Annotated in this window: 50 protein-coding genes, 1 pseudogene and 1 riboswitch (2 of these 52 running past the window's edge); of the genes and pseudogenes, 25 read left to right on the forward strand and 26 right to left on the reverse strand. The window is 71.9% G+C overall.

Translation table 11 applies throughout. The features are described from left to right. Positions 1 to 1731, forward strand: the 3' portion of a protein-coding gene (locus tag ABZ725_RS17880; RefSeq protein ID WP_358803585.1) for an HAD-IC family P-type ATPase. The gene continues 636 nt to the left of window position 1, outside the view; 1731 of the gene's 2367 nt are visible here — the last part of the coding sequence; its start codon lies off the left edge, out of view; it ends in the stop codon at positions 1729 to 1731. Between the two features lie 43 nt (positions 1732 to 1774). On the opposite strand, the gene ABZ725_RS17885 is transcribed toward ABZ725_RS17880, so the two are convergent. The 3 genes from ABZ725_RS17885 to ABZ725_RS17895 all read right to left on the reverse strand — a co-directional run bounded on the left by ABZ725_RS17885 (position 1775) and on the right by ABZ725_RS17895 (position 7042). After that, positions 1775 to 2572: a hypothetical protein gene (locus ABZ725_RS17885; protein WP_358803586.1), complete on the reverse strand. Its 798-nt coding sequence runs from the start codon at positions 2570 to 2572 to the stop codon at positions 1775 to 1777. A gap of 180 nt (positions 2573 to 2752) precedes the next feature. Beyond that, complete coding sequence (locus ABZ725_RS17890) at positions 2753 to 3682, reverse strand: hypothetical protein (protein WP_358803587.1); 930 nt, start codon at positions 3680 to 3682, stop codon at positions 2753 to 2755. A 180-nt stretch (positions 3683 to 3862) separates the two neighbouring features. After that, a complete protein-coding gene (locus ABZ725_RS17895) occupies positions 3863 to 7042 on the reverse strand; it encodes a molecular chaperone Hsp90 (RefSeq protein ID WP_358803588.1) in 3180 nt (1059 codons plus the stop codon). A gap of 153 nt (positions 7043 to 7195) precedes the next feature. Here ABZ725_RS17895 and ABZ725_RS17900 point away from each other — a divergent pair, with 153 nt between their 5' ends. Further along, the gene (locus ABZ725_RS17900) at positions 7196 to 7444 is read left to right on the forward strand and encodes a hypothetical protein (RefSeq protein ID WP_358803589.1); all 249 of its coding nucleotides are present in this window, start codon (positions 7196 to 7198) and stop codon (positions 7442 to 7444) included. Positions 7445 to 7515: 71 nt separating this feature from the next. On the opposite strand, the gene ABZ725_RS17905 is transcribed toward ABZ725_RS17900, so the two are convergent. Next, the gene (locus tag ABZ725_RS17905) at positions 7516 to 8442 is read right to left on the reverse strand and encodes a DUF3027 domain-containing protein (RefSeq protein WP_351904545.1); all 927 of its coding nucleotides are present in this window, start codon (positions 8440 to 8442) and stop codon (positions 7516 to 7518) included. A gap of 389 nt (positions 8443 to 8831) precedes the next feature. Here ABZ725_RS17905 and ABZ725_RS17910 point away from each other — a divergent pair, with 389 nt between their 5' ends. From ABZ725_RS17910 to ABZ725_RS17925, 4 genes are all read left to right on the forward strand, one after another. Continuing rightward, positions 8832 to 10265, forward strand: coding sequence for an MFS transporter (locus ABZ725_RS17910; RefSeq protein ID WP_358803590.1), 1434 nt, complete (start codon positions 8832 to 8834; stop codon positions 10263 to 10265). 110 nt (positions 10266 to 10375) lie between these two features. After that, positions 10376 to 10891 carry a DUF2771 domain-containing protein gene (locus ABZ725_RS17915; protein WP_351904539.1) on the forward strand — a complete coding sequence of 172 codons (516 nt, stop codon included), beginning with the start codon at positions 10376 to 10378 and terminating at the stop codon, positions 10889 to 10891. A gap of 26 nt (positions 10892 to 10917) precedes the next feature. After that, entirely contained in the window at positions 10918 to 11640 is a 723-nt protein-coding gene (locus ABZ725_RS17920) for a futalosine hydrolase (protein ID WP_358803759.1), read from the forward strand. Continuing rightward, entirely contained in the window at positions 11630 to 12478 is an 849-nt protein-coding gene (locus ABZ725_RS17925; RefSeq protein ID WP_358803591.1) for a 1,4-dihydroxy-6-naphthoate synthase, read from the forward strand. The genes ABZ725_RS17920 and ABZ725_RS17925 overlap by 11 nt, the downstream gene beginning before the upstream one ends. 11 nt (positions 12479 to 12489) lie before the next feature. On the opposite strand, the gene ABZ725_RS17930 is transcribed toward ABZ725_RS17925, so the two are convergent. Beyond that, entirely contained in the window at positions 12490 to 12873 is a 384-nt protein-coding gene (locus tag ABZ725_RS17930) for a cold-shock protein (RefSeq protein ID WP_358803592.1), read from the reverse strand. A 193-nt stretch (positions 12874 to 13066) separates the two neighbouring features. Here ABZ725_RS17930 and ABZ725_RS17935 point away from each other — a divergent pair, with 193 nt between their 5' ends. Continuing rightward, complete coding sequence (locus ABZ725_RS17935) at positions 13067 to 13318, forward strand: hypothetical protein (RefSeq protein ID WP_358803593.1); 252 nt, start codon at positions 13067 to 13069, stop codon at positions 13316 to 13318. Here the strand turns inward: ABZ725_RS17935 and ABZ725_RS17940 are convergent. Both ABZ725_RS17940 and ABZ725_RS17945 read right to left on the reverse strand, forming a co-directional pair. Next, the gene (locus ABZ725_RS17940) at positions 13315 to 13944 is read right to left on the reverse strand and encodes a haloacid dehalogenase-like hydrolase (protein ID WP_358803594.1); all 630 of its coding nucleotides are present in this window, start codon (positions 13942 to 13944) and stop codon (positions 13315 to 13317) included. The two genes, ABZ725_RS17935 and ABZ725_RS17940, sit on opposite strands and share 4 nt — an antisense overlap. 124 nt (positions 13945 to 14068) lie before the next feature. Continuing rightward, positions 14069 to 15091, reverse strand: coding sequence for a hypothetical protein (locus ABZ725_RS17945; RefSeq protein WP_358803595.1), 1023 nt, complete (start codon positions 15089 to 15091; stop codon positions 14069 to 14071). A gap of 186 nt (positions 15092 to 15277) precedes the next feature. Here ABZ725_RS17945 and ABZ725_RS17950 point away from each other — a divergent pair, with 186 nt between their 5' ends. Beyond that, positions 15278 to 17827, forward strand: coding sequence for a helicase C-terminal domain-containing protein (locus tag ABZ725_RS17950; protein ID WP_358803596.1), 2550 nt, complete (start codon positions 15278 to 15280; stop codon positions 17825 to 17827). A 16-nt stretch (positions 17828 to 17843) separates the two neighbouring features. Here ABZ725_RS17950 and ABZ725_RS17955 read toward each other — a convergent pair whose 3' ends face one another. After that, entirely contained in the window at positions 17844 to 18398 is a 555-nt protein-coding gene (locus ABZ725_RS17955) for a hypothetical protein (protein WP_358803597.1), read from the reverse strand. A gap of 173 nt (positions 18399 to 18571) precedes the next feature. Between ABZ725_RS17955 and ABZ725_RS17960 the strand changes: the two genes are divergently transcribed. Further along, on the forward strand, positions 18572 to 20218 hold the full coding sequence (locus ABZ725_RS17960) for a DNA repair helicase XPB (protein ID WP_358803598.1): 1647 nt from the start codon (positions 18572 to 18574) through the stop codon (positions 20216 to 20218). Positions 20219 to 20229: 11 nt separating this feature from the next. On the opposite strand, the gene ABZ725_RS17965 is transcribed toward ABZ725_RS17960, so the two are convergent. Beyond that, the gene (locus ABZ725_RS17965; protein WP_351904512.1) at positions 20230 to 20418 is read right to left on the reverse strand and encodes a hypothetical protein; all 189 of its coding nucleotides are present in this window, start codon (positions 20416 to 20418) and stop codon (positions 20230 to 20232) included. A 322-nt stretch (positions 20419 to 20740) separates the two neighbouring features. On the opposite strand from ABZ725_RS17965, the gene ABZ725_RS17970 reads away from it, so the two are divergent. Next, positions 20741 to 22786 carry a UvrD-helicase domain-containing protein gene (locus ABZ725_RS17970; protein WP_358803760.1) on the forward strand — a complete coding sequence of 682 codons (2046 nt, stop codon included), beginning with the start codon at positions 20741 to 20743 and terminating at the stop codon, positions 22784 to 22786. 30 nt (positions 22787 to 22816) lie between these two features. Here the strand turns inward: ABZ725_RS17970 and ABZ725_RS17975 are convergent, their stop codons facing one another. Next, entirely contained in the window at positions 22817 to 23527 is a 711-nt protein-coding gene (locus tag ABZ725_RS17975; RefSeq protein ID WP_358803599.1) for a copper homeostasis protein CutC, read from the reverse strand. A gap of 126 nt (positions 23528 to 23653) precedes the next feature. Between ABZ725_RS17975 and ABZ725_RS17980 the strand changes: the two genes are divergently transcribed. Further along, complete coding sequence (locus ABZ725_RS17980; protein ID WP_358803600.1) at positions 23654 to 24298, forward strand: hypothetical protein; 645 nt, start codon at positions 23654 to 23656, stop codon at positions 24296 to 24298. Positions 24299 to 24318: 20 nt separating this feature from the next. Further along, positions 24319 to 24810, forward strand: a pseudogene (locus ABZ725_RS17985) (GNAT family N-acetyltransferase); the annotation flags it as partial. Here the strand turns inward: ABZ725_RS17985 and ABZ725_RS17990 are convergent. Further along, positions 24803 to 25090 (reverse strand): DUF4031 domain-containing protein, encoded by a 288-nt coding sequence (locus tag ABZ725_RS17990; protein WP_358803601.1) that lies wholly within the window; start codon positions 25088 to 25090, stop codon positions 24803 to 24805. The pseudogene ABZ725_RS17985 and the gene ABZ725_RS17990 overlap by 8 nt on opposite strands. Beyond that, entirely contained in the window at positions 25087 to 25470 is a 384-nt protein-coding gene (locus tag ABZ725_RS17995) for a hypothetical protein (RefSeq protein WP_358803602.1), read from the reverse strand. Before ABZ725_RS17995 ends, ABZ725_RS17990 begins: the two co-directional genes overlap by 4 nt. 55 nt (positions 25471 to 25525) lie before the next feature. Here ABZ725_RS17995 and ABZ725_RS18000 point away from each other — a divergent pair, with 55 nt between their 5' ends. The 3 genes from ABZ725_RS18000 to ABZ725_RS18010 are packed head-to-tail and all read left to right on the forward strand — an operon-like array spanning position 25526 to position 28841. Continuing rightward, positions 25526 to 26458, forward strand: coding sequence for a MurR/RpiR family transcriptional regulator (locus ABZ725_RS18000; protein WP_358803603.1), 933 nt, complete (start codon positions 25526 to 25528; stop codon positions 26456 to 26458). A 39-nt stretch (positions 26459 to 26497) separates the two neighbouring features. Further along, positions 26498 to 27421 carry an N-acetylmuramic acid 6-phosphate etherase gene (gene murQ, locus ABZ725_RS18005; protein ID WP_358803604.1) on the forward strand — a complete coding sequence of 308 codons (924 nt, stop codon included), beginning with the start codon at positions 26498 to 26500 and terminating at the stop codon, positions 27419 to 27421. Between the two features lie 16 nt (positions 27422 to 27437). Beyond that, complete coding sequence (locus ABZ725_RS18010) at positions 27438 to 28841, forward strand: PTS transporter subunit EIIC (protein ID WP_358803605.1); 1404 nt, start codon at positions 27438 to 27440, stop codon at positions 28839 to 28841. Between the two features lie 89 nt (positions 28842 to 28930). On the opposite strand, the gene ABZ725_RS18015 is transcribed toward ABZ725_RS18010, so the two are convergent. Continuing rightward, the gene (locus ABZ725_RS18015) at positions 28931 to 30430 is read right to left on the reverse strand and encodes a subtype B tannase (protein WP_358803606.1); all 1500 of its coding nucleotides are present in this window, start codon (positions 30428 to 30430) and stop codon (positions 28931 to 28933) included. A gap of 177 nt (positions 30431 to 30607) precedes the next feature. Here ABZ725_RS18015 and ABZ725_RS18020 point away from each other — a divergent pair, with 177 nt between their 5' ends. Continuing rightward, complete coding sequence (locus ABZ725_RS18020; protein ID WP_351904488.1) at positions 30608 to 31183, forward strand: hypothetical protein; 576 nt, start codon at positions 30608 to 30610, stop codon at positions 31181 to 31183. A gap of 7 nt (positions 31184 to 31190) precedes the next feature. Here the strand turns inward: ABZ725_RS18020 and ABZ725_RS18025 are convergent, their stop codons facing one another. The 4 genes from ABZ725_RS18025 to ABZ725_RS18040 form a co-directional block, all read right to left on the reverse strand. Beyond that, positions 31191 to 32768, reverse strand: a complete 1578-nt coding sequence (locus ABZ725_RS18025; RefSeq protein ID WP_358803607.1) for a carboxylesterase family protein — start codon at positions 32766 to 32768, stop codon at positions 31191 to 31193. Between the two features lie 154 nt (positions 32769 to 32922). Then, positions 32923 to 34398, reverse strand: coding sequence for an MFS transporter (locus tag ABZ725_RS18030; RefSeq protein WP_358803608.1), 1476 nt, complete (start codon positions 34396 to 34398; stop codon positions 32923 to 32925). A gap of 167 nt (positions 34399 to 34565) precedes the next feature. Next, positions 34566 to 35420: a metallophosphoesterase gene (locus ABZ725_RS18035; RefSeq protein WP_358803609.1), complete on the reverse strand. Its 855-nt coding sequence runs from the start codon at positions 35418 to 35420 to the stop codon at positions 34566 to 34568. Between the two features lie 65 nt (positions 35421 to 35485). After that, positions 35486 to 36625, reverse strand: coding sequence for an NADH:flavin oxidoreductase (locus ABZ725_RS18040; protein ID WP_358803610.1), 1140 nt, complete (start codon positions 36623 to 36625; stop codon positions 35486 to 35488). Between the two features lie 326 nt (positions 36626 to 36951). Between ABZ725_RS18040 and ABZ725_RS18045 the strand changes: the two genes are divergently transcribed. Next, a complete protein-coding gene (locus tag ABZ725_RS18045) occupies positions 36952 to 38229 on the forward strand; it encodes an acyltransferase (RefSeq protein WP_358803611.1) in 1278 nt (425 codons plus the stop codon). A 184-nt stretch (positions 38230 to 38413) separates the two neighbouring features. Beyond that, positions 38414 to 39112, forward strand: coding sequence for a hypothetical protein (locus tag ABZ725_RS18050; protein WP_358803612.1), 699 nt, complete (start codon positions 38414 to 38416; stop codon positions 39110 to 39112). 122 nt (positions 39113 to 39234) lie between these two features. Here ABZ725_RS18050 and groL read toward each other — a convergent pair whose 3' ends face one another. From groL to thrC, 4 genes are all read right to left on the reverse strand, one after another. Next, a complete protein-coding gene (gene groL, locus ABZ725_RS18055) occupies positions 39235 to 40857 on the reverse strand; it encodes a chaperonin GroEL (RefSeq protein WP_351904467.1) in 1623 nt (540 codons plus the stop codon). Positions 40858 to 41193: 336 nt separating this feature from the next. Then, the gene (locus ABZ725_RS18060; protein ID WP_007493268.1) at positions 41194 to 41400 is read right to left on the reverse strand and encodes a cold-shock protein; all 207 of its coding nucleotides are present in this window, start codon (positions 41398 to 41400) and stop codon (positions 41194 to 41196) included. A gap of 484 nt (positions 41401 to 41884) precedes the next feature. Next, on the reverse strand, positions 41885 to 42160 hold the full coding sequence (locus ABZ725_RS18065) for a MoaD/ThiS family protein (RefSeq protein WP_358803613.1): 276 nt from the start codon (positions 42158 to 42160) through the stop codon (positions 41885 to 41887). 53 nt (positions 42161 to 42213) lie between these two features. After that, positions 42214 to 43524, reverse strand: a complete 1311-nt coding sequence (thrC, locus tag ABZ725_RS18070; protein ID WP_358803614.1) for a threonine synthase — start codon at positions 43522 to 43524, stop codon at positions 42214 to 42216. 18 nt (positions 43525 to 43542) lie between these two features. Next, positions 43543 to 43689, reverse strand: a riboswitch (SAM riboswitch). Positions 43690 to 43840: 151 nt separating this feature from the next. Between thrC and ABZ725_RS18075 the strand changes: the two genes are divergently transcribed. Together ABZ725_RS18075 and ABZ725_RS18080 are read left to right on the forward strand one after the other, a co-directional pair. Continuing rightward, positions 43841 to 44785, forward strand: a complete 945-nt coding sequence (locus ABZ725_RS18075; protein WP_358803615.1) for a glucosyl-3-phosphoglycerate synthase — start codon at positions 43841 to 43843, stop codon at positions 44783 to 44785. 83 nt (positions 44786 to 44868) lie between these two features. Next, positions 44869 to 46281: a trehalose-6-phosphate synthase gene (locus tag ABZ725_RS18080; protein WP_358803616.1), complete on the forward strand. Its 1413-nt coding sequence runs from the start codon at positions 44869 to 44871 to the stop codon at positions 46279 to 46281. Here ABZ725_RS18080 and otsB read toward each other — a convergent pair. Genes otsB through ABZ725_RS18095 form a run of 3 tightly spaced genes read right to left on the reverse strand, consistent with a single transcriptional unit; the run spans position 46269 to position 48741 of the window. Further along, entirely contained in the window at positions 46269 to 47102 is an 834-nt protein-coding gene (gene otsB / locus ABZ725_RS18085; RefSeq protein ID WP_358803617.1) for a trehalose-phosphatase, read from the reverse strand. The genes ABZ725_RS18080 and otsB overlap by 13 nt on opposite strands. A gap of 48 nt (positions 47103 to 47150) precedes the next feature. Then, positions 47151 to 47408: a DUF3263 domain-containing protein gene (locus ABZ725_RS18090; protein WP_358803618.1), complete on the reverse strand. Its 258-nt coding sequence runs from the start codon at positions 47406 to 47408 to the stop codon at positions 47151 to 47153. Positions 47409 to 47451: 43 nt separating this feature from the next. Continuing rightward, positions 47452 to 48741 (reverse strand): extracellular solute-binding protein, encoded by a 1290-nt coding sequence (locus ABZ725_RS18095; protein ID WP_358803761.1) that lies wholly within the window; start codon positions 48739 to 48741, stop codon positions 47452 to 47454. A 171-nt stretch (positions 48742 to 48912) separates the two neighbouring features. Between ABZ725_RS18095 and ABZ725_RS18100 the strand changes: the two genes are divergently transcribed. The 3 genes from ABZ725_RS18100 to ABZ725_RS18110 all read left to right on the forward strand — a co-directional run bounded on the left by ABZ725_RS18100 (position 48913) and on the right by ABZ725_RS18110 (position 52126). Next, on the forward strand, positions 48913 to 49854 hold the full coding sequence (locus tag ABZ725_RS18100) for an ROK family protein (protein WP_358803619.1): 942 nt from the start codon (positions 48913 to 48915) through the stop codon (positions 49852 to 49854). After that, entirely contained in the window at positions 49854 to 51038 is a 1185-nt protein-coding gene (gene nagA / locus ABZ725_RS18105) for an N-acetylglucosamine-6-phosphate deacetylase (protein WP_358803620.1), read from the forward strand. Before ABZ725_RS18100 ends, nagA begins: the two co-directional genes overlap by 1 nt. A gap of 158 nt (positions 51039 to 51196) precedes the next feature. Continuing rightward, positions 51197 to 52126: a 1-phosphofructokinase family hexose kinase gene (locus tag ABZ725_RS18110; protein WP_358803621.1), complete on the forward strand. Its 930-nt coding sequence runs from the start codon at positions 51197 to 51199 to the stop codon at positions 52124 to 52126. 10 nt (positions 52127 to 52136) lie between these two features. Here the strand turns inward: ABZ725_RS18110 and ABZ725_RS18115 are convergent, their stop codons facing one another. After that, positions 52137 to 53108, reverse strand: a complete 972-nt coding sequence (locus ABZ725_RS18115) for a carbohydrate-binding protein (RefSeq protein ID WP_358803622.1) — start codon at positions 53106 to 53108, stop codon at positions 52137 to 52139. 132 nt (positions 53109 to 53240) lie between these two features. Then, the gene (gene cdgB / locus ABZ725_RS18120) at positions 53241 to 54908 is read right to left on the reverse strand and encodes a diguanylate cyclase CdgB (protein WP_358803623.1); all 1668 of its coding nucleotides are present in this window, start codon (positions 54906 to 54908) and stop codon (positions 53241 to 53243) included. A 368-nt stretch (positions 54909 to 55276) separates the two neighbouring features. Between cdgB and ABZ725_RS18125 the strand changes: the two genes are divergently transcribed. After that, positions 55277 to 55864, forward strand: a complete 588-nt coding sequence (locus ABZ725_RS18125; protein WP_358803624.1) for a flavin reductase family protein — start codon at positions 55277 to 55279, stop codon at positions 55862 to 55864. 50 nt (positions 55865 to 55914) lie between these two features. After that, positions 55915 to 56078: the start of a GNAT family N-acetyltransferase gene (locus tag ABZ725_RS18130; RefSeq protein ID WP_358803625.1), read on the forward strand. The gene runs 313 nt beyond the window's last position; 164 of the gene's 477 nt are visible here — the first part of the coding sequence; the start codon lies at positions 55915 to 55917; the stop codon falls past the right edge of the window.

Genomic DNA, 56078 nt, shown 5'->3' on the forward strand with positions numbered 1-56078 from the left:
CTGCGCTCCGGCATCTCCACGATCCTGAAGTACGTGACCTGGATGATGGTCCCGGCCGCGCTCGGGCTGGTCGTCACCCAGCTCGTCGTCAAGGAGAACGACCTCGCGGACTCCGTCGCCCGTACCGTCGGCGGCATCGTCCCGATGGTCCCGGAGGGGCTCGTCCTGCTCACCTCGGTCGCCTTCGCGATCGGCGTCATCCGGCTCGGCCGGCAGCAGTGCCTGGTGCAGGAGCTTCCGGCCATCGAGGGCCTCGCCCGCGTCGACACCGTCTGCCTGGACAAGACCGGCACCCTCACCGAGGGCGGGATGGACGTCACCGAGCTGCGCACCCTCGACGGCGGCGACGAGAGCTACGTACGGCGGGTCCTCGGCGCTCTCGGGGAGTCCGACCCGCGGCCGAACGCCTCCCTCCAGGCGATCATCGACGCCTACCCGGACGCCGAGGACTGGCGCTGCACCGAGTCCCTGCCGTTTTCCTCCGCGCGCAAGTACAGCGGCGCCAGCTTCAGCGAGGGCAACGGGGAGAGCAGCACCTGGCTGCTGGGCGCGCCGGACGTGCTGCTGGCCGAGGACGATCCCGCCCTCGCCGAGACCGAGCGGCTCAACGAGCAGGGCCTGCGGGTGCTGCTGCTGGCCCGCACCGCCCGCGACCTCGACGCCCCCGAGCCCGCGCACGGGGCCCGGCCCGCCGCGCTCGTCGTCCTCGAACAGCGGCTGCGGCCGGACGCCGCGGACACCCTGCGCTACTTCGCCGAGCAGAACGTCCACGCCAAGGTCATCTCCGGCGACAACGCGGTGTCGGTGGGGGCGGTGGCGGCGAAGCTCGGGCTCGACGGCGGCACGGTGGACGCCCGCCGGCTGCCCGCCGACCAGGCCGGCATGGGGCAGGCCCTGGACGAGGGCACGGTGTTCGGCCGGGTCACCCCGCAGCAGAAGCGGGACATGGTCGGCGCGCTGCAGTCACGTGGGCACACCGTCGCGATGACCGGGGACGGCGTCAACGACGTCCTCGCGCTGAAGGACGCGGACATCGGCGTCGCGATGGGGTCGGGCTCCGAGGCCACCCGGGCGGTCGCGCAGATCGTGCTGCTGAACAACAGCTTCGCGACCCTGCCGTCGGTGGTGGCCGAGGGCCGGCGGGTCATCGGCAACATCACCCGCGTGGCGACCCTCTTCCTGGTGAAGACGGTCTACTCCGTGCTGCTGGCCCTGCTGGTGGTCTGCTGGCAGGTCGAATACCCCTTCCTGCCACGCCATCTGACCCTGCTCTCCACCCTCACGATCGGCATCCCGGCCTTCTTCCTGGCCCTCGCCCCCAACACGGAACGGGCCCGCCCGCACTTCGTCAGACGCGTGATGCGGTACTCGGTCCCGGGCGGGCTGACGGCAGGCGTGGCGACCTTCGCGACCTATCTGACCGCCCGCCACTACTACACCGGCGAGGGCTCGTTGGAGGCGGAGACCAGCGCGGCGACCCTCACGCTGTTCCTGATCTCGATGTGGGTGCTGGCGATCATCGCCCGCCCGTACACCTGGTGGCGGCTGCTGCTGGTGGCCTCGATGGGCGCGGCGTTCCTGCTGGTGCTGGTGGTCCCGTGGCTGCAGCACTTCTTCGCGCTGAAGCTGGTCGGGATGACGATGCCGTGGATCGCCGTGGGCATCGCGGCGGTGGCGGCGGCCGCCCTGGAGCTCTCCTGGAAGTGGGTCGACCGCCGTTTCCCTGCGTAGCTGAACCGTTTACTCTGCGGAACCGTCCACTCGACGGAACCGTTTACTTCACGTCGACGAAGTCGCCCGCCGCGCTGACCGCCGGGGTCGTCGAGTTGCCGGCGAAGGTGTAGCGGTAGTAGCCGTCGGCGGAGGCCTTGACCGTGGTCTTCAGCGTGCCGGTCGAGCTGGTCTTGATGGTCTTGACCGTGCTGTAGACCGTGCTGCCCTTCTTCTTGAACTGCAGCTTCACCGACTGGGTCGCGTAGCCGCCGTACTTGTTGGTGTCCCAGTTCGCGCGGGTCAGCTTGCCCGTGATGGTGAGCGTCTTGCCCTTCTTCACCGGCTCGGGCGCGGCGTCGGTCGTCAGCGCCGACTTGCGCTGCACGTTGATGGCGCCCAGGTTGCTCTGCCACTTGAAGTCGTCGAGGCTGGTGGCGTCCTTGGGGAGGGCGAGCGCGCCCACCTTCCAGGCGCCGGCCTGGCTGTTGCCCAGGTCGGTGGAGGGCCGGAACTGGATCTTGGCCGTGCAGTGCAGGACCGTCGTGGAGGCCGCGGTGCAGGTGCCCGGTTTGTCGCCGCCGATGGTGTCGGAGTCGGCGTTGAGCGTGGTGCCCCGGTAGAGCAGCGGGCCGCTCTCGAACGAGCTCGCGCTGAGGGTCGCGGGCTTCGTCACGGTGTAGGTGGCGTTGACGGTGACCTGGGCCGAGGGGCCGACCACGACGGCCTTGCCCGCGTTGACCTTCACATTGGAGAAGGTCACGGCCGGCGCCGCCGTCGGCGCGGCCTGCGCGGCCGGGACGGCGAGGGCGGAGAGAGCGAGGGCGCCGGAAGCGGCGACCACGATGGCGCGTATGCGCATGTGCGTTCCTCGGATGGAGCGAAGTGAATTGGAGAGGGGTGAGACGGCGAGAGGTGAAGGAAAGAGGCGGGCAAGAAGGCGGCGTGAAAACGGTGAGAAGTCGCCGAGCCGCGGACGGCCGGCCCCGGAAACCGGGACCGGCCGTCTGCACGTGCCGCGCTCCGCCTACTTCACGTCGACTTACTTCACGTCGATGAAGTCGCCGGCCGCGTTGACCGCCGGGGTCGTCGTGGTGCCGGCGAAGGTGAAGCGGTAGTAGCCGTCCACGGTCGCCTTGACCGTGGTCTTCAGGCCACCGGTGGTGCTGGTCTTGATGGTCTTGACCGTGGTGTAGGTGCTGCTGCCCTTCTTGCGGAACTGCAGCTTCACCGGCTGGGTGGAGTAACCGCCGTACAGGCCGGTGTCCCAGTTGGCACGGGACAGCTTGCCCGTGACGGTGATGGTCTTGCCCTTCTTCACCGGCTCCGGCGTGGCGTTGACCGTCAGCGCCGACTTGCGCTGGAGCTTGGTGGTGGCCAGGGCGTCGCCCTCGGTGTAGCCGACCTTGCTCCAGTCGACGTCGTCGTCGGAGTACGGGTCGACGTCGTTCCAGTCGACGATGTAGCCGAGCGCCTTCCAGGTGGTGTTGTCGGCGTTGGCCAGCTCGTCACCCGGGTAGATGTCGATGGTGCCCTTGCAGGTGGCGACCGTGGCCGACGTGTTGGTGCAGCTCGGGTAGTCGTCGCCGATGAGGAAGTTCGCCGGGTCGGTGGACGAACCGCGGTAGATGAGCAGGTCCAGCTCGGTGTCGTCCGCGGTGACGTCGACGCCCGCGCCGTGCGTGACCTTGAAGGTGACCGGGGCGGTGACCTTGCCGCCGGTGCCCGCGATGATCGGGAAGCCGTTGTTGATCTTCACGTTGGTGAACTTGGCGTCCAGCGCGTACGGGGTGCCGGTGTCGGCGGCGGTCTCGCCGACGTAGGCGCTCTTGCTGGAGGCAGCCGCGCGGAGGGCGTTCAGGGTGTCGATGGGGTTGTGCGAGTCGCTGCCGACGGCCTGTGCGGCCGGCACGGCGAAGGCAGACAGGACCAGGGCGCCGGAGACGGCGACCACGGTGGCGCGTTTGCGCATTCGTTTCCCCCTGAGGAGAGGGGCCCGAACGGTTGCCGTTCGCACGGCTCGCATCACATCCGGGGCCCAAATTGATCATGGAGTCTGTTGACTCACCCCATCAGATGTCCGACGGGGGTTCATGGTTGTACGAGCAGTGAGAAATTCGTGCAGAAAATTCGTACGACAGGCTCTGTCCGATCAGTCGAACCAGCGGTCGCGGGCCAGTTCCCCGGTCCGTGACGGGTCCTCCAGCAGGGCCGCGACCTCGAACCGGCGCGGCCACTGCCGCGCCGCCCAGGCGAGCCCGGCGGCGACGCCCTCCACGGTGGCCGCGTGCAGGACGCCGTCACCGGTCAGCCGCCAGTCGATCTCCACGCCGTCGACGACGAGCTCGTCGTGCTCGACGTAGGTGTCGGGCGTGCGCGGCCCGAGCAGCACCCGCACCGACTCGGGCACATCGTGCTCGACGCCGTCGGAGTCGACGCCTCCCGTCACGGACTCGCTCAGCCGCCGCACCTGGAACAGCTCGGCCAGTTCGGCGGCCCGGGACGGCCGCACGGGCAGCAGCGGGACGCCGTCCGTGAACGGCAGCAGATCGGGTGAGTCGACGACGACGGCGTCGGCCGCGTCCACCACCTCGGCCCGCCCGTCGACGACGGCCCGCAGCTCGTCCGGCAGGGTCACCTGCTCGGGGTCGAGCTCGGCCAACGCGCCGTACAGGCCGTGCAGTTGGGCGGTGCCGACGGGGCGGTCTGGGTCGGCGAGCCGATCGAGGAGTTCGGCGGCGCCGCCGGGCTCGTCGAGGAGCGCGGCGACGGAGGTCCGCACGCCGAGGGCGCGCAGCACCTGCTCGTCGTCGAAGCCGGTGGCGTCGGCCTCCTCGTACAGGCCGTGCAGGAGCGGGTCGCCGCCGGCGGCCAGCAGACCGGCGGGGCGGCGGCCGTCGAGGACCGGGTTCCCGCGCAGCCACCAGGCCGTGTACGGCCGGACGATCTCGTGGGTGCCGTCGGGGAGGAGGATGCGGACGGGCTGGGTGAGGGCGTCGCGCAGCGGCGGCCGGGCGAGCAGCGCGAGGGCCTGCGGCCAGCGGTCCTCGTCGACGAGGTCGAGGTCGCGGACGGCGACCAGCTCGGTGGCGACGGGCGGCACCGGGCTGTCGGGGAAGCGGTCGAGGATGTCCTCGCACCACACGTCGACGGCGTCCAGCAGCCCCGCGTCGTCCGGCTCGGCGAAGTCCCCGTCCCGCGGCTCCAGTTCGTCCGGGTCGAGAACGACGTCCGTGGCGCGGACGAGTGCGAAGTTGGCGAGAACACCGCAGGCCGCCAGCGGCTGTTCGCCCCATTTGTCCGCCAACTCGGCGTCGACGAAGGCGAGTTCGTCCTCCCGGATGACGGAGGCGAACGGGCTGCCGGGCAGGACCAGCTCCCCGGCGGGGACCAGCTCGCCCTCCTCGTCGGGCAGGGCGAGCGCGCCCAGCCACGGCTCGTCGCCGGGCTCCAGGCCCGCGCCGCGGACGAGCGCGAGCACGGTGTCGGCGAGTTCCTCGGCGTTCGGCGCGTCCTGGTCGTCCCAGGCCCCGCCGTCGTCGTCCAGGGAGGCCGCGACGGCGGCCCGCACCTGCGGGGTGGTCAGGACGGCGCGGGGGGTGGCGGGCAGCGCGCCGAGCTTCTCCAGCAGGGGGTGCGCGGCGTCCTGGTGGGCGACCTTGAGGCCGAGGCGGGCCAGGATCTCCGGGTCGAGGCCGGCCGCGTCCGGGGTGGGCAGCAGCACCTGGCGCGGACCGATGGTGGTCCGGCCTCCCCCAGTGCCGAAAGCCTGGGAGGTACCCCCAGCCAGCGGCACGGGCAGCCCGGAGAGCCGGTCGGGATCGACCCCGGCCAGGCTGTCGTAGAGCCGGTACCACCAGTCGGGGTCCTTCTCCAGACCGGCCAGCCGGTCCACGGCGTCGGCGAGCGGGATCCGGGCGACGCCCAGGGTGCGCAGCTCGACGCGCCGCTCCAGCCCGGCGGGCAACAGCGTCGGCAGCACCTCCGCCAGCACCCGCACGGTCTCGACGCCGGCGCCCTCGACGACCTCGGCGTCACGCGGCCGGAGCGCCTCGGGCAGCTCGACGCCCTCGTCGCCCGCGTCCTCGTCCTTGACGGGCTCGACGGCGGGCGGCAGGAAGGCGGTGCGCGGCAGCCGCTCCAGGATCGCCTGCCGCAGCGACCCGTCCAGCTCGCCCTTCCCCAGCGGTCCGGGCACCAGGTCGATGATCCCGGGGCCCACCGGTCGCCAGTCGGCGAGGAGTTGGGCGTAGGCGTCCGCCGCGCGCTGCACCAGATGGTCGGTCAGCGGCCCGGGGGCGGCGTGCCGACGGGTGGTGTCGAGCGGGAAGGAGCCGATGAGCAGGGCGGGCACGCCGAGCGGCTCGTCGCTGGGGGTGGGGGCGTGCACGACGGGCGTGGTGCGGGGGCGGGCGGGCGAGCCGTCGCCGTCGACGGGCACGGCCCAGGTCACCGACCAGTGCGGCCGCAGCCGCTCCTCCACCGGCCGGTCGGCCAGCAGCTCGGGGGCGAGGGCCCCGTGGGCGGCGACCGTCCGCCAGCGGGTGGTCCCCTCCCGGGTGTCCGCGACGACGGTCAGCGGGCCGTCGGCGAACCGGCTCAGGGTACGGGGAGCGTCGTCGCCGATCTCGATCACGACCTCCTCCAGGCCCGGCAGGGCGAGGAGCAGGGCGTCGTCCACGGCGCCGAGGAGCCGCTCCGCGAGATCGGCGGCCGCGGTGTCGCGCAGCGGCAGGATGACGGCCGTGTCGTACGGGTCGGGGGCGGTGCCCTGGGCGGCGAAGGGCAGCCGGAGCAGGGGCACATGCCCGTCCCGCCGCCGGATCTCGTCGCCGAGGCCGGGGCTGTGCCGGGCGGTGTCGGAGGCCAGATCGCGGGCCTCCGCCAGGTCCCAGCGGACGCCGCCGTGCCGTCCGACGACGGCCGGCTCGTCGGTGACGGCGATGACGGCGGCGAACCCGACGCCGAACCGCCCGACGGCCACCGCCGACTGCCGGCTCTCCCGCTTGGCGGAGGCGCGGAGCGTGGCGAGGGACTCGACGCCGGCGGCGTCCAGCGGCGCACCGGTGTTGGCGGCGACCAGGACTCCGTCGCGGAGGGTGAGCCGCAGCCGCCCCGGCACCCCGCCCCTGGCCGCGGCGTCGGCGGCGTTCTGCGCGAGCTCCACGACGAGCCGGTCCCGGTACCCCCCGAGGACCAGGTCTTCCTCGGCGTTGGCGTCCTCCCGGAACCGGGCGGGGCTGGTGGCCCAGGCGTCCAGGACCCCGCGGCGCAGGCGGGCCGTGCCGAAGGGGTCCGCGCCCTCAGGCGCCGGCCGCACGAACTTGCTCACGTTCACTCTCCTCATCGGCGTGAGGAGAAGGTATCGCGCGCCGGGAGCCTCCGTGTCGCCTGTCCGCCCCGCCCGGAGTCCTTCCGCGTGCCCGGTTCCGGCATGGCCCGCACGATGGGCGCAGGGGGTACCGGACCAGCGAGGAGCACGCAGATGCCGACCCACGAGAGTCCCTGCGACATGATGCGCCGGGTGGCCAAGTCGCAGCGCGAAGCGATCCGTCGACAGCGGGCCGAGATCCACCAGGTCGAAAAGACCATCGACACGCTCCAGCAGCAGCCGGAACCCGACCTGGGGACGATCTCGGCCCTGGAGCAGACGCTGCAGAGCCTGAACGAGCAGCTCGAGCAGAACGAGCTGTCGCTGGAGACCCTTGAGGCTGTGATCAGCGAGAACTGTTGATCACAGTCGCTGAGCACAGTGGCTGCGCACAGTCCCTGAGCACAGCCGATCCCGCCGCGCCAGGACCTGTCCTAGGAGTGCCCCAGCTCCGCCGTGTCCTCGTCCGTCACCGTCGGGACCGAGCCCGAGTCCGGGGCCGGGCGGAGCGGGAAGGGGTCCACTCGGGTCTCGTCGACCACCGGCGGGGCGGGGCGCGGGGGCGTCGGCATGATCGCCGCCTCCGAGTGGCCGCCGCAGCCGTACGACAGAGAGACCACGCGGCCGTCGGCCGGCGAGAACTCGTTGGCGCAGACGCCGAAGGCCTGGCCCAGGGAGCCGCCGATGGGGGTGAGGAAGCCGCAGCTCACGCAGGACGCCGGGGCCGCCTGGGCCATGGGCGTCTGGGAGCCGAAGCCCTCCTCCCAGCGGTCGGCGGCGGTGTGCAGTCCGTAGCGGGACAGGACCCGGGCTCTGCGCAGGCCCAGCTCCTGGGCCACCGCGGCGATCGTGCCCCGGACCGGCGAGGTCGCGAGCTCGGCCGGCGCGGCCGGGGTCACCTCCGCGTCCTCCGCCTCCGCGAGCTCGGCCATCTCCTCGGAGACGAGCGAGTTCGGCGGCGGCTCGTCCTCGCCGGTGTAGCCGGGCTCCAGGCGGAGATCCTCCGCGTCCGTGGGGAGCAGGTCGCCCGGGCCCATGTCGCCGGGGCGCAGCCGCTCGCTCCACGGGACCCACTCGGGTGCCAGGACCGCGTCGGGACCGGGGAGCAGGACCACTTCGTCCAGCGTGACGATCTTCGCGCGGGAGGCCCGCGCCACCGTCGCCGCCCAGCGCCAGCCCCGGTAGCCCAGTTCCTTGCACTCGAAGTAGTGGGTGACCACGCGGTCGCCCTCGGAGAGCAGGCCTACGTGCTCGCCGACCACGCCGGGGGCGGCTGCCTCCTCGGCTGCGGTACGTGCGAGGTCGACGGCCTCGGCGCACAGGCGGTCGGGGGTGCGGCTTCGCGTGGTCGCTGCGCTCACAGGTATCGCTTCTCTCCTACGCCGTCTCTCGGTGCGCCGGCCTGAAGGCGGCGGGTGCGGACGGAGCGGACCGTTGGGCCGCGTCGACGTCCGCGCCCGATCGCGCTCGGGCGCACCTGCTGTCATCCATTCTGCGGGATGGCCGGGAGGCGCGCGGCCGAGAACGATCGCCACGGCGCGCTACGCACGCTACCTGCTCGCGGACGCTCGGCCTACACCGACGGGACGTTTAGCGCCCACCAGAAGTCCGCGAGCAGCCCGCCGGAGCCCCGGAAAGCCTGCCCGCAGGCCCTCGAACTCCCTGCGAACCGGCCCGGCGCGCCGACGATCACACGGCCATACGCGCGGTAACCGCACTACGCACAGGTTTCTCGGGGCACTATGACGGGGTGGCAGCCGCAAGGACACCCCAGGGCGCCACCGGGATCGGTGCGACGAAGGGGAACAAGGGGAGGAACCGGGTGAGCGGTTCGGGCCGGATGAGCGGGTCCGTCCGCGCGGTCGGACGCGCCCTGCACCTCCCGTTCACCGGCACCGCCCGCGGGATCCGCAAAGCCACCCATGCGCACGGCGCCGGCGAGTCCGGCCTCGGCAAGCTGATCGAGCTGCACGGTGTGAACGGCGCGGGCGATGTGATGATCACGGTCGCCCTCGCCTCGACGGTGTTCTTCTCCGTGCCGACCGACGAGGCCCGCGGCCGCGTCGCGCTCTACCTCGCCATCACCATGGCCCCCTTCACCGTCCTCGCCCCCGTGATCGGCCCCCTGCTCGACCGGCTCCCGCACGGGCGGCGCGCCGCCATGGCCGGGTCGATGCTCGCCCGGGCGCTGCTGGCGCTGATCCTGTCCGGCGCGGTCGCCACGGGCAGCATCGAGCTGTATCCGGCCGCGCTGGGCGTGCTCGTCGCCTCCAAGGCGTACGGGGTGGTCAGAAGCGCCGTCGTGCCCCGGCTGCTGCCGCCCGGGTTCTCCCTCGTCAAGGCCAACTCACGGGTCACGCTCGGCGGCCTCCTCGCCACCGGCGTCGCCGCGCCCATCGGGGCCGGACTGCAGGCCCTCGGCCCGCGCTATCCGCTCTACGGCGCCTTCGCGATCTTCATGACCGGTGCGTTCCTGTCGTTCACGCTGCCGGGCAAGGTCGACTCCGCCAAGGGCGAGGACGTGGCGCTGCTCGCCGCCGACGAGCAGCACCTGCACGGCCCGCACCTGCGGCCGGTGAAGCGGCCGGGCCTGCGGACCGTGGGCATCGCCGTCACGCACGCACTGGGCGCCAACGCGTCCCTGCGCTGGTTGTCCGGGTTCCTGACGTTCTTCCTGGCGTTCCTGCTGCGCGAGCACCCGCTGACCGGGCAGAGCGCGGCGGTGTCGCTGGGCATGGTGGCCGTCTCGGCGGGCGTGGGCAACGCGCTGGGCACCTCGGTGGGCGCCTGGCTGCGCTCCAAGGCCCCGGAGCTGATCATCGTGACGGTGGTGGCGGTCGTGCTGGGCGCCGTGCTCATCGCCGCCGTCTTCTTCGGGGCGTTCCTGGTGGCGTGCATGGCGGCCGTCGCCGGGTTCTCGCAGGCGCTGGCCAAGCTGTCCCTGGACGCGCTGATCCAGCGGGACGTGCCGGAGCTGGTGCGCACCTCGGCGTTCGCCCGCTCGGAGACGATTCTGCAGGTGTGCTGGGTGTTCGGCGGCGCGGTCGGCATCGTCATGCCGCTGAACGGCACGCTGGGCCTGTCGGTGGCCGCCGCGGTGGTCGCGCTGGGCTGGCTGTCCACGGTCCGCGGCCTGCTGTCCTCGGTACGGCACGGGGGCGGCGCGAAACCCCGAGTGGTGTGAGCGCTGGACGTGGCGCTGGACGTGGCGCTCGGTGTGGCGCGTGGCGTAACACACAGCCACGCCGCACCCCACGTAAAGAGCCGACCGCGGGCGCCCGATAGCCTTCGGCCATGACCTCGATGCTGCCCCGCGGCGGAGCCGCCGATGTACACGGCGTTGTACGACGCCGCCGCGCCGTCGCCGCCGCCGGCGCCGTCTCCGCCGGCCTGCTCGTCCTGTCGGCCTGCGACAAGCCGACCCCCCTGTCCACGATCACCGTCGGCCGCTCCTCGGTCAGCTCCGAGGCCACCTGCGGCGGCGAGGGCGACGCGCTGCAGGCCGCGGCGCTGACCAAGTGCCTCGCGGACAAGGACATCAAGTCCATCAGCGTCGACCCGGACGAGACCGTCCGCTTCGGCGTCGACCCCGACGTGGCCGACAAGCGCTGGACGATCCTGATGAACGGTCAGCCGCTCACCGAGGACAGCGACAAGACGTACCGGACGATCCCGGGCAGCGTCTTCTTCAACGCCCAGTACGGCGCGCAGGGCGACTCCACGCTCGTCACCATCAAGGCGGGCGACGGCAAGAAGGACAGCCAGGCGGCGACCGGCCTGTGGTCCTTCAAGCTCAAGAAGGACGACTGACCACGTCCCGCATCCGCCTGACACGCATCCTCGTGGCCACCGCGGTCCCCGCCGAGCGGGACGCGGTGGCACGGGCGTGGCCGCAGGAACCGGTGACGGAAACCCGGCTGCCGGGTGTGACGCTGCACCGCGCCGGGGAGACCTGCGATCTGCTCGCCGCGGGAGTCGGCCCGGCCCTGGCCGCCGCCTCCGTGTCCGCCGCCCTGACGGCCGCCGCGCTGGCGGGCGCCCCCTACGACCTCGTCGTCTCGGCGGGCATCGCGGGCGGCTTCGCGCCCGACGCCCCCGTCGGCTCCCTGGTCGTGGCCGACGAGATCACCGCCGCCGACCTGGGCGCCGAGACCGCCGACGGCTTCCTGCCCGTCACCGAACTGGGCTTCGGCGCCGTCACCCATCGTCCACCCGAGTCCCTCGTACGGGAGTCCGCGGCCGCTGCCGGGGCCCGCGCCGGGGTCGTCCTGACCGTCTCCACGGTCACCGGCACCGCCGCCCGGGCCGCCGCCCTGCGCGAGCGGCATCCGCGCGCCCTGGCCGAGGCGATGGAGGGCTTCGGGGTCGCCGAGGCGGCCGCCGCGCACGGGGTGCCCGTGCTGGAGATCCGCGCGGTCTCCAACCCCGTCGGCCCGCGCGACCGCGCCGCCTGGCGCATCGGCGAGGCGCTGACGGCCCTGACGACCGGCTTCGGGAAGCTCACGCCCGTCCTCACGAGTTGGAACCCACATGGCCCACATGACCCGCATGAGCGCTGAGACCGTGCAGATCGCGTACTCCCCCTGCCCGAACGACACCTTCGTCTTCGACGCCCTCGCCCATGGCCGCGTACCGGACGCGCCCGCGCTGGAGGTGACCTTCGCGGACATCGACATCACCAACGGCATGGCCCAGCGAGGCGAGTCCGACGCGCTGAAGGTGTCGTACGCCGTGCTGCCGTACGTCCTCGACGAGTACGCGCTGCTGCCGTGCGGGGGCGCGCTGGGCCGGGGCTGCGGCCCGCTGGTGCTCACCCGGGAGGCCGGGCTCGACCTGACCGGCCGCACGGTCGCCGTGCCGAGCGAGACGTCGACGGCGTACCTGCTGTTCCGCCTCTGGGCGGCGGACACCCTCCCCGGCGGGTTCGGCGAGATCGTCGTCCTGCCGTTCCACGAGATCATGCCGGCCGTGCGGGACGGCAAGGTCGACGCGGGGCTGGTCATCCACGAGGCCCGCTTCACCTACGGCGACTACGGGCTGCACAAGCTCGCGGACATGGGCGAGCACTGGGAGTCCACGACCGGCCTGCCGATCCCGCTGGGCGCGATCATCGCGAAGCGCTCGCTGGGCACGGAGTCCCTGACCCGGCTCGCCGACTCGATCCGCGCCTCGGTGCGCGCCGCCTGGGACGACCCCGAGGCGTCCCGCCCGTATGTGATGGCGCACGCCCAGGAAATGGACCCGGCCGTCGCCGACCAGCACATCGGCCTGTACGTCAACGAGTTCACGGCCGACCTGGGCGAGGACGGCTATGCGGCGGTACGCGGACTGCTGACACGCGCGGCGGCCGAGGGACTGTTGCCGCCCCTCGGCCCCGGCGCACTCGATTTCCCGTAGGAGTTTCCGGCTCAGACGTCCAACTGGTCGGCGACCGCGCGCAGTAGACCGGCGATCTTCTTGCCGGAGTTCTTCTCCGGGTAGCGGCCCTTCTCGAGCATCGGCGTGATGTTCTCGAGGAGGGTGGTCAGATCCTGGACGATGGAGGCCAGTTCGTCGGGCTTCTTGCGCTGTGCGGCGGCGACCGACGGGGTCGGGTCCAGAATGACGACGGAGAGCGCCTGGTCACCGCGCTGTCCGGCGACGACGCCGAACTCCACTCGCTGGCCCGGCTTCAGTGCCTCGACTCCGGCAGGGAGGACCGAGGAATGTACGAAGACGTCACCGCCGTCGTCGCGGGAGAGAAAGCCGAAGCCCTTCTCGCTGTTGAACCACTTGACCTTGCCGGTAGGCACGTCTGTCCTCGTCCTCGTACTCGTCGGAAAACTGCTTCGGATACTTCGGATGCTTCAAAAACAGCACTGGAACGGCTGTTGACAGCACTTGGGCGGGTCGTCCATGACCCGCCGGTACCAAGGCTAATGGTCTTCGGGCCGGTGACAAGACGTCCCCCGGTTGTTCCTCAGGGCTGGGAACTACCCTGGTCCGGTGCGTGACAAAACCCAAACGAATTCCGCCGCTCCCGGTGACCGACTGATCCGTGCCGGTGCCATCGTCTTCTTCGTCGGCGCCGTGGCCACACTCGTCACGGTCGCCCCGCTGTTTTTCGGCACGACGCCTTTTCCGACGTACATGTTCGGACTGAGCATGCTCATGGGCGTCGGGTTCCTGATCGCGGGCGCGGGCGTCCTGCGTTCGATCGCCGCCGGCCGACGTCGGGCGAGGGGTGCCGCGGGCTAGCCGGCGGGGTGCTTCGCGAGGTGGCCGGAGAGCCAGGCGGGGAATTCGGTGAGGTCGGTGAGCACGACATCCGCACCTTCCGTCCGCAGTTCCTCCGCGTCGCACGGCCCGGTCGGCACGGTGACCGACAGCGCCCCGGCGGCGCGGGCGCCGCGGACGTCCCCCACATGGTCGCCGACGTAGACGCTCGCGGCGTGCTCGCGCAGGGCCTGCGCCTTCTGCTCGGCCCACAGGTCGCCGATGACCTCGTCGGCACCGAGGCGCACATGCTCCACCTGCAGCTTCGCGTTGGGCTGGTGCTTGGCGGTGACGACGATGGCCCGCCCGCCGACCGCCTGCACGGCCGCGATCGCCTCCCGGGCGCCGGGCAGCGCGGTCGCGCCGGTGACGCCGTGCTCCGGGTACAGCGAGCGGTAGAGGTCGGCTATGGCCGCGACCTGATCGGCCGGATACCAGTACGCCAGTTCGGTCTCCGGCGGCGGACCGAGCCGGGTGACGACCGCATCGACGTCGATGTACGTCCCGGTCCGTTCGGCGAGCGCGAGATAGGTGGCGCGGATGCCGGGCCGGGAGTCGATCAGGGTCATGTCGAGGTCGAAGCCGACGGTGAGCACAGGTGACGTCATGCACCCATTCTGCCCACCGCCGATCCGGTGATCCCGCCGCCTGTCACCGCCGTCGGCCGGCTGTCGCCGCTGTCGCCGTAGTCGCCGCTGTCGCCGCTGTCGCCGCTGTCGCCGTTGTCCGCTGCTATCGCTGCTTCTGCGAGCGCCAGACCAGGAACAGGGCCGACGCCACGGCCGCGCCCCGGAGCACCCACGGCCAGGTCTGGAGGACCGCGTCGTTCATCTGTCCCTCGGCGATGGGGTCGCCCCAGCGTCCGTCGGAGCGCCCCCACAGCCAGCCGAGCCCGGCCGTGAGCGAGAGCCCCGGCAGCCACATGACCGCCAGCTTCGTCTCCCGCTCGGTCAGCCGACGCGAGGCGTAGGCGATGAGCCACCCCAGGATCAGCCCGTACCAGTTCCCGAACACCGCGCCGAAGACGAGACAGCCGGCGGCGAGCAGGAGCAGAGGGTTGCTCCAACGCCGCCCTTCGCCTCCGGACTCCCCCGAGCCCCGCAGCAACCGGAGCCGACGGCGCGGGCGGCCTGCTTCCTCGTCGCCCGCGTCCTCGCCCCCGGCGACGACCGAGTCCGCGTCCTCCTCGTCCCCCGCTTCCTCTTCGTCCTCCTCGGGCCTTCTGCGCGGCGGAGGCTTGAGGAGGTCGGGGATCTCCACGCCGCCGACGAACCCGTGCACGTCCTCGCCGGGACCGAACGGGATCGGCTCGTGCAGCCACCAGTCGGGCGACTCCCGGGAGTCGCCCAGCTCGTGCGCGGGGGCGCGGTGCGGCGGGGACGCCGCGTCGGAGGGGGCGGCGGCCGGCGGTGTGTCGGAGCGGGGCCGCGGCACGACCCGCCGGATCCCCTTCGGCCGCGGCGGCGCCTCCGCACGGTCCCGCTGGACGGGCACGGAGGGCGCCGGCGCCTCCGGGGCGCCGGGGCCCCGCTCGGCCGCGGCGGCGACGATGTCGTCCGGGCTGCCGAGACGGTCGATGATGCGGCGGACGGCCGCGGGAGAGTCGACGGCCGCCTTCGCCCGACGCCGGTCGATCTCGTTGCGCAGCTCGGAGACGAGCCGCATCCGCGTGGCCGAGGACAACTGCCGCTGCTGCGCGACATCCCCGACACGGCTCAGATACTCGTAGACGACTTGGTCGCTCTCGATCCCCACGGGAAGACGCTATCGCTTCTTCACTTGTCGGCACCGGGCAGGACAATTCAGCCCGTCCGGCGTCGCCTTCAAGGACCGGTCAGGACAACTCAGCCCGTCCGGCGATTGAGGACAAGGTCCCTTCAGGGCCGAAGCGGGGGTCTGGGGGCGCAGCCCCCGGGGACGGCAACCGATACCGTGGGCAAGATGAGCACCGAGGACCACCAGGCCCCCCGGTCCCTCGCGGAAGCGCTCCGCGCCCGGGACGACGCTTCCCTGGCCGCGCTGCTGCGCGCCCGCCCCGACCTCATCACCCCGGTCCCCACCGACCTCACCCAGCTCGCCACCCGCGCCGGCACCCGCGCCTCCGTGGTCCGCGCGCTGGAGCGGCTCGACCGGTTCGCGCTGCAGACCGCGGAGGCGCTGGCCGTGGCCGGGGAACCGGCGACGTACAACGAGCTGCTCGGCCTGATGGCGGGCGACGCGCGCGAGCCGGCCGTCGTCGAGGCGCTCCCCGGCGCGCTGGCGGCGCTGCGCGAACAGGCGCTGGTGTGGGGGGCGGACGACCGTCTCCGGCTCGTCCGCACCGCCCGCGAACTGCTCGCGCCGTCGCCGCAGCATCCGTCCCCGACCGGGCTCGGGCCGAGCGTGCGGGAGGCGACGGCGGGCATGTCGCCGGGCCGGATCCAGGAGATCGTGGCGACGGCCGGGCTGCCGTCCACGCACGACTCGGTGTCCGCCGTCGGTGCGCTCACCTCCCTCTTCACCCACCGCAAGAAGATGGCCGCCCTGCTCTCCGGGGCGTCCGCCGACTCGCTCGACGTCCTGGACCGGCTGGTGTGGGGGCCGCCGTACGGGCAGGTCACGGCCGAGCCGGCGGCGCGGCTGCGCTGGCTGCTCGACCGCGGGCTGCTGCTGCCGACGGCGCCCGGGACGGTCGCGCTCCCCCGCGAGGTCGCCCTGCATCTGCGCGGCGGCCTCGCCCACCGCACGCCGGAACCCCTGCCGCCGGGCGTCGAGCCGCTCGCCGTGCATCGTCCACAGGTTGTGGACGCGACGGCGGCCGGGCAGGCGTACACCGCGCTGACGACCGTCGAGGAGCTGCTGAAGGACTGGCACGAGGGCGGCCCGGCCGTCCTGCGGGCCGGCGGGCTGAGCGTTCGCGACCTCAAGCGGACGGCCGTGGCGCTGGACGTGTCCGAGCCGCTGGCCGCGTTCTGGATCGAGCTGGCGTACGCGGCCGGGCTGCTCGCCTCCGACGGGGAGGCCGACGAGCGGTACGCGGCGACCCCGGAGTACGACGAGTGGCTGGAGCGGCCGCCCGCCGAGCGGTGGGCGCAGCTCGCGCAGGCCTGGCTGGCGGCGACCCGGACGTCCGGGGTGGTCGGCGGCCGGGACCTGAAGGAGCGGGCGCTGTCGACGCTGGGCCCGGGCCTGGACCGGTCCGCCGCGCCCGAGGTGCGGCACCGGGTGCTGACACTGCTGGCCGGGCTGCCCGAGGGCGCCGCGCCGGACGCGGAGGCGGTGCTGAGCCGACTGCGCTGGGAGCGCCCGCTGCGCGGAACGCAGAACGACGGCGATCTGCGCACCCGGCTCGCCCGCTGGGCCCTGACGGAGGCCGAGCTGCTGGGCGTGACCGGCCGAGGCGCGCTGTCGGCACAGGGCCGGGCGCTCCTGGGCGCGCCCCCGGCGCCGGCTCCGGCCACGGCCGGAGCCGCTCCCAGCGGTCCCGGCGACAAGCTGCCCACGCACCATCACCACCGCTCCCACGGCACGACCACCGCGGCGGCGCTCTCGCCGCCCGAGCAGGCCGTGGCCACGGCGGCGGCCGCCCGCATCCTCGCTCCTCTCCTCCCGGAGCCGCTGGACCACGTCCTGCTCCAGGCGGACCTGACCGCGGTCGCCCCCGGCCCGCTGCGGCGACCGCTCGCCGATGTGCTGAGCGTGCTCGCGGACGTCGAGTCCAAGGGCGGCGCGACCGTCTACCGCTTCACGCCCGGCTCGGTCCGGCGGGCCCTGGACGTCGGCCGCAGCGCCTCCGACCTGCATGCGTTCCTCGCCGAGCACTCGCGGACGCCGGTGCCGCAGCCGCTGACGTATCTGATCGACGACGTGGCGCGACGCCACGGTCATCTGCGGGTGGGCGCGGCCTCGGCCTACGTCCGCTGCGACGACGACGCCCTGCTGAACGAGATCCTCGCCGACAAGCGGGCCGTCGTCCTGCGGCTGCGCCGCCTGGCCCCCACGGTGCTCGCGGCCCAGGCCGACCCGGCGACGCTTCTCGAGGGCCTGCGCCAGATGGGCTTCGCGCCGGCCGCCGAGTCCGCCGAGGGCGACGTCCTGATCACCCGGGCCGACGCCCATCGCACCCCGCCCCGCACGGCCCCCGCGCCGGTGCCGGACGGCCCGCCGATGCCCGACGGAACCCTTCTCACGGCGGCGATCCGCGCGATCCGGGCCGGCGACCTGGCCGCCACGACGCCCCGCAAACCGACCGAGGACGCGGCCCCGCTCGCCACGGGCGAACTCCCCCGGACCAGCTCCGCCGAGACCCTCGCCACCATGCAGGCCGCGGTCCTCACCGGCGAGGCCCTGTGGATCGGCTACGTCAACGCGGAGGGCGCCGCCAGCCAGCGGGTCATCGCCCCGGTCCGGGTGGAGGGCGGCTTCGTGACGGCGTACGACCACACGGCGGACGAGGTCCGCACGTACCCGCTGCACCGGATCACGGGAGTGGCGGAGCTGGCGGACGACTGACCGCCGGCATGGGCGGTCAGCACTCCCCGACGGAGGCGTCCGCGGCCAGCCCGAAGTGGGCGCGGGCCTGTGTCTCCACTTCGGCGGACGACATCGGACTGCCGAGCGAGGGCCGGACGAGGACGCCGAAGAGCGCCTCCGTCCACCGCGCGTACCCGGCCCCGTCGGGCGGCTCCTCCCGGGAGACGACCCGGTAGCCCCCCTCGGCCGCCGCGTCCCGCTCCAGCCGCACCACCTGCGGATACTGCCCGGCGCTGCACTCCACCAGGCTGTCCTCCTGGACCCCGTACTCGACGCACAGCGTGTTGACGCCGGCCCGCACCTGGCCCTCGCGCTCCTCCAGTTCGAGCGCCTCCGCATGGCAGAACCAGCGGGCGTCGAGGGCGGGCAGGGTCTCGCCGTAGCCGCTGCCCGCCGCCTCCGCGGCGATCCGGGCCTCGATCACCGGCCGCACCTCGGCCCACAGCCGCGCGTCGACCTCCCCGGGCCACATCACCCAGGTCCCCGTGGCCGCCAGCACCGCGGCGGCCCCGACCCCGACCGCCCCTCGACGGAACGACAGCACAGCCATACCGAACCCCCCACCGCGCCGCGCCCACCGCGCTGCTCGCCCGGTCAGACACCCTAAAGACGCGCAGGGTTGCGCGAGACGTTGCCCACGTCGGCCGTGAAGCACCGGACCCCCGTTTCGGGACGCCGTACGGCACACTGGAGGTTTGGCCGTGCGGAAGGGATGGCGCGTACGTGAACGGTCCACTCATCGTCCAATCTGACAAGACCCTGCTCCTGGAGGTCGACCACGAGCAGGCCGACGACTGCCGTCGGGCCATCGCGCCGTTCGCCGAGCTGGAGCGGGCGCCGGAGCACATCCACACCTACCGGCTGACCCCGCTGGGTCTGTGGAACGCACGGGCCGCCGGGCACGACGCCGAGCAGGTGGTGGACGCGCTGGTGCAGTACAGCCGCTACCCCGTGCCGCACGCGCTGCTCGTGGACATCGCCGAGACGATGGACCGGTACGGCCGGCTGACGCTCAGCAAGCATCCGGCGCACGGACTGGTGCTCACCACCACCGACCGGCCGGTGCTGGAGGAGATCCTGCGGTCGAAGCGGGTCGCTCCGCTGGTCGGCAACCGGATCGACCCCGACACCGTGGTCGTGCACCCCTCCGAGCGCGGGCAGATCAAGCAGACGCTGCTGAAGCTGGGCTGGCCGGCCGAGGACCTCGCGGGGTACGTCGACGGCGAGGCCCACGAGATCGAGCTGGACGAGAACGGCTGGGCGCTCAGGCCCTACCAGAAGCAGGCCGTGGAGAACTTCTGGCACGGCGGCAGCGGTGTCGTCGTGCTGCCCTGTGGGGCCGGGAAGACGCTGGTCGGCGCCGGGGCCATGGCTCAGGCGAAGTCCACGACGCTGATCCTCGTCACGAACACCGTCTCCGCCCGGCAGTGGAAGCACGAGCTGGTGAAGCGGACCTCGCTGACCGAGGAGGAGATCGGCGAGTACAGCGGGACGCGGAAGGAGATCCGGCCCGTCACCATCGCCACCTACCAGGTGCTGACGACCCGGCGGAAGGGCGTCTACCCGCACCTCGAACTGTTCGACTCCCGGGACTGGGGGCTGATCCTCTACGACGAGGTGCACCTGCTCCCGGCGCCCGTCTTCAAGTTCACCGCCGACCTCCAGGCCCGGCGACGGCTCGGACTGACCGCGACCCTCGTGCGCGAGGACGGCCGTGAGTCGGACGTCTTCTCCCTCATCGGCCCCAAGCGGTTCGACGCGCCCTGGAAGGAGATCGAGGCGCAGGGCTATATCGCGCCCGCCGACTGCGTCGAGGTGCGCGTCAACCTCACCGACTCCGAGCGGCTCGCCTACGCCACCGCCGAGGCCGAGGAGAAGTACCGCTTCTGTGCGACGACCGCGACGAAGCGGAAGGTGACCGAGGCGATCGTGCGGCGGTTCGCCGGGCAGCAGATCCTCGTCATCGGGCAGTACATCGACCAGCTCGACGAGCTCGGCGAGCATCTCGACGCCCCCGTCATCAAGGGCGAGACCTCCAACGCCCAGCGCGAGAAGCTCTTCGACGCCTTCCGGGAGGGCGAGATCAGCGTGCTGGTCGTGTCGAAGGTCGCGAACTTCTCGATCGACCTGCCGGAGGCGACCGTCGCCATCCAGGTCTCCGGCACCTTCGGGTCACGGCAGGAGGAGGCACAGCGGCTCGGGCGGGTGCTGCGCCCCAAGTCGGACGGCCACCAGGCCCACTTCTACTCCGTGGTCGCCCGGGACACCATCGACCAGGACTTCGCGGCGCACCGCCAGCGCTTCCTGGCGGAGCAGGGCTACGCGTACCGGATCATGGACGCGGACGAGCTGCTGGCCGACGAGACCTGAGTCGACCCGGGTCACCTGCGGCGCACGCCCGCTTCCTCCGCGTACTCGCCGAGAAGTATGACGTCGAAGGCGGCGCGGGCGAACACCTTCAGCGCGCGCAGGGCGTCGCCGACGCGGTGCTGGTGACGGTGGGTGTGGGTGCCGGTCAGCGGGGTGGCGCCGGCCGGGCCGGGGGCTGGGCTGATGGTCGCTGCACTCATGTCTCCATGATGGAGGCCGAGGCATAAAGCGGGCATCGGTCTCAGGTCCCCCGTTAGCGTGCTACTTGAGTACCCCCGGAGGGTGGAGCCGCCCCCTACGGAGGACGGAGCATCCCCTACGGGACGGAGCGTCCGTCCCCTAAAACCATTGGCACCCGCCTCCCCCGTTCACCTAGAATCTCCGCTCTTGCCCGCCTCCCTTCGCGGAGTGCCGCCGTCCGGACGGAAACCGGACGGCACCACCGCAGCAGCACCGCAGCACCCCCCGTACCGGCCCGGAGGCACCCCCTTGTCCGCGACGTCCACGCCGTCCACGCCGCCCATGCCCGTCGACGACGACCCCCTCGCCCGCGAGCGCGCCCATCTCACCTCCTCCCGCGCCGCCCTGCGCGCCATGCGTGAGGACGTCGAGGCGCTCGACATCAGCGACGTCACCGCGAACTGGGTCAACGCCCAGATCCTGGAGCGCCAGATCGGGGAGCGCATCAAGGCGCTCGCCGACCTCAGCCACACCCCGCTCTTCTTCGGCCGCCTCGACTACCTGCACGCCCCCGGCGCCGACCGGGCGGAGGGGGCCGAGGGGGAGCGCTTCTACATCGGACGTCGGCATGTGCACGACGGCGGCGGCGATCCGATGGTCATCGACTGGCGTGCGCCGGTCTCGCAGCCGTTCTACCGGGCCTCCAAGAAGGACCCGATGGACGTCGGGCTGCGTCGCCGCTTCGGCTACACCGGCGGCGACCTCACCGCGTACGAGGACGAGCACCTCTCCGACCCGGCCGATCCGTCGGGGGTCGCCGGCACCAGCAAGCTGCTCCAGCAGGAGATCGAGCGGCCGCGCGTCGGTCCGATGCGCGACATCGTCGCGACGATCCAGCCCGAGCAGGACGAGATCGTGCGCAGCGGGCTGGGCGGGACGGTCTGCGTCCAGGGCGGGCCGGGGACCGGGAAGACGGCCGTCGGTCTGCACCGGGTGGCGTATCTGCTGTACGCCCACCGCGAGCGGCTCGCCCGCACGGGCACGCTGGTCATCGGGCCGAACCGGTCCTTCCTGCACTACATCGAGCAAGTGCTGCCCGCACTGGGTGAGCTGACGGTCCGCCAGGGCACGGTCGACGACCTGGTGGCCCATGTGGAGGTCCGGGGCGCGGACGACGCGGCGGCGGCGATCGTCAAGGGCGACGCGAGGATGGCGGAGGTGCTGCGGCGCGCCGTCTACGCACAGGTGAGCATGCCGAGCGAGCCGATCGTCGTGGTGCGCGGCTCCCGGCGCTGGCGGGTTCCGGCGTATGAACTGGAGCACATGGTCCGGGAGTTGCTCGACCGGGACATCCGCTACGGCGCCGCCCGCGAGGCCCTGCCGCAGCGCATCGCGCACGCCGTGCTGGTGCAGATGGAGCGCTCGGGCGAGGCCCCGGACGACCGGGTGCAGGACGCCGTCGCCCGCAACAGCGCGGTGAAGGCGGCGGTGAAGGCCGTGTGGCCGGTCGTCGACCCGGCGAAGCTGGTGCTGCGGCTGCTCACCGACCCGGAGTTCCTCGCCACGCACGCGGAGGGCGTGCTCGGCGAGGACGAGCAGAAGACGATCCTGTGGCAGAAGCCGGTGCGCTCGGTGAAGGCGGCCAGGTGGTCGGCGGCGGACGCGGTGCTGATCGACGAGGCGACCGATCTCGTCGAGCGCACGCACTCGCTCGGCCATGTGGTCCTGGACGAGGCGCAGGACCTGTCCCCCATGCAGTACCGGGCGGTCGGCCGCCGCTGCACGACGGGCTCGGCGACCGTGCTGGGCGACCTCGCGCAGGGCACCACCCCGTGGGCGACCCGGAGCTGGCAGGAGGCCCTCGTCCACCTCGGCAAGGCGGACGCGGTGGTCGAGGAGCTGACGGCCGGTTTCCGCGTCCCGACGGACGTCATCGCCTACGCCTCCCGGCTGCTCCCGGACATCGCCCCGGGCCTCACGCCCGTCGCGTCGGTCCGTGAGAACCCCGGCTTCTTCGACGTCCGGCCGGTCTCCGGGGACGGCGAGGTCCTCGCGGCCTGCGAGGAGCTGCTGCGCAACGAGGGCTCGACGGGCCTGATCGCGGCGGACGCCCGGATCCCGGCCCTGGCCGAAGCCCTGACGGCCGCGGGGATCGGCCATCTGGCCCCCGGCGAGGAGACGACGGCCGAGACCCGCCTCACCCTGGTCCCGGCGTCCCTCGCCAAGGGCCTGGAGTACGACTACGTCGTCCTGGACGAACCCCAGGCCGTGGTCGACGGCGAACCGGACGAGCGGACGGGCCTGCGCCGTCTGTACGTGGCACTGACCCGAGCCGTGTCGGGCCTGGTCGTGACCCACACGGCCCCACTGCCGCCCCAGCTCGGCTGACGCGGCCCGCCCGGGGGCCCAGGACCCGTCCTAGAGCGCCTGGTCGGCGGGGATCCCGTCGACCGTCCGCCGCCACCGCGCCACCGTCTGCGCCGAGACCGGCGCGGTCCAGCCCCCCGGGCGGGCCGCGCCGCCGATGTGGAAGGCGTCGACGCCGGCGGAGCGCAGGAGCGGTACGTGGTCGAGGCGCAGGCCTCCGCCGACGAGGAGCTGCTGCTCGTAGCCCTGCTCGCCGTGCCGGGCCGCCTCCGCGAGGAGGGTGGGGAGGCCGGCGTCGACGCCGTCCGGGGAGCCGGCCGTGAGGTAGGTGTCCAGTCCGGGCAGGCCGTCCAGCTGCTTGCGCAGGGCGTCGCGGTCGCCGACGTGGTCCAGGGCGCGGTGGAAGGTCCAGCGGCAGCCGTCCAGCTCGGCGACGACCCGCTCCACCGCGGCCAGGTCGACCCCGCCCTCGGCGTCGAGGAACCCGAGCACGAACTCGTCCGCGCCGGCCGCCCGCAGCCCGTCGGCGACGCGCACGAGGCTCTCGACGTCCCCCGCCGCGAAGCCGTCGGTGAGTCTCAGCATGACGCGCAGGGAGAGGTCGACGGCGGACCGGATCCCGGTGAAGGCCGCGATCGGCGGGGTGAGCCCGTCGGCGGCCATGTCGGTGACCAGTTCGAGGCGGTCGGCGCCTCCGGCCTGGGCGGCGACCGCGTCCTCGACGTCGAGGGCGATCACCTCCAGCACTGCACGCTTGCTCATGGGACCCCATTCGTAGGCGGTGAGCACCACCGGTGAGCACCGACGGTGAGCACCGTCGGGCGACGGCTACAGGTCTACAGGTCTAGTCCAATTTAAGAATACGCGCCACGGGGCGACAATGAGGCCATGGCCGATCTCGACGCCCTGCGCACCCGTTTCAGCCACGCCCTGGAGAGAGCCCGGCCCTCCGTCGGCGGCCCCGACCCGGCGCCGTACGCCGACGATCTCCTCGCCCGCTGGCAGGAGCCGCAGCGCCGCTACCACACGCTCACGCACCTCACCGAGGTCCTCGACCGGATCGACGTCCTCCAGGCGCACGCCGCCGACCCGGACGTCGTCCGGCTGGCCGCCTGGTTCCACGACGCCGTCTACCTGCCCGACCGCTCCGAGAACGAGGAGCGCTCGGCCCGGCTCGTCGAGCGCGCCCTGCCCGAGGCCGGGGTGGCGCCGGCGAAGACCGCCGAGGTGGCGCGGCTCGTCCGGCTCACCGTGACCCACGACCCGGCCGACGACGACCCCGACGGCCAGGTCCTGTGCGACGCCGACCTCGCGATCCTCGCCGCGCCGCCCTCCGCGTACGCCGTCTACACCCTCGCCGTCCGCGAGGAGTACCACTTCGTCCCCAACGAGGCCTTCCGCGCCGGCCGGGCCGACGTCCTGCGCCAACTCCTCGACCTGCCCCGTCTGTTCAGGACCCCGTACGGCGCCGAGCGGTGGGAGGAGACGGCCCGCCACAACCTGCGGGGCGAGCTGGAGCTGCTCACCTCATGACGACCACCGCCCGGAGCGGCATCCCCGCCGACCGCCTGACCCTCGAAGCCGTCAGCCCCAGCGCCGCCGCCGGACTGCGCGCGGGCGGCGGCGGAGGCTTCGTCTGGCTCGGGGGCGGGCCGTTCGAGGGGACGCGGGACGCCGCCGGGATGGTGACGAAGGCGTACGTGTCCGGCGTGCTCCGGCCCGAGTTCGGCCTCTACGTCCTCGTACGGCGCGAGGACGGCCGGGCCGTCGGCAGCATGGGCTTCCACGCGGCCCCGGACGACGACGGCCGTACGGAGATCGGCTACGACCTGGTCGAAGCCGCCCGCGGCCACGGCTACGCCACCGAGGCGCTGCGCGCACTGGCCGACTGGGCGCTGGCGCGGGACGACGTACAGCGCCTGTTCGCGGTCGTCGAACACGCCAACGCCCCCTCACAGGCCGTGCTGGAACGGGCCGGGTTCGTCAGGGTCGGCGAGGGGGACGGGGAGTACGCGTACGAGCTGCGGGCCCCACGCCTCAGCTGACCTGGCCGCTCCAGCCGGCCTGGTCGCCCTTGCGTCTGCGCAGGCCGGACGCCGTCAGCAGCCGCACCACCTCGCGGCTGCTCACCTCGACCGCGCCGCCCGCCACCACCTCGGCGTAGCGATGCGACGGGATGTCGTAGTGATCGCGTTCGAAGGCGCGGCGCGGGACGCCCAGCCCGTCGGCGAAGGCGTGCAGCTCGGCGTACGAGACGTCGCTGACGAGGTGGGACCACATCCGGCCGTGCCCCGGCCAGTCCGGCGGGTCGATGTAGACCGTCACGACGAGACCGTTCCCCCGGTCGCCGATCCCAGCGTCCCCACCGCGGCGACCTTCACGCCCGCCTGGTGGCACACCCAGTGCGGGTCCGGTCCCAGCTCGGGCTCGACGTCGAGGGCGTGCGGGTCGCCGGAGCCGCAGACCGGGCACAACGGCCAGCGCCCGTACCGCTCCAGCAGCGCGTCCTGCACGTCCTGCGCCACCAGCCCGGCCACGTACGCCACGCCCTCCGGCCACTGCTCGACCCACCAGCGCCGCTGCGCGACGGAGTCCTCCACCAGGGACACCACGTCCGCCGCGGCGACCTGGCCGGCGGCCAGATCGGCGAGCACGAGGGCGCGCGCGGCGTGCAACGCCTGCTCCAGGGGGCTCACGGGTTCCATGCACCCATTGTGCGCACTCTTGACCGCCGTCCTGACCAAAAATATCTTTCGTCCCGTGACCCAGGACGCGAAGGAAACCTTCAGCCTCCCCACTCCTGCCACTCCCGCCGCGCCTGCCACTCCCGCCACTCCCGCCGCCCTCGCCGCCAAGGTCCGCACGCTCGCGCCCACCGCGACCCGCTCCATGCAGCGTGTCGCCGAGACCGTCGCGGGCGACCCCGCGGGCTGCGCCGCCCTCACCGTCACCGGCCTCGCGATACGCACCGGCACCAGCGAGGCGACCGTCGTGCGCACCGCCCGCCTCCTCGGCTACACCGGCTACCGCGACCTGCGCCTCGCCCTCGCCGGGCTCGCGGCCCAGCAGCAGTCCGGCCGGTCGCCCGCCCTCACCACCGACATCGCCGTCGACGACTCCCTCGCGGACGTCGTCGCCAAACTCGCCCACGACGAGCAGCAGACCCTCGCCGACACCGCCGCCGCCCTCGACACCGGCCAGCTCGAAGCGGCGGTCACCGCGGCGGCGGGCGCGCGGCGCATCGACGTGTACGGGGTCGGGGCGTCCGGGCTGGTCGCCCAGGACCTCACCCAGAAGCTGCTGCGGATAGGGCGCATCGCACACGCCCACAGCGACACCCACCTCGCGGTCACCACCGCGGTGCAGCTCGCCTCCGGCGATCTCGCCGTCGCCATCACCCACTCGGGGTCGACCCGGGACGTCGTCGAGCCCCTGCGGGTGGCGTTCGAGCGGGGGGCGACGACCGTTGCCATCACCGGGCGGCCGCAGAGCGCGGTCACGCAGTATGCGGATCATGTGCTGACCACGTCCACCGCGCGGGAGAGTGAGCTGCGGCCTGCGGCGATGTCCTCCCGGACGAGTCAGTTGCTGGTGGTCGACTGTCTGTTCGTGGGGGTGGCTCAGCGGACCTATTCGACGGCCGCGCCCGCGTTGGCGGCGAGTTACGAGGCGTTGGCCCACCGGCACCGGTAGAGGTAGTCGCACCGGACCCTCTTGGAAAGAGCACCCCCGATGAACTCCCCTGACCTTCGCGCCCAGCTGGACTCCCTGCCCACCGAAGCGTTTCGGGCCGAGTTCGCCGAGATCGATCGGCTTCCCACCCTCGAGCTCGCCCGGCTGATGAACGGGGAGGACTCCGGGGTCCCCGCCGCCGTGGCCGCGCAGCTCCCCCGCATCGCCGCCGCCGTCGACGCCGTGGCCGAGCGGATGGCGCGCGGCGGACGGCTGGTCTATGCCGGGGCCGGTACCGCCGGGCGGCTCGGGGTGCTCGACGCCTCCGAGTGTCCGCCGACCTTCAACACCGCGCCCGATCAGGTCGTCGGGCTCATCGCGGGCGGCCCGGAGGCCATGGTCACGTCCGTCGAGGGCGCCGAGGATTCCCGGGAACTGGCCGAGACGGACCTCGCCGCCCTCTCCCTCACCCCCGCCGACACCGTGATCGGGGTCTCCGCCTCCGGCCGCACCCCGTACGCCGTCGCCGCGGTGGAGTACGCCCGCTCCCGGGGTGCGCTGACCGTCGGGCTGGCCTGCAACCCGGGCAGTGCGCTGGCCGCGGCCGCCGAGCACGGGATCGAGGTGGTCGTGGGTCCCGAGCTGCTCACCGGCTCCACCCGACTGAAGGCCGGCACGGCGCAGAAGCTTGTGCTGAACATGGTCTCGACGATCACGATGATCCGGCTGGGCAAGACGTACGGGAACCTGATGGTCGACGTCCGGGCCTCGAACGAGAAGCTGCGCGTGCGTTCCCGGCGGATCGTCGCCCTGGCGACGGGCGCGGCGGACGACGAGATCGAGGCCGCCCTCGCGGCCGCCGACGGCGAGGTGAAGAACGCGATCCTCGTCCTGCTGGCCGGGGTGGACGGGCCGACGGCCGCCCGCCTTCTGGAGGAGTCCGGGGGACATCTGCGCGCCGCGCTCGCCGCGGCGAGCCGTTGAGCCGCACGCTCGGAGGGTGCGTATCGACTCCTCCTCCACGGCCGCCGCGATCCTGCCCCTGGTGGGCGGCCCCGCGAACGTCACGTCCGTCGCCCACTGCATGACCCGGCTGCGGCTGGGCCTCGCCGATCCGTCCCGGGCGGACGAGGAGGCGCTGCGGGCGGTGCCCGGGGTGCTGGGGGTCGTCGTGGCCGACGACGCCTACCAGGTCGTCCTCGGACCGGGCGTGGTGACGAGGGTGACCGCCGAGTTCGAGAAACTGACGGCCGTCGACGAACCGGCCTCCCGCGGCGCCGAGCTGAAGGCGGCGCAGCGCCGGCGCAACGCGACCCCGCTGAAGAGCGCCCTGCGCCGTCTCGCCGCCGTCTTCGTCCCGCTCATCCCGGCGCTGATCGGCTGCGGGATCCTCGCCGGTCTGGGCGGGCTTCTCGTCAACGCCGGTTGGCTGCCGGGGCTGACCCCCGCCCTGGCCGCCGTCGCCTCCGCCTTCATGGCGCTGATCACCGTGTTCGTCGGCTACAACACGGCGAAGGAGTTCGGCGGCACCCCGATCCTGGGCGGCGCGGTCGCGGCGATCGTCGTCTACCCGGGCGTCGCGAAGGTGACCGCGTTCGGGGTGACGCTCGCCCCCGGCCAGGGCGGGGTCCTCGGCGCGCTGGCGGCCGCCCTGCTGGCGACCTGCGTGGAACGGTGGTGCCGCGGCCGGGTCCCGGAGACCCTGGACGTCCTCCTCACCCCCGCCCTGACCGTCCTCGTCGCCGGCCTCGGCACGCTGTACGGCCTGATGTACGCGGCCGGCGCGGTCTCCTCGGCCATCGGCACGGCGGCGAACTGGCTGCTCGCGACGACCGGCCCGGTCGCGGGTCTCGTGCTCGGCGGCCTCTTCCTGCCCCTGGTGATGCTCGGCCTCCACCAGGCCCTCATCCCCATCCACACCACCCTCATCGAGCAGCAGGGCCACACGGCCCTCCTGCCCATCCTGGCGATGGCCGGCGCGGGCCAGGTCGGCGCGGCGGTCGCGGTGTACGTCCGACTGCGCCACGACACGTCCGAGCACGCGTACACCTCCCTGCGGACGACGATCAGGTCGGCGCTCCCCGCCGGACTGCTGGGCGTCGGCGAACCCCTGATCTACGGGGTGTCGCTCCCCCTGGGCCGGCCCTTCCTCACGGCCTGCGCGGGCGGCGCGGCGGGCGGGGCCTTCGTCGGGTTCTTCGCGATGCTCGGCGACCAGGTGGGCGCGACGGCGATCGGCCCGTCCGGCTGGGCGCTGTTCCCGCTGCTGGCCGGGAACCGGGGGCTGGGCGCGACGGCGGCGATCTACGCGGGCGGACTCCTGACGGGCTACGCGGTCGGCTTCGCGGCGACATACGCGTTCGGCGGGGTGAGAGCGGCTGCCGCGGCTGCCCACAGCTCCTGAGCAGCCCCGGCGGGAGGGATCGGCGCGGACGGCGGGGAAAGCTGCTGCCCCCACCGCCCACGCCTTGACGCCGCTCATGCCTGCGGCCGCTACTTCCCGTGGTTCCCGTGGTTCCCGTGGTTCCCGTGGTTCCCGTGGGCCTTGCGGCCCGAGACCTTCGCGATCCAGGCGATGAAGTCGCCCGGGTCCTGGTCAGCGCCGTGGCCGCCGTCCCAGTAGTAGGACGTGTTCACGTCGTCGCCGAGGTTGCCCAGGCGGGTGGCGAGGTTGGCGACCACCGACAGGGAGGTGTCGCTGTCCTTGGTGCCGACGCGGATCCACCAGTGCTTCGCGCGGTGCGGGTTGACCTTGTCGACAAGGTGGAACATCGGGTTCATCAGGTGGAGCTTGGCCGGGATGTCCGCGTCGAGGCGTGCGCTGTCGCCGGATTCGTGGCGCAGGCTGTACTGCGTGAAGTGACGGGCCCTGGTGACGCCGGCGCCGAAGAGGTTGCACTCGGGCGTGGCCAGGTCGAAGCCGTCGAAGGAGGGCGCGTTCTTCTTCCTCGGGCCGACGTGGGTGAGGAAGTCCGCCCAGGTGAAGGTCGCCCGGCCGGCGGACCAGGTGATGAAGGGGTGCGCCGCGAGGTAGGCGTCGCGGGCGGTGTCCGTGAGGGCCGCCAGGTACTTGGCGGCCGAGGGCTGGATGAAGGTCTCCAGGATGTACGTGTCCAGGTTGCGCACGGTGAGGGCGCCGTAGCCCCTGGCCCGCAGCCCGAGGGACGCGAGGTAGTGCGTGTACTGGGCCTCGAGGTCGGCGGACACGGTCGCGTCGACCGTCGCGCCCGAGGCCAGGGAGTTGGCGCCCCAGTTCCACTCGTAGGCGGCGTCGGAGTGCTCCAGGTCGGCTATGGGGCACCAGTCGCCGCTGGCGAAGATCGCGTCGGAGGCGTCGGCCGCGCCGATCTCCGCCAGGTAGGGGTCGTAGAGCGGGCTGTCGCCGGAGGCGCCGAGGAGCGCGGAGAGGGCGCCGCCTGCGCTGACCCCGGACGACACGATCCGGTCGGTGTCGCCCGGCACCCGGCCCTTGTTGAACTTCAGGTACCGCACCGCGGCCTTGAGGTCGACGATCGCAGCGGGCGCGGTGCCGTAGTAGACGCCGTTCGCGTCCACGAGGCTACGACCGCGTGCGCCGGGCTCCACGACGACGTATCCGGCGGCGAGCGCGAGCCGCTGGCGGCTGAGGGTGCCGGCGGGGCCCATCGCGCCGCCGATGCCGGTGGCGTTCGCGACGGAGGACGGCATGTAGCCGCCGACCTGGTTGGCGAAGAGGATGGGCGCGTCCGTCGCGTCGACCGCGGTGCCGTCGACGGACACCGGGACGCTGACGTTCAGGGACTGGTACGCCCTGTCCACGGGGGCGGCCACATAGCCGGCGACCTTGTAGAAGCGGTAGGTCACGCTGTGGGCGACGCCGACGGTGTCCGTGACGCTGATCGTCTGCTCGGTGTAGGCGGCGGGATCGAAGACCAGGGAGGAGTCGGTGGCGGCCCTGGCGACTCCGGGGAACCCGACTCCCGGCACGGCCGCCGCCGCGGCGGTGAGCCCCATGCCCCGGACCACAGTCCTACGCGTCACTCTCGTCACTCGCTTCACTCGGCTTCACTTCCGTCTCTTCTGTAGGCAGCTCTCACCCCCAATCGTCATCGAAATTGTCAACAATGCTAGCCCGTGGCCACAACTTGGCCGAGAGCCGCCCCTGCCCCCGCCGCCCCTACCCTGGATGCCATGAACCACGCCCAGCTCACCGCGCTCGGCCGTGCCCTCCGTGTTCTCGGCGAGCACGGCGACGCGCTCACCGGCGACACCCCGGACGCCAAGCTGCACGAGGTCAAGGCCGATCTGCGGCGCGCCCTGGAGCTGCTGGACGAGAGCGTCGTCGGCGCCGCGCCCACCACCCGCTGCGCCGAGCATCCGTACGGTCCGGTCGACGAGGCGGCCGCCGACCTGTGCCTGCTGTGCGAGACCCGCCGCCGGTCGGCCCGGCGCGCCGAGTTCAACGGCCCGGCCCCGCAGGCGCCGTACACCGCCCCCACCCCCTCCGTCTCCCGCTACGGCACCCGCGCCGACCGCCCACAGCCTCAGCAGCGCTGGCTGGCGGAGCTGTGGAACGGCCAGGAGTGGCACCTCTGCGGAACGCCCAGGAGGGACCGGCGCGAGGCCGAGCAGTACATCAACGCCCTGCGCCGCGGCTCCCGCCCCGCGATGGCCTACCGGCTCGTGCACGAGTTCACCGACTACGAGGTGCTGCGGATCTGGGGCACCCCGGTGAAGGTCGACATCGAGCCGCTCGGCAACCTGTAGCGCCCGGTCAGCCGCCGATCAACGGCAGCGGCGGGAAATCGTGCCCCTCCCACAGCCGCCGGGAGGTCTCCTCCGGGTACGGGCGCACCTCCGGCTCCACGTCCAGCACCTGCACCAGCCTGCGTTCGCTGTCGTACGCCGGCCAACCCGGGTCTCCGGTCCTCGCGAAGGACGTCCACGAGGTGTGGAAGCGCGCCGTCAGCGCCCGGGCCTCGGCCGGCACCTCCACCCCCGCGAAGAGCAGGTTCCCCAGGTCCGCCCCGTAGGTGCCGAACAGCAGCGGGATGTCCAGGCCGTGGCACGCGCCCAGGGCGCCGCCGCCTCCGGGGGCCGGCCAGGTCAGTTCGTAGACGTGGGCCCGGCCGCCGCCCGCCACCTGAGCCTCGGCCAGGTGCAGGGAGGGTATGTGGAACAGCCAGTCCGACTGCACTCGCTCGTACAGCTCGCTCGGGTCGGCCTCCGGGAACGCCGACCGGTAGGCGTGTTCGCCCTCCGCTCCCCCGCCCGGGGCGAACAGACGCAGGGCGGCCGTCGCCTGCTCCTCGGTCACCTTGCCCAGCAGGCCGCCCATCGCGAGGAACAGGCGGAACTCCTGCGCGTTGTGACCGACGATCAGCTCGACCTCCCGTGCGGCGCCCGCCGCCAGGGCCTGCCAGGGGGTCGTCGGCAGGATCTCGCCGTCGACCACGGGGGAGAACGGGGTGACCGTGGGCGCGACCTGCCCCCAGCGGTCCACCCGCTCCGCCATCTTCGCTCCCAGCGCCGCCCCGGCCTCGGTCAGCTTGCGCGGGTCCACCGTCGCCAGGTCGGCGGCCGTCGGACGCAGACCCGCCTCCGCGGCGATCTCGGTCGCGAGGTCGCGGGCCAGTTCGTCGGAGAAGTAGGTGCCGGGCACGCTCTGCGCGATGGCCCGCCCGAACAGGCCCCGCGCGCTCGGCATGGCCAACAGCGCGGCCACCGAACCGGCGCCCGCCGACTCGCCGAAGACGGTCACCCGGCCGGGGTCGCCCCCGAACGCCGCGATGTTGTCCCGGACCCACTCCAGCGCGGCGACCTGGTCGAGCAGCCCCCGGTTGGCGGGCGCGCCCTCGATCCGCGCAAACCCCTCTATCCCCACCCGGTAGTTGAAGGTGACGATGACCAGATCCCCGGCGCGGGCGAGATGCTGCGCGTCATAGCCGGGGCTGCCGGAGTGACCGAGCTTGTAGGCGCCCCCGTAGATCCACACCATCACCGGCCGACCCGCCGACGGCGACTGCGACCCGACGTCCGGGGTCCAGACGTTGACCGTCAGCCAGTCGTCACCCGTAGGCGCGTCCAGCACTCCCGTCCGGCCCTGGATGCCCGCCTCCTGCGGAGGCGGCGGGCCGAAGGCGTGCGCATCGCGGACGCCGTCCCACGGGTGGGGCGGACGGGGAGCCTGGAAGCGGGCCTCGCCGACCGGGGGTGCGGCGAAGGGCATCCCGCGGAAGACCGCGAGGTCCTCCTCACGGCGACCGCGCACGGCTCCGGCGGCGGTCTGCACCACAAGCTGTTCGGCGGACGCGGGGATGTCGGGGGTGTCGGGGGCGGCGGGTGTCGTCATCGATCACTCCTGGAAGGACGACTGCTCAAGGGCAGTTGCTCAAGGACGGCAGTTCAGGTGCGGCTGCTCGTGGAACGGGCCGTGGTCGGCGAAAGTGCCGGAAGCGGCCGTCACCCCTCGTGTGGGTGACGGCCGCCGCTTGCAGGTCAGTCGGTCACGCCCGCACCGGCGCGGCCTCCTCGACCTCGTCCGTCGCCGCGGGCTCGGCCGCGACGGCCTTCCGCTTCGGGATGAACGTGGCGAGGAGGAAGGCCAGCAGGGCCGCTCCCGCGCCGATGGCCATGACGACCTTGAAGCCGTTCTCGGAGGGCAGCGCGTACCCGCCGAAGTCGGTGGTCATCTGGGCGAGGATCACACCGGCGATGGCGCTGGCGAAGCTGGTGCCCAGGGACCTCATCAGGGTGTTGAGGCTGTTGGCCGCGCCCGTCTGGGAGGGGTCGACCGCGCCCATGATCAGGGCCGGGAGGGCGCCGTAGGTGAAGCCGACGCCGGCGCCGATGATGCAGGACACCAGGATCAGGTGCCACACCTCGGACATGAGCAGGATGTTCAGCCCGTAGCCGGAGGCGACGATCAGCGCGCCGATCATCAGGGTGACCTTGGGCCCCTTGGCCTTGGTGATCTTGGCGGACGCGGCCGACATCACCATCATGACCAGACCCTGCGGGGCCAGCACCAGGCCGACGGTCAGCATCGACCTGCCCAGGCCGTAGCCGGTCTGCTCGGGCAGCTGCAGCAGCTGGGGCAGGACCAGGGACATGGCGAACATCGAGAAGCCGAGGGCGATCGAGGCGAGGTTGGTGAAGAGCACCTGGGGCTTGGCGGTGGTGCGCAGATCGACCAGCGGCTGCTTGGCCTTGAGCTCCCAGACGCCCCAGGCTCCCAGGATCACGACGGCGGCGACGCCCAGGCCCAGCGTCGTACCGGAGGTCCAGCCCCAGTCGGCGCCCTTGGACACGGCCAGCAGCAGCGTGATCAGACCGGCCGAGAGCCCGAGCGAGCCCACGAGGTCGAAGCGTCCGCCGACCCGGTTCTTCGACTCCGGGACGAACATCAGGACGAGCAGAAGAGACACGACGCCGAGGGCCGCGGAGGTCCAGAAGAGGATGTGCCAGTCCCAGCGGTCCGCGATGAACGCGGCGGTGGGCAGACCGAGCGCGCCGCCGACACCGAGGGAGGCGCTCATCACCGCCGTCGAACCGGCGAGCTTCTCGGCGGGGACCGTGTCCCGCAGGATGCTGATGCCCAGCGGCACCACGGCGGCCGACAGGCCCTGCAGGGCGCGGCCGACGATCATCGGCACGAGCGAGTCGGCCAGGGCGCAGACCACCGAGCCGGTCACCAGCAGCACGATGCTGACCAGTAGCATCCGCCGCTTGCCGACCATGTCGCCGAGGCGTCCCACGACCGGGGTGGCCACGGCGGCGGCGAGCAGGGTGGCGGTGACCGCCCAGGCGGTGTCGGAAGCGGGCGCGTCCAGCAGCTTGGGCAGCTCGGGGACGATCGGGATGACCAGCGTCTGCATCAGCGAGACGACGATCCCGGCCAGGGCCAGCACCGCCACCACGGCGTTCGACCTCGGTGGGGCGGATGTTCCCGCCGCAGCGGGTCGGGCAAGGGCGTCGGACATGACAGGGCCTCCGTCGGATGCGCGAGGGGTTTGAACTGCTTGACTCAAGCAAGCTTATGCAGATTGATTGAGTTAAGCAAGCGAAACCTGCCACGGCGGTGCCCGCACCGAATGACTCGGCCGCACCCACCCGCCTTCAGCCCTGCTCAGCCGTGCTCAGCCCGCTCTCAGCCGTGCCGCGCGATGATCTCCCGAGTCCGCTCCTCGTCCAGTTCGTAGACGGTCTCGTGGGCCCGCGGATCCCGCGCGTGGAGGGTGTGGAAGATCGGCCCGGTCGCCCCGCCCAGCTCCACCAGGGACGCGGACGCGCCCCGCACCGCCCGCTCGGTGCCGGGCGCGGTGGCCAGGTCGATGCGGTTGACGACCCCGGGCGTCACCCACACCGGCACCGACGCCAGGAAGCCGCACAGCTGAAGGTGGAAGTGCCCGGTCAGGACGGCCCGTACGTCACTCCCCCGGATCGCCTCCGCCAGCACCTCCGGGTCCCGGAGCCCGAAGACCTGCTGGGTGGCCGAGACGCCGAGAGCGATCGGCGGGTGGTGGAAGGCGAGGACGGTGCCGTGCTCGGCCGGTGTGCTCAACACGTCCCGCAGCCAGTCCAGTTGACCCGCGCCGAGCCGGCCGTACACCTTCCCCGGCACCAGCGAGTCCAGGGTGACCAGCCGCCAGCCGTCGACGGTGCTGACGGCGGCCCGCTCGGCGCCGGGGTACTCCAGCACGGCGTCCGCGTGCCCGTTGCCGAGCACCTTTGTGAAGGCGGACCGCTCGTCGTGGTTGCCGGTGGTGTAGAGGACGGGCGCGTCCAGCGAGCGCGCGAACCCGCCGACGAGCTCGCGCACGATCAGGTACTCCTCCACTGCGCCGGCGTCGGCCAGGTCGCCGGTGACGACGACCACGTCCACGTCCCGCTGGTGGCGGAGTTCGTCGAGGATGAGCCGCAGGGAGTCGGTGGCGTCGACGCGCCGGCCTTCGGGGCCGTCGGTGCGCCCGATGTGGGTGTCCGAGAGATGGAGAATCCTCATCTCCCAGACACTACACAGCAGTTGAGCCGCAGATCAGAGAGATCGACGGCTCCGGACCTCAGGGTTCAGCTGAGGGTCTTCAGCGCGGCCGCGTCGTACGGCTTCAGCTCGTCGACCCGGCCGCCGAGGACCTTGGCGGCCCACTCCGGGTCCTGGAGCAGCGCACGCCCGACGGCCACCATGTCGAACTCGTCGCGCTCCAGCCGGTCGAGGAGGTCGTCGATGCCCTTGACCGGGGACCCCTCGCCCGCGAAGCCCTTGATGAAGTCGCCGTCGAGGCCGACCGAGCCCACGGTGATGGCCGGACGGCCGGTGAGCTTCTTCGTCCAGCCCGCGAGGTTGAGGTCGGAGCCGTCGAACTCCGGGAGCCAGTAACGGCGGGTGGAGGCGTGGAAGGCGTCGACGCCGGCCGCGGCGAGCGGGGCGAGGATGGCCTCCAGCTCCTCGGGGGTCTCGGCGAGCCGAGCGTCGTAGGCCTCCGACTTCCACTGCGAGTAGCGGAAGATGATCGGGAACTCGGCCGAGACGGTCTCGCGGACGGCGGCCACGATCTCGGCGGCGAACTTCGCACGGTCCACGTGGTCGCCGCCGTAGGCGTCGGTCCGGCGGTTGGTGCCGGCCCACAGGAACTGGTCGAGCAGATAGCCGTGGGCGCCGTGCAGCTCGACGCCGTCGAAGCCGATGCGCTCGGCGGCGGCCGCGGCCTCGGCGAACGCGCCGATGACGTCGTCCAGGTCGCGCTGGGTCATCGCCTTGCCGGCGCCCTCGGTGCCGTCGAGGCGCAGGCCGGAGGGGCCGACGGCCGGAGCGTCCGCGTACGGCGGCTCACCCTGCTTGCGCACCATGCCGATGTGCCACAGCTGCGGCACGATCGTCCCGCCGCCCGCGTGCACGGCCTCGGCGACCTTCGCCCAGCCCGCGAGCTGCTCCTCGCCGTGGAACCGGGGAATCCGGTCGCTCTGCCCGGCGGACTCGTGCCCGACGTACGTCCCCTCGGTGACGATCAGACCGACACCGGCCGCGGCGCGCCGGGAGTAGTACGACGCCACGTCCTCGCCGGGAATGCCGTCCGGCGAGAACATACGGGTCATGGGCGCCATGGCGATGCGGTTCGGGACGGTCAGTCCGTTGATGGAGACCGGCCGGGAGAGGATCTCGGCGGCGCGCTCGGGGGCGGAGGCGGGAACGGGCTGGCTGACGCTCACGTGGGGGGCTCCTCTTGACGGGGACGATGGACCGACTGGTATGTGCACATGCATCAAGTGCCTCTGCAACGGAAACTCCCCCGCCCCCGCCCGCATTCCGGCCCGCGCGGGATACGCCCTGTGATCCCGGCCACCCACGGACGCGGCCGGCGCACATGAACAGGGGGGAGCGCTCCCACGTGAAGAGGAGCATGAGATCCATTGAACTGTTTTATGCTGAAACGGGAAGTTCCCGTTCCGCTTCCCGTTCCCCCTCCCTGTTGTCTTCCTCTTCCTCGCGATCACCCGCTCACCGGGACCGGGCGGCGGCGGGCGGTAGGGGTGGCATGTCGCGGCTGGGCTGGCTGGACGCGCTGCGCGGGATCGCGGCGCTCGTCGTCGTGTTCGACCACTCGGCGTACGCCTTCATGGCTGAGACACGGCAGGCCCTGATGCCGGAGTTCAACACCAGCCGCTACGGCATCATGGTGTTCTTCCTGGTCAGCGGCTACATCATCCCGGCGTCGCTGGAGCGCCGAGGCTGCGTCCGGACGTTCTGGATCGGCCGGCTGTTCCGCGTGTACCCGCTGGCCACGGCCGTCGTGGCAGCGGTCCTGACCGCGCAACTGCTGGGCTTCGCGGAGCTGCGCACCGACTTCGGCGGCCAGAGCCCGCTGACGGCGGCCGCCGCCCACGCCACCCTCCTCCAGGAGCTGCTGGGAACGCCCAACCTCCTGCTCGTCCTGTGGACGCTCTCCTACGAGATGGCCTTCTATCTGCTGGTCGTCGCCCTGTTCACGGTCCGCCGGCACCAGCGGTCGGCAGCGGTCTCGGCGACCCTGGCGGTACTGGCCGCGGCGAGTGCGGCGGCGGGGGTCGCACTCCCCGCCTCCGCCCTGTCCGACCGGCTCGGCACCGGCTCCCTGATCGCCTTCACCGCGGTCGCCCTGCTGCTCGCCGTCTGCTGCGCGAGTTCCGCTTCCCGGGTGCTGCAGGTCTTCGGAGGCGTCCTGGGCGGGCTGCTGGCACTGGCCCTGGTCGCCCTCAACGGCACGGTCCCCCTGTGGGAGGGCCTGGTCATCCTCGCGGTGATGTTCCTCGGCACGGTCGTCCACCGAGCCGAACACGGCCGGACCACCTGGCGGTACGCGGCCGCCACGGCCGTCCTCGTGATCGGCTGCGCGGTGGCGAGCGCGTCCTGGCACGGTGACGGAACCCATGCCACCCAGCGCGGCTGGATCACGGCCTTCCTCCTGGCCGTCCTCACCTTCGGCATCGGCCTGGCGCTGCGCAACCGGCGCATACCGCGCGCGCTGCTGGCACTGGGCACGATCAGCTACTCGCTCTACCTCGTGCACCCGGCCCTGCTGGCGGTGACCGACGCCACGATCGGCCGTCGGCCCCACGACAACCTCCTGCTCGAAGCGGCGTTCTTCGCGGCGCTGCTCCCCCTGAGCGCACTGACCTACCGCTGCATCGAAGCCCCGGCCCAGAACTGGGGCCGCCGACTGGCGCGGGTGAGATCAGCCCCCGCAACCGCCCCGAGGCTCAAGCATCCAGCTCCGAGCCCTGTTTGCAAGGAACGGGTGGAGGGCGTCAACCCACCCTCCCACCCGGCGAGTTGACGCGGAGCGACCGACCTGCCACGGAAGGTCACCACGCTCTAGCGTGCGCATAACGAAACAGCCCCCGCCAGGTGCTACCAACACCTGCGGGGGCCTGACCTACAAGATCGAAAGCAGTGGTCGATCCGTGGCTGACGCCAAGCTTAGTGCCGACCTCCCGCCCGTGCACGCATCCCCGCACCCGATGGCCAATCCGGGTTACGGAAAGCGCTCCGCACCGGGCCAACTCCGCCGCACCCATCACGACTTCGCGCACCTCCCGCCCCGCGAGGCGGCCATCGCCGCGTACATCGACCGGCTCCCCGATGGCACGGACATCTCGGTGAAAACGCTGGCCAAGACGACTCCGTACGGCCAGTGCGCGCTTCGCACGGCGCTCAACCGGATCCAGGCGGCCCGGCACTTGAGGCGCGGCCGGGAACGTCTGGAGGCCGACTCGGGCGAGTCCCGCTGGATCACCCGATCGTGGTGGTCGCGTACCGCACGGGACGACGACTGGTGGACAAGGTTCACGCGCGGCGACGTACCGGAGCCGGAACAGCCACCGGACCCGGACCGTCGCCCCACCCGCTCCCGCGCCCACATCCTCCTCGCCGCCCTGGGCCGCACGGCACCCGCGCTGTCCCTCTCCGCCGCCGACTGCGCGCAGCTCGCTCCGCTCGTGGAGGAGTGGTTCGCGCGCGGGGCCACGGAGGAGACACTCCGCATCGCCCTGACCGCCGGCCTGCCCACACCGGTGCACAGCCCGGCGGCCCTGCTCCCTACCTCCTCATCGACCGTGAAAACAACAGCGTCGTCGTCTACAGCGACCCCAAGGACGGCCACTACCAGCAGACCGCCTCCTACCCCTGGGGCACCGCCGTCGAGCTTCCGCCCCCGGTGAGCATCACCCTCGACACCGAGGAACTGAAGGAGTACGCGGGCTGAAACGCCCGAGGGCGGCACCCCCCGTTTCCGGGAAGTGCCGCCCTCGGTCCGAAGGACAGGCGATCGACCAGAGGTCGATCAGAAGTCCATGTCACCGCCCGGCATGCCGCCGCCGGCCGGCGCGGACGCCTTCTCCGGCTTGTCGGCGATGACGGCCTCGGTGGTGAGGAACAGCGCGGCGATGGAGGCCGCGTTCTGCAGCGCGGAACGCGTCACCTTCGCCGGGTCGATGATGCCCTCGGCGATCATGTCGACGTACTCGCCGGTCGCAGCGTTCAGGCCGTGACCGACCTGGAGGTTGCGGACCTTCTCCACGACGACGCCACCCTCGAGACCACCGTTGATGGCGATCTGCTTGAGCGGGGCCTCCAGGGCGAGCCGCACGGCGTTGGCGCCGGTCGCCTCGTCACCCTCGAGCTCCAGCTTCTCGAAGACGGCGGAGGCCTGGATGAGCGCCACGCCACCACCGGCGACGATGCCCTCCTCGACGGCGGCCTTCGCGTTGCGGACGGCGTCCTCGATGCGGTGCTTGCGCTCCTTGAGCTCCACCTCGGTGGCGGCGCCGGCCTTGATGACCGCGACACCGCCGGCGAGCTTCGCCAGGCGCTCCTGCAGCTTCTCGCGGTCGTAGTCCGAGTCGCTGTTCTCGATCTCGGCGCGGATCTGGTTGACCCGGCCGGCGACCTGGTCCGAGGAGCCGGAGCCGTCGACGATGGTCGTCTCGTCCTTGGTGATGACGACCTTGCGGGCCTTGCCCAGCAGGTCCAGGGAGGTGTTCTCGAGCTTGAGACCGACCTCCTCGGAGATGACCTCGCCACCGGTGAGGATGGCGATGTCGTTCAGCATCGCCTTGCGGCGGTCGCCGAAGCCCGGGGCCTTGACCGCGACGGACTTGAAGGTGCCGCGGATCTTGTTGACGACCAGGGTCGACAGGGCCTCGCCCTCGACGTCCTCGGCGATGATCAGCAGCGGCTTGCCCGACTGCATGACCTTCTCCAGGAGCGGGAGCAGGTCCTTGACGTTCGCGATCTTGGAGTTCGCGATCAGGATGTACGGGTCGTCGAGGACGGCCTCCATACGCTCCATGTCGGTGGCGAAGTACGCCGAGATGTAGCCCTTGTCGAAGCGCATGCCCTCGGTGAGTTCCAGCTCCAGACCGAAGGTCTGGGACTCCTCGACGGTGATGACGCCTTCCTTGCCGACCTTGTCCATCGCCTCGGCGATGAGCTCGCCGATCTGGGTGTCGGCGGCGGAGATGGAGGCCGTGGAAGCGATCTGCTCCTTGGTCTCGACATCCTTGGCCTGCTCCAGCAGGGCACCGGAGACGGCCTCGACGGCCTTCTCGATACCGCGCTTGAGAGCCATCGGGTTGGCGCCGGCGGCCACGTTGCGCAGACCCTCGCGCACCAGGGCCTGGGCCAGGACGGTCGCGGTCGTCGTGCCGTCACCGGCTACGTCGTCCGTCTTCTTCGCGACTTCCTTGACCAGCTCGGCGCCGATCTTCTCGTACGGGTCCTCGAGCTCGATCTCCTTGGCGATGGACACACCATCGTTGGTGATCGTGGGGGCGCCCCACTTCTTCTCGAGGACGACGTTGCGGCCCTTGGGGCCGAGCGTCACCTTCACGGCGTCCGCGAGCTGGTTCATGCCGCGCTCGAGGCCGCGCCGTGCCTCCTCGTCGAACGCGATGATCTTGGCCATGTGAAGTGGTCCTCCCGGACTGGGGTGGATTGCTCCGGACCGCGCTGGCGCCCGCGACGGACGGCTCGCCGGCCTGGCGGTTCCTTGCCCCACCTGGCCTGCGGGCCTCACCGACCCGGTCCTTCTTTGTCACTCTCACCTGCAGAGTGCTAACGCCAATGATTAGCACTCGGCATGGGCGAGTGCAAGCGACTCGGGAGGATCCGCAGGTGAACAACGGTGCGGCCAGCGGGGCGCGAGAGGCACCGGACGCACCGAAGGGCTCGTACCCCCCAGGAGGTACAAGCCCTTCGGATGTGACGTACAGAAGAACGACGCTGTCAGTCGGCGCGCGCTTCAGCCGGTCGCGAGACGGACCATGTCCGCCTGCGGCCCCTTCTGACCCTGCGAGATCTCGAAATCGACCCGCTGACCCTCTTCCAGGGTGCGGTAGCCGTCCATCTGAATCGCGCTGTAGTGGACGAAAACATCCGCACCACCGTCGACCGCGATGAAGCCGTACCCCTTCTCCGCGTTGAACCATTTGACGGTGCCCTGAGCCATGCCTAACTCCCCTATTACTGGCCCTTGCACAGATCCACACTTCGCGGATCCGGGTCAGACCTCACCCCCCAACGATTGGGGGCGTGCGCCGGAACGCGTCGACCGCGGCTGAATGTATCTGTCCAACTGCCCTCTGCAACAGGTCACTTGGACGAGAATTCTGGACGCAAAGGATCCGGAATGTGGCGAGAATTCGCCTGAATTCAGGGCAAGTCGGGCCCTACGAAAGCCACAAAAGCCGCGAAAGGTATACACACTTTGGCTGCTTCTTATCGGGCACGGGGCAGAAATCAAAGGCTCCGGATCCGGTGATCCGGACCGGGTTCCCCAACTGTACCGCGCTCAACCACACTGAATTGCCCCCTCCGCTTCTATCGCGGAGAGGGCAATTCGATGAACGCTCGGTAATCGCTGTTACCGACGGTTACTACCAACGGGTACTGAACAGCGGTCAGTCGCCGCTCGGCAGCCGCGCAGCCGCCGCTCAGCCGCCCGCGACCGCCGGGATGATCGAGACGCCGGCGCCGTCCGGAGTCGGCGTCTGAAGCCCCTGCTCGAAGCGGACGTCGTCGTCGTTGACGTACACGTTGACGAACCGACGCAGCTTGCCCTGGTCGTCGAGAACGCGGGCGGCGATGCCGGTGTGGTTCTTCTCGAGGTCGGCGATGACCTCGCCGAGGGTCGCCCCCTCGGCCTTCACCTCGGCCGAACCGCCGGTGTAGGTGCGCAGGATGGTGGGGATGCGGACGGTGACGCTCATGACTTTCGACCTCCGGTCAGGTGGAGCGCCCCCGCGGGGGCGCAGGGCAGTGACTAGCCGAGACCCGCGTCGCGGAACGACTCGAGGTTGGGCCGAATCGTCGCGGTCAGTCCCGTGCCGGCCACCGCGTCGAGCGTCTTGAGACCGTCGCCCGTGTTCAGCACGACCGTAGTGAGCGTCGGGTCGAGAAGACCGTTCTCGATCAGCTTCCGCGTCACACCCACCGTCACTCCACCGGCGGTCTCCGCGAAGATGCCCTCGGTCCGCGCCAGCAGCTTGATCGCGTCGACGATCTGCTCGTCCGTCACGTCCTCCACCGCACCGCCGGTACGACGCGCGATGTCGAGCACATACGGACCGTCCGCCGGGTTGCCGATGGCCAGCGACTTGGCGATGGTGTTCGGCTTCTGCGGACGGACGACGTCATGCCCCGCCTTGTACGCGACGGACACCGGGCTGCAGCCCTCGGCCTGAGCGCCGAAGATCTTGTACGGCTTGTCCTCGACGAGCCCGAGCTTGATCAGCTCCTGCAGCCCCTTGTCGATCTTCGTGAGCTGCGAGCCGGAGGCGATCGGCACGACCAGCTGGTCGGGAAGCTCCCAGCCGAGCTGCTCGCAGATCTCGTACGCCAGGGTCTTGGACCCCTCCGCGTAGTACGGCCGCAGGTTGACGTTGACGAAGCCCCAGCCCTCGCCCGCCGGGTCGCCGATGAGCTCGGAGCAGAAGCGGTTGACGTCGTCGTAGTTGCCCTCGATGCCGACGAGCTCGCCGCCGTAGACCGCGGCCATGACGACCTTGCCCTGCTCCAGGTCGTGCGGGATGAACACGCAGGAGCGGAAGCCCGCGCGGGCCGCCGCGGCGCCCACGGCGCCGGCCAGGTTGCCGGTCGAGGAGCACGAGAGGGTGGTGAAGCCGAAGGCGCGCGCCGCCTCGATGGCCTGCGCGACGACGCGGTCCTTGAAGGAGTGCGTCGGGTTTCCGGAGTCGTCCTTGACGAAGAGCTTTCCGGCGTCGACGCCCAGTTCACGGGCGAGGTTGTCGGCCTGGACGAGCTTGGTCCAGCCCGGGTTGATGTTCGGCTTGTCCGCGACGTCGGCCGGGACCGGCAGGAGGGGCGCGTAGCGCCAGACGTTCGCGGGTCCCGCCTCGATGCGCTTGCGGAGCTCCTCCGTGTCGTAGGAAGAGAAGTCGTACGCGATCTCGAGCGGGCCGAAACACTCCTCGCAGGCGAAGACGGGCCCGAGGGGGACGCGGTGACCGCACTCACGGCAGTTCAACGCCGCGGCCGGACCGAGGTCGACGGCAGAGGCGGAGCTGGAGGCGGAGGAAACGGTGGATTCGGTTGCAACGTTCTGCGCAGCCATGTGAGGGGAGGCCCTTTCTCCTCATCTTCCTCACGACGCACTTCGCCGTGAGACGGATTTGGCACCTTCCCGAGCCGGGAGCCTCACCACGACGACGTGGTCAGACCGGCTGGAGGGTTGCCGGGGCTTCATCGGGCCGTATCCCTCTGCCCCTCTGGATGAGCGGTATTCGGTTGTTGATCTCAATGAGTGCGTTGATCTCATTGAACAGTGGACGACCTTGGACATGCGATGGTCATCCGCGTTGTTCAAGACTGTAACCGAAGCCCAGGATCGTTGAGATAGTCGTCCGAACCGCGAGATGTGAGGAGCCGCCGTGCTGGAAGAGGTCGAGCGCTGGCTGGCCACCCGCTCCTGGTCGGGGACCGATCGCCCGCTGCACCGGATCCTGGCCGCCAAGCGCGCCACGAACCAGTCGGTGTCCGTGGTGCTGCCCGCGCTGAACGAGGAGGAGACGGTCGGCGACATCGTCGCGATCATCCGCCACGACCTCATGCAGCAGGTCCCGCTCGTCGACGAGATAGTCGTCGTCGACTCGGGATCGACCGACCGGACCTCCGAGGTCGCCGCGGCGGCCGGAGCCCGGGTCGTCCACCGGGACGACATCCTGCCGCGCATCCCGGCCGTGCCCGGCAAGGGCGAGGTCCTGTGGCGCTCGCTGCTCGTCACCGGCGGGGACATCGTCTGCTTCATCGACGCCGATCTGAAGGAGTTCTCCTCCGACTTCGTCTCGGGCATCGTCGGCCCGCTGCTGACCGACCCCGAGGTGGACCTCGTCAAGGGCATGTACGACCGTCCGCTGGGCGGCGCGGCCGGCCAGGGCGGGCGGGTCACCGAGCTGATGGCCCGGCCCCTGCTCAACATGCACTGGCCGCAGCTGGCCGGGTTCGTGCAGCCGCTCGGCGGCGAGTACGCGGCCCGCCGCAGCCTGCTGGAGCAGCTGCCCTTCCCGGTCGGCTACGGCGTGGAGCTGGGCATGCTGGTCGACGCCCTGCACCTGGTGGGCCTGGACGCCCTCGCCCAGGTCGACGTCGGCGTCCGCAAGCACCGCCACCAGGACGGTCAGGCCCTCGGCCGGATGGCCGCGGCGATCTACCGCACCGCCCAGCTCCGGCTGGCCCGCGGGCATCTGATCCGCCCCTCCCTCACCCAGTTCGAACGCAGCCCGGACGGCTTCGAACCGCGCACCTACTCCGTGGACACCGAGGAGCGGCCGCCGATGGCGGAGATCGCGGAGTACCAGTCCCGCAAGGTCGCGTAACACCGCACACCCGTTGTATACGTCCTGGCCACACAGGGCGACCGTACGTTTGAGCGTTTCCGGAGCGGGCTAGGTTGAGGTCTATGGCTACCACCGGTGGAGCTGCTCAGGTCCTGGTCGCGTCCAACCGCGGCCCGGTCTCGTACACGGTCGACGAGGGCGGCTCGCTGCGCGCGAAACGCGGCGGCGGCGGGCTGGTCTCCGGCCTGTCGGCCATCGGGCCGGACGCGGGCGCGCTGTGGGTGTGCTCGGCGTTGTCCGACGGCGACCGGGAGGCGGTCCGGCGCGGGGTCGGCGAGGAGGGCGTGCGCATGCTGCCCATCCCGGCCGATGTGCACGCCGACGCGTACAACGGCATCGCGAACTCGGTCCTGTGGTTCATCCACCACCTGCTCTACCAGACCCCGCTGGAACCGGTCTTCGACGCGGAGTTCCGCCGCCAGTGGGCCTCGTACGAGACGTACAACCACGCGTTCGCGGAGGCGCTGGCGGAGGAGGCGGCGGACGGCGCGGCCGTCCTCGTCCAGGACTACCACCTGTGCCTGGTCCCGGGGATGCTCCGGGCACTCCGCCCCGACCTGCGGATCGCGCACTTCTCCCACACGCCGTGGGCCCCCACGGACTACTTCGGCCTGCTGCCCGCGGACATCCGGGAACAGCTGCTGAGCGGCATGCTCGGCGCGGACCGCCTGGGCTTCCTGACCCACCGCTGGGCGGACGCGTTCACCGCGTGCTGTGCGGAGTTCGCCGGGGGGCCGGGGAAGACGCAGGTCGGTGTGCACGGGCTCGGGGCCGACGCCGACTTCCTGCGGGAGCGCTCGCACCGGCCGGACGTCGAGGAACGGATCGCCGCCCTGCGCGAGGAGATCGGCGGCACGGACCGGAAGGCGATCGTCCGCGTCGACCGCACCGAGCTGTCCAAGAACATCGTGCGCGGCCTGCTGGCCTACCGGCAGCTGCTCGACGACCATCCCGAGTGGCGCGAGCGGGTCGTCCACGTGGCGTTCGCCTACCCCTCCCGCCAGGACCTCGCCGTCTACCGGGACTACATGGCCGAGGTGCAGCGCCTGACGGACGAGATCAACTCCGCGTACGGCACGCCCGGCTGGACGCCGGTCCTGCTGAACCTCAAGGACGACTTCGCCCGCTCCCTCGCCGCCTACCGCCTCGCGGACGTCGCCCTGGTCAACCCCATCCGCGACGGTATGAACCTGGTCGCCAAGGAGGTCCCGGTCGTCTCCGACGAGGGCTGCGCCCTGGTGCTGTCCCGGGAGGCGGGGGCCTACTGGGAACTGGGCGAGGACGCGCTCGTCGTCAACCCGTACGACGTCCTGGAGACCGCCCGGGCCCTGTACGAAGGGCTGACCATGAAACCGGAGGAGCGGGCCGAGCGCACGAAGCGGCTGTCCGCGGCGGCGACCGCGCTCCCCCCGGCCCAGTGGTTCCTGGACCAGCTGAACGCCCTGCGGGAGGCTCCCGGGGTTCAGCCGAGCTGAGCGGCCAGCTCCCGCAGCAGCGCCACGACCCCGGCGGGCCCGTCGACGACGAGGTCCGCGCGCCCGGCGAGTTCGCCGACCTCGGTGCTGCCGCTGCACACCAGCAGCCCGGGGACGCCGTCGGCGCGCAGTCGCTCGACGGCGGCGAAGGCGGGGAGGTCGCCGAGGTCGTCACCGGCGTACAGGACGCTCCGCGCGCCGGTCTCACGGACGTGCTCCAGCAGGGCCATGCCCTTGTCCATGCCCGGCGGGCGCAGCTCCAGGACCATCCGGCCGGGCTCGACGATCAGTCCGTGCCGGGTTGCGAGGTCGCCGAGGGGTGCGCGCAGCGCTTCGAACGCGGCCTGGGGATCGGCGGCGCGACGCGTGTGGACGGCGACGGCCTGGCCGGCCTTCTCCTCCACCCACACGCCCGGCAGGTCCCCGGCCGCCGCCAGGACCTGCGGGAGCTCGGCGCGGACGGCGGCGACTCCCGGGTGCGGGGCGGGGGCGGTCAGGGCGCCGGTGCGCGCGTCCCAGCGTTCGGCGCCGTAGAGCCCGAGGACGGTGAGCTGCGCGAGCCCCGCCACCCCGGCGAACCCGCCGTGCCGTACGGCGACCTCGGCGGGCCGCCCCGTGACGACGGCCACGGCCGCGATCTTCGGTGCGAGGGCCGCGAGCGCGGGCACGGCGTCGGGGTGCGCCCGGGCGTCCTCGGGGTTCTCGACGATCGGGGCGAGGGTGCCGTCGAAGTCGAGGGCGACGAGGGTGCGGGAGGGTTCGGCGAGGATCGCGTCGAGTGCGGTGCGTCCGGCTGCGGTGGTGGGTGCGTGGATGCCCATACGGCGACGATATCCACGCGCCGGACGCCGCGCGTCGGACTCCACGTGTCAGCGATCGGCTCGCCTGGTGTCCCGCACCCTTCTCAGTCTGTTCACCGTGACCGGGTCGTGGGCCAGTGCCCGGGTGTCGTCGAGGAGGGCGTTGAGGAGCTGGTAGTAGCGGACCGGGGACAGGTCGAGTTCCTCGCGTATCGCCCGTTCCTTCACGCCGGGCCCGGAGAACCCGCGCCGCTCCAGGGCGAGGATGCTGCGCTCCAGCGCCCCCAGCCCGCCCGCGTCCTCCGCCTCGTCCGCTCGCTGCTCCATACCCGCAAGGTAACGCGCACGACTGACACTCGACCCGGTCGGCTCACTCTCCCGAGGCGCTGTCCAGCGTCGTGGCCGTGGTCTGGAGCTCGCCCAGCACATCGGCCGGGTTGCCGTTCGCGGTGACGGCCTGGCCGATCCGCTTCTTGATCTCCGCGCTGACCTTCGCCCAGGAGGTCCGCCCGACGGGGTAGGACTCGGAGAGCGGGAGTTCCTCCAGGAACGGCTTGAGGTCGGCGTCCTCCTTGGCCGCGCCCATCACCTGGGAGGCGGAGTTGGTGACCGGCAGCAGGTCGTACTCGCGGGAGAAGTCGAGCACGTTCTCCTCGCTGTAGACGAAGTCGAGGAAGTCCCCGATCTGCTCGCCGTGCCCGTTCTGCTTGAACGCGGTCATCCAGTCGGCGACGCCCATGGAGACCTTGCTCGGGCCGTCGAGGCCGGGCATCGGCACCATGCCGAACTCGACGCCCTTGGCCTCGGCCGCCTTCATCAGCGAGGGGTGCCCGTTGAGCATGCCCACCTCGCCGGCGGCGAACGCGGTGAACGCGGTGGCCCGGTTGAGCTTGCCGGGCGCGACCGGCCCGGTCAGGCCCTTGCCGACCAGGTCGTTCTTCAGCCAGTTGAAGGTGTCGACGTTCTCGACGGAGTCGATGCTGTAGCTGCTGACGGTCTGGGAGTAGCCGCCCCCGCCGCTGAGCAGCCACTGCAGGGTCTCGGCCTGCGCCTCCTCGGAGCCCAGGGGCAGGGCGTACGGGTACTTCACGCCCTCGTCCTTGAGCGCCTTCGCGTCCTTGGCCAGCTCGGCCCAGGTGGTCGGCGGGGTGAGCCCGGCCTTCGCGAAGAGGGTCTTGTTGTAGAACAGCAGGCGCGTGGAGGAGGCGAACGGCATGCCGTACTGGATCCCGCGCACCTCGCCCGCGTTGGCGAGCTGGGACACGAAGTCGGCCTCGACGGGGATGGAGAGGACGTCGCCGACCTTGTAGAGCAGGTCGTCGGCCGCGTAGTCGGCGTACGAGCCGATCTGGGCCATGTCGGGGGCCTCGCCCGCGTCGACCATCGCCTTGACCTTGGCGTCGACGTCGTTCCAGGAGTACACGGTCACCTCGACGGTGACGCCGGGGTGCTCCTTCTCGTAGGCCGTGACGACTTTGTCCCAGTACTTCTCGGAGCTGTTGGCGCTGCTGTCGCCGTAGTCGGCGGCGACGAGTCTCAGGGTGACGTCGTCGGAGCCTCCGGTCAGCCCGCAGCCGGCCAGGACCGCCGCCATGCCGAGGGCGGACGCCGCCGCGATGGTCCCTGACTTTCGTGCCCGCTGCACCGAACCGCTCTCCATGACTCGTCCACTCATCCCAAACTGAATGTTCATACCAATGGATCCGTTATCCGGAGTAAGGTCTACACCACGCAATTGGACTAGACCTCTTGCGGGCCTTGGCGCGCACACTATCTCCAAGACCGGTAAGTGGACTAGACCTCTCGCGGGTCCTAGGTCCACACTGTTCCGGTGAGACATGTCATCGCCCTGGACGTGGGCGGCACCGGGATGAAGGCCGCCCTGGTCGGCGCGGACGGCGCGCTGCTGCACCGGGCCCGCCGAGCCACCGGCCGTGAGCGCGGCCCCGACGCGGTGGTCGCCGGCATCCTCGACTTCGCCGCCGACCTGCACGAACACGGCGTCGAGGAGTTCGGCGAGCCCGCATCCGCCGCCGGCGTCGCCGTCCCCGGCATCGTCGACGAGGCGAACGGCGTCGCCTCCTACGCGGCCAACCTGGGCTGGCGGAACGTACCGCTGCGCCAGCTGCTCACCGCCAGGCTCGGCGTCCCGGTCGCCCTCGGCCACGATGTGCGCACCGGCGGCCTCGCCGAGGGCCGGATCGGCGCGGGCCGGGGCGCGGACCGGTTCCTGTTCGTGGCCCTGGGCACCGGCATCGCGGGCGCGATCGGCGTCGAAGGCCGGGTGGAGGCGGGGGCGCACGGCTTCGCGGGCGAGATCGGCCACATCGTCGTACGGCCCGGCGGGACCCCGTGTCCGTGCGGGCAGCACGGCTGTCTGGAGCGGTTCGCGTCGGCCGCCGCGGTGAGCGAGGCCTGGGCGGCGGCCTGCGGGGACCCGGAGGCGGACGCCGCGGACTGCGCGAAGGCCGTCGCGTCCGGCGACCCGAACGCCGTCCGGGTCTGGCAGGGGGCCGTGGACGCCCTCGCCGACGGCCTGGTCACCGCACTCACCCTGCTGGACCCACGCGTCCTCGTCATCGGTGGCGGCCTGGCGGAGGCGGGGGAAACCTTGTTCACACCACTACGCGAAGCACTCCGCCGCCGGGTGACCTTCCAAAAACTCCCGGAGACAGTCCCGGCAGCCCTGGGCGACAGCGCCGGCTGCCTGGGCGCAGGCCTACTGGCCTGGGATCTCCTCAAGACGACTGACGGTATGGAGGTAACACCCTGATGGCCACCCCTCCAGGGGCGCGGGGAACTGCGCAAAAAGCCACGACGCACCCGCAGGTACTGACCGGCGCGAGGGTGGTACTCCCCACGGGCACGATCCCCAACGGCCGCGTAGCGATCGACGGAACCAGAATCACCGCCGACGCCACCCCTGGCGGACACGAACTCGACGTGTCCGGCCACTGGCTGGTCCCCGGCTTCATCGACCTGCACAACCACGGCGGCGGCGGAGCCTCCTTCTCCGGGACGGCCGAGGACGTCCAGAAGGCCATCCACACCCACCGGCTGCACGGCACCACCACCGTCGTCGCCTCGACCGTCACCGACGACATGGACGTCCTCGTCCGCCAGGCCGGTCTGCTGAGCGAGCTGGCCGAGCAGGGCGACCTGGCCGGCATCCACTTCGAGGGCCCCTTCATCTCGCCGTGCCGCAAGGGCGCGCACTCCGAGGCGCTGCTGCGCGACCCGGATCCGGCGGAGGTGCGCAAGCTGATCGACGCGGCGCGCGGCCGGGCGAAGATGGTCACCCTGGCCACGGAGCTCCCCGGCGGCCTGGACTCCGTACGGCTGCTCGCCGAGCACGGCGTGATCGCCGCCGTCGGGCACACGGACGCGACGTACGAGCAGACGGTTCAGGCCATCGAGGCCGGAGCCACCGTCGCCACCCACCTCTTCAACGCGATGCCGTCACTCGGTCACCGCGCCCCCGGCCCCATCGCCGCCCTGCTGGAGGACGAGCGGGTGACGGTCGAGCTGATCAACGACGGCACGCACGTCCACCCCGCCGCTCTGGAGCTGGCGTTCCGTCACGCGGGCGCGGGCCGGGTCGCGTTCATCACCGACGCCATGGACGCGGCCGGTTTCGGCGACGGCCGCTATCTGCTCGGCCCGCTGGAGGTCGAGGTCAGCGAGGGTGTGGCCCGGCTGGTGGAGGGCGGCTCGATCGCGGGCTCCACCCTCACCCAGGACCGCGCCTTCCAGCGGGCGGTGACGATCGACCGGCTCCCGGTGGAGGACGTGGTCGCGGCCCTGTCCGCCAACCCGGCCCGTCTGCTGGGCATGGACGACCGGATCGGCTCCCTGGAACCCGGCAAGGACGCCGACCTGGTCCTGCTGGACGAGAACTTCGAGCTCAAGGGCGTGATGCGCAAGGGGGATTGGGTGGTGGATCCCCAACTGGCCTGAAACGTCCGTCCACACAGGGACGGTGGCTGACCCGAGGACTGGGCCAGCCACCGTCCTTTTGGCATGATCAGGCCTCCAGAAGTACGCAAGCACGGCAGCGCACAACCAGACGTACGCAAACGCACGGCGAACGCCGGCAGTCGAGGGAGGTCGGCCCAGTGATCCTCACCGTCACGCTGAACACCGCTCTCGACATCACCTATCACGTGCCGTCCCTGCGGCCCCACGCCTCGCACCGGGTGACGGACGTGACGGAACGGCCCGGCGGGAAGGGGCTGAACGTCGCCCGGGTGCTCGCCGCCCTCGGCCACGAGGTGACGGTCACCGGTTTCGCGGGCGGCGCCACCGGCCGGGTCGTGCAGGATCAACTCACCCGCACGGCAGGGGTGGTGGACGCGCTCGTGCCGGTCGCCGGGGCCACCCGCCGCACGGTCGCTGTCGTCGACGCCCGCACCGGGGACACGACCCAGCTCAACGAGCCCGGCCCGGTCATCGCACCGGCCGAGTGGTCCGCCTTCCAGGAGGCGTACGAGGTGCTGGTCGCCGACGCCGACGCGGTGGCCCTGTGCGGCAGCCTGCCGCCGGGGGTGCCGGTGGGCGCGTACGCGGGGCTGGTGCGGACGGCACGGGCCGCGGGGACACCCGTCCTGCTGGACGCGAGCGGGGAGCCGCTGCGCCGGGGGATCGCCGCCCGCCCGGACATCGTCAAGCCCAACGCCGACGAACTGGCCGAACTCACCGGCTCGCACGAGCCGTTGCGCGCCACTCAGGACGCCCGTCGGCGCGGCGCGCAGTCCGTGGTGGCCTCTTTCGGGGCCGAGGGGCTGGTCGCGGCGACCCCGGAGGGCCGCTGGCGGGCCGTCCCGCCCGCCCGGATCCACGGCAACCCGACGGGCGCCGGCGACTCGGCCTCGGCGGGCCTGCTCTCCGGCCTGGTCGAACGCCTGCCGTGGCCGGACCGCCTGGCCCGCGCGCTGGCCCTGTCCGCGGCGACCGTACTGGCCCCGGTGGCGGGCGAGTTCGACCGCGCCGGCTACGAGGAGCTGCTCGGCCGGATCAGGGTGACGGGCGAGGCCACGGCGGCCTGAACCCGACGGCTCAGTTCTTGACCTGACCCGCCTTCAGATACAGCTGGTCGAGCAGGACGTTGCACTTGTCGCCGTCCTGGCAGGAGATCGAGATCGTGTTGGTGCCCTTGGTGAGCGTGGGCCACGAGTAGGTCTTCGTCCAGCCCTTGGCGAAGTCGCCGTCCGCGGCATGGGCGAAGTTGCCCAGATTGAACTTGCTGCCGAAGGTCTTGCCGTTGACCGTGAGCGTCATCGACTGGTCTTCGCCGGCCGCGCTGTAGTGCGCGAACAGGGTGTAAGTGCCCTTCGACGGGATGCCGTTGACCGTCCAGGTGACGGAGTTGCCGACCTGGTTGAGGTTGCCGACATAGGTGCCGCCGGCGGCGTCCGCGCCCTCGACGTCGGAGGCCAGCGCGGCCGAGCCGCCCAGGCTCAGCGCCTTGGCGTCGATCGTCGGCAGTTCGGCCGTCTCCTCCTCGCCGGTGGACGACGCGCTGGGCGAGGCGCTCTCGGAGGCCGAGGGGGCGGAGGAGGTCTGGCCGCCGGCGCTGTCGTTGTCGCCGGTGTCGGAGTCGCCGTTGGCCATGGCCACCGCGATGCCGATCACGACGGCGGCGACCACCGCGACCGCGCCGATCAGCAGGCCCTTGGTGTTGGGGCCACGGCCGCGACCGCCGCCGCCGGGCGTCGGCTGCTGCCGGCCCGTGGGGGGCCCGCCGAAGTTCTCGGGCGCCGCGTAGTTCGCGTTCGGCTGGCCGTACGCGCCCTGCTGCTGCGGGACCGTCGGCGGCTGTCCGTACTGCCCGTACTGAGCGGTCTGCTGCTGCGGCTGCTGCTGTCCGTACTTGCGCTCGCCGACCGCACGCACCCGGCTGACCGAGTTCGGGTAGCCGTAGCCACCGCCGGAGGGCGGCTGCGCGCCGTTGGCCTGGCCGTCGGCGTAGAGGTAGCCGAACGGGTCGTCGTCCTCGGGCGTGCTCGCGCCGTTATTGCCGGGCGTCATCCCTTCGTACTCCTCAACAGGTGCGGGGCTGATGCAATGCGGGGTCAGAATGGCGGTTCAGAAGGGCGAGCCTACCCGCTCCAGCTGCCCCAAACAGGTGACTCGGCTCGCACAGTGCCACTGACCTGGGACTCATCCCGCGCGTCTGTGCTGTTTGGGACGAGATCGTTTCTCGACGTACATCCGTTCGTCGGCGGACTTCAGCACTTCGTCCGCGGTCATCCCGCAATGCGCCCAGCCGATGCCGAAGCTGGCCCCCACCCGCACGGCCCGGCCCTCGGCGCGGATCGGCTGGATGATCTCGTTGCGCAGGCGTACGGCGAGGTCGGCGGCGTCGGCGCGGCCGAGGCCGTCGGCGAGGATCACGAACTCGTCGCCGCCGAGCCGGGCGACCGTGTCGCCGTCCCGGACCTGGCGGGAGAGCCGGCGGGCGACCTCGATGAGGACCGCGTCGCCCGCGTTGTGCCCGAACCGGTCGTTGATCGACTTGAAGCCGTCGAGGTCGCAGAAGAGGACCGCGAGCCCCTTCGCGCCGTCGTCGACGCCCTCTTCGGGGGCGGCGGTGTGCACATGGTGGTCGTAGCCGTCGAAGGACTCGGACCCGCCGGGCCGGTAGTCGAAGCCGTGGCCGTTGGCGTCGAAGGCGGCGTGGCCGTAGGCCGTGTCCATGGCGTCGACGGCCGCGGGGTGGGTGGACTGCGGGCGCTGACAGAGCCGGGCGGCCAGGCGCGAGCGCAGTTCGGCGGAGTTCGGCAGGCCGGTGAGGGAGTCGTGCGAGGCGCGGTGGGCGAGCTGGAGCTCGCGGCGCTTGCGGTCCTCTATGTCCTCGACGTGGGTGAGGAGGAAGCGGGGCCCGTCGGCCGCGTCGGCGACGACGGAGTTGCGCAGGCTGACCCAGACGTAGGTGCCGTCCCGGCGGCCCAGTCGCAGTTCGGCACGGCCGCCCTCCGCGGAGGTGCGGAGCAGGGTGCCTATGTCCTCGGGGTGGACGAGGTCGGAGAACGCGTAGCGGCGCATCGCGGAGGCGGGGCGGCCCAGCAGCCGACAGAGGGCGTCGTTGGTCCGGAGTATCCGCCCGTGCTGGTCGCCGCCCATCTCGGCTATCGCCATGCCGGAGGGGGCGTACTCGAAGGCCTGCCGGAAGCTTTCCTCACTGGCGCGCAGGGCCTGCTGCTCGCGTTCGAGTCTGACCAGTGCCCGCTGCATATTCGCGCGTAGACGTGCGTTGCTGATGGCGATGGCGGCCTGGAACGTGTACATCTGCAGCGCTTCACGGCCCCACGCGCCGGGCCGTCGGCCGTTGCGCGGCCGGTCCACGGACAGAACGCCGATCAGCTCGCCGCACGGGCCGCCGCTGCCCGGGGGCGCGGGCGTGTACATGGGCGCGAAGAGCCGGTCCGAGGGGTGCCATTCGTCCTCGAAGCGCGGCGCGGGCCCGTCGGTGTACCACTGCGGGACGTCGTCGTCGTCGAGGATCCAGCCCTCGGTGTGGGGTATGAAGATCAGGTCGCCCCAGGTCTCGCCCATGCCCAGGCGTCGGTCCCAGGAGTCGCGCGAGCCGACCCGGCCGGTGATGAGCGCCTCGGCGGCCGGATTGCCGGAGAAAGCGGCGACCACGAGATCGCCGTCGGGGCGCACGAGATTGACGCACGCCAGTTCGTACCCGAGTGCCGTTACCACGCCGTCGGCGACTGTCTGCAAGGTGTCCGCGAGGCTGCGCGCCGTGTTCATGTCGGCCATGACCTGGTGCAGCTGTCGCAGGGACGCAAGACGGACGTACGGCTCCGACTCGGTCTCCATATGTTTCGCCCTCCCCCCGAGACTTCGCAGCGAATCAAGGGTTGTCTTCGGCGTAACGTCGTTTCTGGTGCTCTGTTGTCGGTGTGTGTCTCGTTGTGACGCCTCCGCCACTGAATCACAGCGCGCTGCTCACTCGGTACACAGGGTCAACAATTAGTCCGTCTTGTGACTCAAGTCACAGATGAACATGAACATTTGAGTGGAGTTTCCGCGTTTTCCTGTGTGTTTCCTAAACATGGACAGGAACGTCCATGGAGAGCGGAACATCCAAGGGGAAAGGTCGGTCCGCGGTCCTAAGACCTTACTCGGCCGGAGGTCGGGCTGAGGTCCGATGCGGCGGGCCCCGGACGGACACTAGCGTTCCCGACGTGCCCTCAGACGCGCTCGAGACCGTATCCACGACCGTACCGAAAACTCCCCCCAGTCATGCTGAGGGGGTGAGCAACGACGAGTTCCGCGCCGCCATGTCCCGGCTCGCCGACGGCGTGGTCCTGGTGACCGCCCGGGAACCCTCCCTGGACCCGGACGACCCCCGCGCGCCGGACGGCGAGGACGTCGGCATGACGGCGACGGCCTTCGTGTCGGTCTCCCTGGACCCGCCGCTGGTCCTGGTCAGCCTGCGCGTGGGCTCCCGCATGGACGACCTGCTCGACGAACAGCCCGTGTGGGCGGTGTCGGTGCTCTCCGAGAGCCAGCGGCACATCGCCGGCCGCTTCGCCATGAAGGGCCGCATCAGCGACCGTCTGCTCTTCGAGGACATCCCGTACGTCCGCGGCGAGGTCTCAGGCGCGCCCCTGGTCGGCGGGGCCCTGGCGACCCTGGAGTGCCGCACGGAACGGACCGTTCCGGCGGGCGACCACACCCTCGTCATCGGCCGCGTCCTGACCGCGTCGGCGCCGAGCGCGGACGGCGGCCCGCTGGTCTATTTCCGGGGCCGTTACCGACAGTTGGGGTGACGCCGGAAATTCCGTGGCCGCCCCGTGCGGAGTGCACCTAGGGTGCCCGCATGACGCGTGCAACACTCCGCCTGGAGGAAATAACCCCCCGGAATTTCGAGGCCGCGACCGGCATTCGCGTCCGCCCCGACCAGGAGTTCGCGGTCTCACCGGTCATGCAGTCCCTCGCGGAGGCATACGTCCACCCCGCCGGTGTCGCCTGGCCCCGCCTGAT

The sequence above is a fragment of the Streptomyces sp. NPDC006872 genome (assembly GCF_040635845.1).
Lineage (GTDB): Bacteria > Actinomycetota > Actinomycetes > Streptomycetales > Streptomycetaceae > Streptomyces.

What these genes read in the sequence shown, in the direction of transcription:
- ABZ725_RS17885 (WP_358803586.1), bottom strand. Translation starts at nt 2,572, where the DNA reads ATGCGCATACGCGCCATCGTGGTCGCCGCTTCCGGCGCCCTCGCTCTC.
- ABZ725_RS17890 (WP_358803587.1), bottom strand. Translation starts at nt 3,682, where the DNA reads ATGCGCAAACGCGCCACCGTGGTCGCCGTCTCCGGCGCCCTGGTCCTG.
- ABZ725_RS17900 (WP_358803589.1), top strand. Translation starts at nt 7,196, where the DNA reads ATGCCGACCCACGAGAGTCCCTGCGACATGATGCGCCGGGTGGCCAAG.
- ABZ725_RS17915 (WP_351904539.1), top strand. Translation starts at nt 10,376, where the DNA reads ATGACCTCGATGCTGCCCCGCGGCGGAGCCGCCGATGTACACGGCGTT.
- ABZ725_RS17925 (WP_358803591.1), top strand. Translation starts at nt 11,630, where the DNA reads ATGAGCGCTGAGACCGTGCAGATCGCGTACTCCCCCTGCCCGAACGAC.
- ABZ725_RS17940 (WP_358803594.1), bottom strand. Translation starts at nt 13,944, where the DNA reads ATGACGTCACCTGTGCTCACCGTCGGCTTCGACCTCGACATGACCCTG.
- ABZ725_RS17950 (WP_358803596.1), top strand. Translation starts at nt 15,278, where the DNA reads ATGAGCACCGAGGACCACCAGGCCCCCCGGTCCCTCGCGGAAGCGCTC.
- ABZ725_RS17955 (WP_358803597.1), bottom strand. Translation starts at nt 18,398, where the DNA reads ATGGCTGTGCTGTCGTTCCGTCGAGGGGCGGTCGGGGTCGGGGCCGCC.
- ABZ725_RS17965 (WP_351904512.1), bottom strand. Translation starts at nt 20,418, where the DNA reads ATGAGTGCAGCGACCATCAGCCCAGCCCCCGGCCCGGCCGGCGCCACC.
- ABZ725_RS17970 (WP_358803760.1), top strand. Translation starts at nt 20,741, where the DNA reads ATGCCCGTCGACGACGACCCCCTCGCCCGCGAGCGCGCCCATCTCACC.
- ABZ725_RS17975 (WP_358803599.1), bottom strand. Translation starts at nt 23,527, where the DNA reads ATGAGCAAGCGTGCAGTGCTGGAGGTGATCGCCCTCGACGTCGAGGAC.
- ABZ725_RS17980 (WP_358803600.1), top strand. Translation starts at nt 23,654, where the DNA reads ATGGCCGATCTCGACGCCCTGCGCACCCGTTTCAGCCACGCCCTGGAG.
- ABZ725_RS17995 (WP_358803602.1), bottom strand. Translation starts at nt 25,470, where the DNA reads ATGGAACCCGTGAGCCCCCTGGAGCAGGCGTTGCACGCCGCGCGCGCC.
- murQ (WP_358803604.1), top strand. Translation starts at nt 26,498, where the DNA reads ATGAACTCCCCTGACCTTCGCGCCCAGCTGGACTCCCTGCCCACCGAA.
- ABZ725_RS18015 (WP_358803606.1), bottom strand. Translation starts at nt 30,430, where the DNA reads ATGGGGCTCACCGCCGCGGCGGCGGCCGTGCCGGGAGTCGGGTTCCCC.
- ABZ725_RS18020 (WP_351904488.1), top strand. Translation starts at nt 30,608, where the DNA reads ATGAACCACGCCCAGCTCACCGCGCTCGGCCGTGCCCTCCGTGTTCTC.
- ABZ725_RS18025 (WP_358803607.1), bottom strand. Translation starts at nt 32,768, where the DNA reads ATGACGACACCCGCCGCCCCCGACACCCCCGACATCCCCGCGTCCGCC.
- ABZ725_RS18030 (WP_358803608.1), bottom strand. Translation starts at nt 34,398, where the DNA reads ATGTCCGACGCCCTTGCCCGACCCGCTGCGGCGGGAACATCCGCCCCA.
- ABZ725_RS18035 (WP_358803609.1), bottom strand. Translation starts at nt 35,420, where the DNA reads ATGAGGATTCTCCATCTCTCGGACACCCACATCGGGCGCACCGACGGC.
- ABZ725_RS18045 (WP_358803611.1), top strand. Translation starts at nt 36,952, where the DNA reads ATGTCGCGGCTGGGCTGGCTGGACGCGCTGCGCGGGATCGCGGCGCTC.
- ABZ725_RS18050 (WP_358803612.1), top strand. Translation starts at nt 38,414, where the DNA reads ATGGCCAATCCGGGTTACGGAAAGCGCTCCGCACCGGGCCAACTCCGC.
- groL (WP_351904467.1), bottom strand. Translation starts at nt 40,857, where the DNA reads ATGGCCAAGATCATCGCGTTCGACGAGGAGGCACGGCGCGGCCTCGAG.
- ABZ725_RS18060 (WP_007493268.1), bottom strand. Translation starts at nt 41,400, where the DNA reads ATGGCTCAGGGCACCGTCAAATGGTTCAACGCGGAGAAGGGGTACGGC.
- ABZ725_RS18065 (WP_358803613.1), bottom strand. Translation starts at nt 42,160, where the DNA reads ATGAGCGTCACCGTCCGCATCCCCACCATCCTGCGCACCTACACCGGC.
- thrC (WP_358803614.1), bottom strand. Translation starts at nt 43,524, where the DNA reads ATGGCTGCGCAGAACGTTGCAACCGAATCCACCGTTTCCTCCGCCTCC.
- ABZ725_RS18080 (WP_358803616.1), top strand. Translation starts at nt 44,869, where the DNA reads ATGGCTACCACCGGTGGAGCTGCTCAGGTCCTGGTCGCGTCCAACCGC.
- otsB (WP_358803617.1), bottom strand. Translation starts at nt 47,102, where the DNA reads ATGGGCATCCACGCACCCACCACCGCAGCCGGACGCACCGCACTCGAC.
- ABZ725_RS18090 (WP_358803618.1), bottom strand. Translation starts at nt 47,408, where the DNA reads ATGGAGCAGCGAGCGGACGAGGCGGAGGACGCGGGCGGGCTGGGGGCG.
- ABZ725_RS18095 (WP_358803761.1), bottom strand. Translation starts at nt 48,741, where the DNA reads ATGGAGAGCGGTTCGGTGCAGCGGGCACGAAAGTCAGGGACCATCGCG.
- nagA (WP_358803620.1), top strand. Translation starts at nt 49,854, where the DNA reads ATGGCCACCCCTCCAGGGGCGCGGGGAACTGCGCAAAAAGCCACGACG.
- ABZ725_RS18115 (WP_358803622.1), bottom strand. Translation starts at nt 53,108, where the DNA reads ATGACGCCCGGCAATAACGGCGCGAGCACGCCCGAGGACGACGACCCG.
- cdgB (WP_358803623.1), bottom strand. Translation starts at nt 54,908, where the DNA reads ATGGAGACCGAGTCGGAGCCGTACGTCCGTCTTGCGTCCCTGCGACAG.